This window comes from Terriglobia bacterium, from assembly GCA_035712365.1.
GTDB lineage: Bacteria > Acidobacteriota > Terriglobia > UBA7540 > UBA7540 > SCRD01.
In genome coordinates this window covers 1-57,671 of record DASTAW010000031.1, presented here as the reverse complement: position 1 = coordinate 57,671, position 57,671 = coordinate 1, and the positions used below count along the sequence as shown (strand labels likewise).

The following is a 57,671-nucleotide window of genomic DNA, read 5'->3' as shown; positions in this document are numbered from 1 at the left end:
GGCCGCGGCGCGCTCTGCCGGGTTGCCGCTTTATCGCTATCTGGGCGGGATTGCCGCGCGCGTGCTACCGGTGCCCATGATGAACGTGCTGAACGGCGGCGTGCACGCCGACAATACGGTGGACTTCCAGGAATTCATGATCATGCCCGTTGGCGCGGAGACTTTTTCCAGCGCGCTTCGCATGGGTGTCGAGACTTTCCACACGCTCAAAAGGATTCTGAAGGAACACGGATATTCAACCTCAGTCGGCGACGAGGGCGGATTCGCTCCCAGCCTGAAGTCCAACGTCGAGGCCGTTGAGCTGATTCTCGAGGCGATTGAGGCCGCAGGTTTTTCGGCTGGGTCGGACATCGCTCTGGCGCTTGACCCGGCATCGAGCGAAATGTTCCAGGACGGCAAGTATGTGTTCTTCAAGTCGGACAAGTCGAAAAAGTCGGCCGACGAGATGGTAAAGCTCTACGCCGACTGGGTGCGGCAGTATCCCATCATCTCCATCGAAGACGGTCTTGCCCAGGACGACTGGGAAGGCTGGAAGAAGCTGACCAAGGAACTGGACGACAAGATCCAACTGGTCGGCGACGATCTTTTTGTGACCAGCACCGAACGCTTGAAGCAGGGGATCGACGAAGGAGTCGCCAATTCCATCCTCATCAAGCTCAACCAGATCGGCACCGTGACCGAAACCATGGCCGCCATCGATCTGGCCAGACGCAACGGATACACCTCTGTGGTTTCACATCGCTCTGGCGAAACCGAAGACGCCTTCATCGCCGACTTCGTGGTTGGCCTTCAGACCGGGCAAATCAAGACCGGCTCTGCCAGCCGCACTGACCGGATTGCCAAATACAACCAACTGCTGCGCATCGAAGAGGAACTCGGCGAATCCGCGGAATTCCTGGGTAAAGCCGCCGTAGCCTGCTCTGAGAGCAGGGACTAGGAACCAGGGATTAGGGGCTCGCGGACTCCGGTCTCAAGCCCCTGATCCCCAATCCCTGAATCCTAACCCCTAAAATATGAAAATTCCAAAACCCGTAGTACTCATCATCCTGGATGGCTGGGGATATCGTGCCGAGCGCGAGAACAACGCCATCGCGCTGGCCAATACGCCCAACTACACCGCGCTGCTGAAGGAATATCCCTCCACCCTGGTCTACACCTCTGGCGAACGCGTTGGCCTGCCGGACGGCCTGATGGGCAATTCTGAGGTGGGCCATTTGAACATCGGCGCCGGGCGCGTTGTCTACCAGGACATCACGCGCATCGACGCCGCAATCCGCACAGGCGAATTTTTCAAAAATCCCGCGCTGCTCAAGCTGATGGAAGCCGGGCGCAAGACGCGCCTGCACTTCATGGGCCTGCTCAGCGACGGCGGCGTGCATTCCCACCAGCGGCATCTTTACGCGCTGCTGGAGATGGCGCGCGAGAATGATGTGAACGATGTCGTCGTCCACGTTTTCCTCGATGGACGCGACACGGCACCCACAAACGGCGCCGGATATGTCGAGGCTCTTCAGCAGAAGATGCGCGAATTCAGCGTGGGCCGCATCGCCTCCGTATCCGGCCGTTACTATGCCATGGACCGTGACAACCGCTGGCAGCGCACGCAGCAGGCTTACGACGCCATCGTCAACGCCGAGGGCGTGAAGGCAGAAGACCCCGTCGCGGCCATCAAGAATTCTTACAACCAGGGCGTTACCGACGAGTTTGTGGTTCCCATCGTCATCACGGATTCCCAGGGCCATCCCACAGCCACCATCCGCAGCGACGACGCCGTGATGTTCTTCAATTTCCGCGCCGACCGAGCCCGCCAGATGACCCGCGCGCTCACGCAGCCCGACCTCGAGGGCTTCGAGCGCCGAGGCTATCCCGAGAAGCTGTACTTCCTCTCGATGACGCGCTATGACAAGACGTTCATCAATCCGTACGTCTTTTCGCCCCAATCGCTCAACCAGATTCTGGCTGCGGTGATGGCCGATGCGCAGTTGAAGAACCTGCGCGTGGCGGAGACGGAAAAATATGCGCACGTCACCTACTTCTTTAACGGCGGCGTGGAGAAGGCTTACCCGGGCGAGGACCGCATCCTGGTGCCGTCGCCCAAAGTGGCCACCTACGACCTGCAGCCCGAGATGAGCGCCCGCGGCGTGATGGAAACCGTGGTGAAGGCCGTCAACGAGGGCAGCCGCGACGTCCTCATCGTCAATTTCGCCAACGCTGACATGGTGGGGCACAGCGGCAAGCTCGAGGCCGCCGTCAAGGCAGTGGAAACTGTCGATGCCTGCCTGAGCGAAATTTACAAGGCCGTCCGCGCCAAGGGTGGAGCGATGGTGATCACAGCGGACCACGGCAATGCCGAATTGATGGTGGATCCCGCAACCGGCGGTCCGCACACGGCCCACACCACCAATCCTGTTCCGCTTATCCTGATTGCTGAACAGGTCCCGCCGAAACTGCGCGACGGCGGAGCGCTGGCCGACATCTCGCCCACGTTACTCGGCCTGCTGGGTATCCCTCTACCCGCTGAAATGACCGGCCACGACCTCCGCGATACCGAATTCAAGGAATCAGCGGCCGCAAAAACCGGACGATAAATTCGTTTTCTATTCTGTGTGAGCTGCCGTGGCGTAGCGGCGGCTTTACGCCGCCACGTAGAAAACAAGTGGACCCGCCTATCCGCCTTCCCTTCTGTAGATTGACGATAAATTAAGGCTGCTTGCCTAATATATAAGGCAAACAGCTTGGTTTTACGATAAATGCCTAGTATATTGTTCATATGTTGACTCTGAACACCTTGGGAGAGCATATCTCGGCAAGACGCAAGAAACTTGGCCTAAGCCAGACTGGACTGGCGAGAAGGGCCTCGGTCAGCAGAGCTACGCTCGACGCCTTGGAGAACGGTCGAAGTGGGGAACTAGGCTTTTCCAAAATTGCTAGACTTTTGTCGGCCCTCGGGCTCCGCCTGAACCTCGAAGAGGCAGCCTCGCAACGGCCCACTTTAGACGAACTCACGAAAGAACGAGAATCGGAATGATTAAGGTCTGGAGCGACGGCTCTGCAGCCGGTCTGCTTGACAGGCTTGGTGATCGTGGCAGTTCCTTTGCTTACTCGCCGGACACACCGGCTGGGCGAGCGGTGTCCGTCACCATGCCCGTCAGATTGCCTTCCTGGGATATTCCTTTCGGTCTGCCTCCCATTTTTGAGATGAATCTGCCTGAGGGTGTCTTACGCGAGCGGCTGCGCCTGGCCTTCGCGAAGGCGACGGGCACGTTCGACGATTTTGACCTGATCTCTATCGTTGGCCGTTCGCAGGTGGGCCGCATTCGGTATACGGGCGAGAAGGAGCATCTGCAAGAGGAAGTTCCGTTTCAGTCAGTGGATGAAATCCTGGCACGGCGGCGTGACGGGGATCTATTTCGCTACTTAATCGATAAGTTTGCCACATTTTCCGGCATTAGTGGCGTACAGCCCAAAATTCTTATACGCGATGAAGAAGCCTCCGCAACCCTGAGGCACACAAGGTCGCGGCTCTCCCAAAGCTATCTGGGTGCTACTCACATCGTGAAACTCTGGGACACAGTCGAATATCCGCAACTCGCCACGAATGAGCGGTTCTGCCTGGCGGTGGCGCAGAAGTGCGGACTTGAGGTTCCGCCTTACCGGCTGGCTGAGGATGGCGCGGCACTGGTGATCGACCGTTTTGACCTTCGGCCGGACGGTACGTATCGTGGTTTTGAAGATTTCTGTGTTTTGAATGCTCGAAGGACAGACGAGAAGTACCGTGGAAGCTACGAGAGGTCGATCATGAAGCGTTTCCAGCAGTTCGCGAATTCCACGCACGTCAACGAAGACATGGAAAGGCTGTTCACTCTGATTTCGGTCAATTGTGCCCTCCGCAACGGTGATGCGCACTTGAAGGATTTCGGAATCATTTATGACGAAGTTCTCGGTGAAGCGAGGCTGTCACCTGTCTATGATCTTGTAACCACCTCCGTCTACTTGCCCAAAGACAGCATGGCGCTAACGCTTAACGGTACAACCCGGTGGCCGAGCGCTAAGGAACTTCACAGGCTCGGCGAAACTCGGCTCGGAAGCTCACCGTCCCGAATCAAGCTGATCTTTGGCCAAATCGACGAGGCCATTTCTCAGACTGCGAACGAGGCACGCTCCTACATCGCCCAGAATCCCGAGTTTTCTAAAATAGGGGAACGTATGCTTCAGGAATGGGAGAAAGGCGCGTCGCTCTCCCTTCGACCGGCGTTGTGAAAGGTACGCGATTGGAGTAGCCGTTCTTCCTAGTGTTGCGTGCTGCAAATGCGTTGACTTAATCATGCCGCGAGCGGGCTGCCCGTGTAAGTCCATTGAAAAGGTCGGGCCTCCTTGTTGTAGGCATGGATAAAGCTCATTAGCCGCTCGACCAGTTCCTGGCGTGACGTGAAGATGCCGCGCCGGACCACCTTGCGCGTCAGGATGTCGAAGCAGATCTCGATTTGGTTCAGCCAACTGGCGTGCGTCGGAGTGAAAGTGAGATGAAGGCGATTCTGCTTGGCGACCCAGGCCAGGGTTTTCTTGCTCCGATGCGAGGAGCCGTTGTCCGCGACGATGTAAAGCTCCTGAGTCGGATAGGCGTTCAGAAGTCGCCGAAGAAAACGGATGAACGTCACGCTGTTGTTGCGCCGGATGGATTCAGCGCGAACTTGGCCGCTATGAACTTCCAACGAGGCCAGCAGCGAAGCCGTGCCGTGGCGCTTGTATTCGTGACTGAGCCTTTCGATGCGATGCGGTTTCAGGGGCAAACGCGGCTGAGTTCGATCCAGGGCCTGGATGGACGTCTTCTCATCCACCGAGAGCACGACCGCATTTTCGGGCGGCTGCATGTACAAGCCGACCACCGCCAGCATCTTGGGCACAAACTCCGGGTCGGGAGAGTCCTTCCAGTATCGGAAGCGATGGGGCTGGAGGGATTCCGACGACAAGACCGACCGGACCACGGCCACCCCCACGCCCAGATGCCGGGCGAGGGTGCGAACGCTCCAGTGAGTCCCCACGGACTCGGGAGGCGTCGTGCAAGCGGTGGCGGCAATCCGATGGCGAAGGGCGGCGTCGTATTTTCGTTTGCGCCCTCGGCCCGGCTCGTCCACCAGTCCCGGCAGGCGATCCAGGGCAAAGCGTCGCCGCCACTTGATGACCACGGGTTTGGAGACGCCCAGCGCCTCCTGGATTTGATCGTTCCGCTGGCCTTCAGCGGCCAGCAACACAATACGGGATCGCAGCACATCCCGCTGGGCGGCGGAAGCAGAACGGACCATGCTCTCTAAGGTCATTCGCTCTTCGGAACTTAGCACAATCGTGGGCGCTCGACGCGACATCATCGAGCACTTTAAGTCAAGAAATGATATAAGTCAATCTATTTATATCACGCAACACTAACAGCGTCTTATCGCCTTCCGTACCGAGGAACGCCCTTGTTCTTCCCTGCGCGTCCTTGAGGACAATTCTCCCAGTCTTTATCTCACCCTGTCGTGGGGTAAACTGGCAAACAGTCAAGACACCGAAGCAAGCGGCGACAATAATGCTGACGTTTACAAGTCTAAGCAGCCGATTTTGCCTCTCGAGCTTTTCGATCCTCTCGACAATCCTATCAAAGTCTGGGCGCTCGATATCCATTGGTCGCTCCTCGTTTAGGGTTCAACTACTCCCTACTTTGCCCCTGGCCATGTCCAAGGCTTCTACATTAATATCTGCGCCGTAATTTGGGCGTCCCTTCCTCGCGTGGCCTAGCTGCACATCTTACGCAATGCCGTACCCCAAATGCTGAATCAACCGGTGGCTCTATAACCTGCTCCCTCCGCGCTTCCAAGTGCTTGATTGGTGGTTCTAGACCTGCTACCTCGGAATCATACCCCACAGGCCGAAAGCCAGGAGTATCGCACCAAAGAAGAAGGCTATCAGCTCGGATATGAGCAGTCCCCAGGTCCACCTTCCGAGGCAACTCGCTCGATTCTTGAACTCTTGGTGCTCCGAATTAAACTTCTCTGCCTCTTTCAGCTCCTCGTTAATCGTGGATTCAGCTCGCTTCTCCCGAGACCGCGCCGCTTTCGCCGTGTAGCGGAAGTCAAGGAGTCTTGTCCAGTCCGCGAGAAGGGCAAAACCAATCGCCAAAACCAGGAACACCATTGAAATGACAACGGTGGTTCTGACCGCAAAAACGTAGCCCTTGGGACAGCTCGCGGGCAGGGTGCCAGCAGTCAGAAGCTTCAGGCCAAACCCGAGGGCCGCAGTGGAAAGCACCAGGACTAGGTTCACCACATGCCCAAGCTGGACACGCCGCACCTCCTGCCAACGCACGAAGGCGTCATGGGCCTCCTTTCGTTCTCTTCTTTCTCTCAGGAGATTTTTTGATTCATCCATTTCCGTGGCTCCGGAAATTCGCGAAGGGCTCTCAAACTGGGCTGCCCCATTCTACGCGGAAACAGCGCGTGCCGTTAAGACAGCATTATGAAAATCGCGTGCGTTTCCACAGCAGCAGGGCACCGGCGACCAACAGGCCGAGGGTAGCGGCCAGCAGGATTATGATCCATACAGGATTGAGTTCGATGGGCGGGCGGGTGGTTCCGTGGGCGAGCCAGATAAAGATGCCGACGGCTGCGGCGACGATGGCGACATCCCACCACCGCCAGCCGTGCGCGCGGTCAGCCATCACATCCTCTCCCGCCTGGGCGCGAAAAACCTCATTGTGATTGAGCCCGTAGCGGTCGCACTCGCGTTCAATGGCCTCGCTCCATGAGGCGTGTTCCGTAGCAGGAGCTTCGGCCTGGCTGATGGCAAGCGCGCCCAGGATCATCACCACGGAGCCAGCCACCACCATCACCTGCGCTGCCGAGCCGCGGCCGGCGAGTTCGCCAAAAACCAGAGCGCCCCAGGCAAGCCCCCAAAGCTGGTTGGTGTTGGAGAGCGGAATGCCGCGCCCGATGCCGATATACTTTGCGGCGTACTGCTGGAACAGGTCGCCCAGCACCCAGCAGAAGCCGCCCAGGAAAAGCCAGAACAGCGCCGGGCGCGCCGCAGCGAGCTCCGCCAGCACGGGATGCAGGCCGCCACGAAACACCAGCGCCAGCGCCCCCACAGTCCCAAGCTCGCCCACCGTGAAGACCGTGACAAACGAAAGGGGATTCATGCCGCTCAGGTATGCCTTGCGGTAGGGAATGTACATGGTGCCCCACAGCAGGCCGGCGCCAAGCGCCGCCAGGATTCCCGTCGTGGAGTGAGCCGCCGTCGTGATCGGAGCGCTGGCCGAGGCATAAGCCAGCAGCACTGCTCCGCCTGCAATTCCGATCGCGCCGCCGAGGACCTGTCCCTGCGCTTTCTTGCCTGCTCCGCGCAACTCCCGAAAAAAGAACCAGCCCCAGAACAGGCCCACCAGGCAGTTGGTGTTCCAGAGCGGGAAGGCGATGGAAAGCCCCACGTCGCGGATGGCGAACACAGTTAGGGTGTTGGCCACGGCCCACATCGCTCCGGCCAGAATGGCCCACACTATCAGATGCGCTTTATCGCGCAGGTCGGCGAAGATGTAATCCGTCCCTTTCATGATGGTGGGGACGGTCCAGCGGGCCACGAAGACCCCGGCAACCATGCCTAGGGAAATGATGAAGGGCGAGATGCCAAGCGCCACCAGCTTGGTGGGCGCTTCAGCGGCGCCGAGCCAGGCGCCCGCAGCAAGACCGCACAGCACGCCCAGCGTGTGCAGCGAGCGAGAAACTTTTGAAGAATGGAGTTCCCTCGCCAGTAGGTTTGCTCCTCAACGAACGTAGACCAGCAGCAGGATTCCCGCGGCGAGCACGGCGATGGGGACCCAGAACTGGCTGTCGGTAAGAATAGCTTTCGCCATCGATTGCTTCACGCTACACCTCTATACTGTGGTCGTAATGAAAGTCCTGCCGCGTGGCGGAGGAGATTTTACCACTGGATCTGGGAAGGAAAATACTTCGAAATCAAATCTTCGTAGTAGGGACGAAGTTTTGTCACGTCCGGGCGTGTCTCGGCCTTCGAGTACAGATCGTATGGATTGAACTCTCGCACCCAGTGGAACATTGCCCGGTCATGCTCGTTCATCAGGTAATCGTACGCGCCTTCGCGGTGCGCCGGATAGAACGAGTGGTAGCGGACCATGTAGAGCGCCTCTTCGGGCAGATAGTCCTTGGCCACATGATACAGATACTCATCGTGTCCCCAGGACATGTCCACGTGGTCGAGCCCGCCGTTCTCCTGATAGACACCGAGGCGCGTCTGGTATTCCGGCACCTTCGAATCGGCATTCAAGGAGAAAAAGTCGTGAAAAACAATCTTGTCGGACCAGGCGCAGCCCACCGGAAAAGTGTCGCCCACCACGGCCCATTGCGGCTCGCCCCAGAGACAGAGGACTTTGCCCAGGTCGTGAATCAGGCCAGTCAGGATGAACCAGTCAGGGCGGCGGTCGCGACGGGCCGCTTCCGAGGTCTGCAGCAGATGCTCGATCTGGGAAAGCTCGGTATCCGGATCGCTTTCATCCACCAGCGTATTCAGATATTCCATGGCTTCCCAGATACCCATTGTCGCCCGTTTTTTGGCCAGGAATTCCTGCTTCTTCCCGAGCACGAAATCCCGCGTCTGGTGCATATGGTTCTGCCGGTAGAACTCGCGTACCCGCGGCGGCGTGGTATCGGTATAATTCCGGAATTCTTCCTGCTGTTTCTCCGTCTGCACCGGCGGGGGGGCCGGAACGCCCTCGGGATAACGCGTTTTGACAAAGTCGTCCCATTCTTCCAGGTCGTTCAACGGACCCTGTTGAATTCGCAGATCAGCTTTTTGCGCCATGGCGGCACCACCTTTCCCCTTTGACATCATGTTTAACACACGGACCACGGCGAGTCAACGAGCGGCGCGCTCCGAGGCAAAAACAGCCTTTGCGGACTCTGCCCTGCTCTTCGGGACGGCAAAACCAGAGCACAGCGAGAAAATCAGCGTCCGGGGAATAATTTCGCCCTGGCCCGGTATTACCCAGATATGGGAGCAGGAAACAATCCGGGTGGCAAGCCATCTGTGGACGAGGGCTTGGGGCGGCTTGAAATGCGGGCGAAACATTCTCTGGCCGTCCGCTGGTTCCATTGGGTCAATTTTCCCCTGCTGGCCGTGATGATCTGGAGCGGTCTGTGGATCTACTGGGCCAATGACGTTTATCGTGTCGGCCTCGGTTCCTTCACGCTCTTCAAATTTTTTCCTGAGGGCTTTTACAGCACGTTCGGCGTCAGTTACCACCTGGCCAAGGGAATGGCCTGGCACTTCTTCTTCATGTGGTTCTTCGTTCTCAATGGGGTGTTGTACGTCGGTTATACGGTGTTTTCGGGGGAATGGCGCCAGCTCGTTCCGAACAGGCGCTCGTTCCGTGAAGCCATACTTGTCGCCCTCCACGACCTGCATCTCTGGAAGGGGCATCTGCCCGCGCGCAAATTTAATGGGGCGCAGCAGATTGCATACACCGGCGTCGTCCTGATGGGTGTCGGCTCGGTCGTTACGGGGTTGGCGATTTACAAACCTGAGCAACTCGGCTGGCTGACGGCTTTACTGGGAGGTTACTCCGCCGCGCGCTTTGAACATTTTCTGCTGGCTTGCGGCTACGTGCTCTTCTTTGTGGTCCACATCGCCCAGGTGGTTCGGGCGGGCTGGAATAATTTCCGCGCGATGGTCAGCGGCTACGAACTGGTTTCCTCAAAGGAAGCGAACTATGAATAGCGGGAAGGACGAGCCCGAAGAGTTGGTGACGGAGCCTATTCTGAACGCCGCCGGCAACGTGGCCGCGGAGGAACCTGAAGCGGGCAAGGCGGAAGAGACTCCAACGACTTCTGCGCCGGGAGCGCTGACTGCGCCCGACTCCTCTGAAATTGAAGACTGGAACCGCCAGGTACGCCGGCGCATGCGGCAGCGATCCCGCCGCAGCTTTCTTCTGTGGGGGGCCGGCCTGGCCGCCGGAATCGGAGCGTTCGGCTGGCTGACGACCCGCCCTGAAACAGGCGATGTTCCCTGGCCATTTCGTAAAACCCTGGAGTTGAATGAACGGCTGGCCCGCGGATTTTTCAGCGAGCACCGGCTTTCGCGGACGTTCAACGCGAGCCAGGTGAGCTCGGATCGGGTGAACGGCGACGTTGGTCTCGATGAAGACGTTGATGTTGCGGCCTGGAAACTTCGCGTCGAGGGGCTCGCATTCGGCAACGGCCCGCTGATGCTCGGCCTCGACGCCATTCGGAAGCTTCCGAGAGTAGACATGACGACGGAATTGAAGTGCATCGAGGGCTGGAGCGTGATCGTGCAATGGGCCGGCGCTCGCTTTACCGATTTCATGAAGGCCTTCCCGCCGCGGACGCGAACCGGCGGCGCGTTCAGCCTCGGTCGTGTGGAGGACCTGTCGGGCTACGTCAGCATGGCAACTCCGGACGGCGGCTACTACGTGGGGCTGGATATGGAAAGCATGCTGCACCCTCAGACCCTGCTCTGCTACGAGCAGAACGGAGCGCCGCTTACCCAGGAGCACGGCGCGCCGCTGCGGCTGGTGGTTCCGGTGAAGTATGGCGTGAAGAACATCAAGCGCATTGGATTGATTCGGTATTCGAGCGATCGGCCCGCGGATTACTGGGCCGAGCGTGGATATGACTGGTATGTGGGACTCTAGGTTCTGAACTTCAAGAAATCGAAAAGGAGAAGCAAGTATGATCAAGCGAATCACGATTCTGGCCATGGCCCTTTGTATGAGCATGGTCGTCGCCAACAGGGTGACCGGGGTGGCACTGGCACAGCCTCAGGACGACAAAATGCAGTCCGGCGACAAAATGAGCGATCAAAAGATGGCGAGCCACGACAAGATGGATAAGAAGGAGAAGAAGCACAAGAAAGACAAGATGGCCAAAGACAAAATGAAGCACGACAAGATGCAGAACCAGGATAAGATGGACCAACCGAAGGAGTAAAAGGGAGACTCCAGGCCCGGAAAGGTGGGGCCCGACGCCCCACCATTTCCATCAGAGCTGCAGCGGCGGTGAGTCGAATTGTTCTTTCAGTCAACAGCCGGTTTAGGCGATTTTGAAGCCGCCGCCATGCCACACCTCACGGCCCTGTACAGGACCGCGAAGTTCCTGGCTCATAACCCGGCGGAGGCGGAGGACCTTGTGCAGGACGTCTACCTGGAAGCGCTGAAGTCCTTTCACCGTTTTGAACCCGGCACCAACTGCAAGGCATGGCTTTTTAGTATCCTCTTCCATCGTCTCCACCATCTTCGCAGGCGGTCCTTGAAGTCTTCGCTTGAAGAAACGTTCACAGACCAGGACAGCATGGCGGCCGAGACTCCCGTACCGCAGGAAATCAGGGACGAAGAGATCCTCGCCGCTCTCGATAACGTTCCACCAGCTTTTCGAGAGGTTGTTGTCATGGCAGACGTGGAAGAATTTTCATACAAGGAGATTGCAGAAACTTTGAAGCTCCCGCTGGGGACAGTGATGTCAAGATTGAGCCGGGGAAGAAAACTGCTCCGTGAAGAGTTGGCCGGGGTGGCGAAATCTTATGGCATCGGAAACAGCGCGAATGACGCCGACGAGGGGAAGCCCGCATGAACGTGCTGAATTTCGATTCGAGACAGTGTGAGCGTACCTGCCGGCAGTTGGATGCCTACCTCAGCAACGAATTGTTGGTGGAAACAACGGACGAAATGCTGCGGCACCTCGAGAACTGCGTAACCTGCTCTAGCGAACTGAAGTCACGCCTGCGGGTCCGGGAAGCATTGCAGCGGGCCGCCGGGCGGCTGTCAGCGCCGGAGCAACTCGGCGTGGCCATTCATCAGCGCCTGAAAAAAGCCCAATCACGGCCCTTTTGGACGGCCCGCGCACCCACATGGGCGCTGGCGCTGGCAGGTGCTGCGATGATCGTGATTGCGGGTGTTGCGGGCCAGCAGTGGTTGAGGCTGGAACACGCCAGGCAAATGGTGGCCAGCGTCCTGCAGCTTGGCGTTTCAGACCATCTTCATTGCGCCATTCGCGGCCACAATTATCCGGATGTCGCCAATCCGCCCGAAGTGCTCCGCGAAAAGCTTGGGCCGCAATACGCCGAATTGCTTCCGGTTGTGGAAAAGAAGCTTCCAGGCTTTCAGGTGCTCGAGGCCCACATCTGTGGCGTTCCAGGCAGCCCGCGCAAGTATGTGCACTTCATCGCTCGAGGCCAGGGTACGATGCTCTCGGTGATCCTTACCAGGAGGGATGGCGAAAACCTGCCTACGGGGCGATTTGTGACTGCGAAGTCGCTCGGCAACGTCCATTTTTACGAGAAGCAACTCGAAGGAATGAGTGTCGCCGGCTTCCAGGTGGGCGGGTATTTCGGTTTTGTGGTTTCAAACCTCGGCCAGCACGAAATGGGCGAGCTTGCCGAGGGGCTCGAGCCTGCCTTGCAAACCGCCCTAAATGGCGGGGAGTCCCGGGCCGCTGTGAGTGGTCCCATCACTCCGCTCTTGCAGGGGTGAATACGTTATTGCCCGAGTGCTGCCGTTTTTGATCCGTGGTGGCGAAAAGACAGCCCCACCGCTTGCGCCATCGGCCGCCTACAAGAGTCTGTGTGAGAACTCGAAGTGCCAACGAGGAATCAACAACTTGCGGGCCAAGGCGTCCTTGTAACTTATTGATTTCTAGTAGCCCACTTATGTTGCCACACAGACTCTACAAGTCCCTCAGCCGGAACCGGCGCAGGGCCAGGCCGAGCGCCACCAGCAGATAGACGATGGCATAGGCAACCATTATTCTGCTCGGGACCGAAAAGCTGCCGAACGGGGACATGTTCAGAACACTCGCTAAGGGCGACTGCATCTCGAAAGCCGCACGTCGCCACAATGCTTCACTCGGCATCAGGATACTCGCAACAATACCTACATTGACGGCGCCCTGACTGTGGGTAACGGCGCCAATCTGTTCGATCCAACCTCCAAGGAAGGCAACCCCGTGCATGCCCAAAACAACGACGCCGCTGGCGAGGGTGGATAACCCTGTGCCACAAAGAAGAGTAATGTTGAGCAACAGGATGCTTTCCAGCCACACCAGCCCGAGACCGCGCCAGAGATGCTCAACGGTCGCGCCGCCGATCGCATATCCCAGCAAAGCAACTCCTCCCAATAGGAACAGGATATAGACGGTCAGCATGCCAACGAACCCGGCCCACTTACCCAGGAGAATCTGGCGACGCGTTATGGGCTTGGTGGCAATGGCGTGAATAGTGCCGGAAGCGATTTCGCCCGAAAGTGTGTCGGCGGCGATAAGGATCGTCATCAAAACCGTCAGCAAGTCCGCCGTGTAGAGTCCCATCATGAGCGACGTATTGAGAATCTGGCGGCGGATGGCTTCATTATTCAGGTGGATACCCTTCGCCTGAAAATGCATGCCCGTCGCGAACAGCGCAAGAAAACCCGCTCCTGCAACGAAGGCCATCCAGAGCACTTTCTTACGAGCAGCTTCCCGAAACGTTACGGCGGCCATCACCCGCGTTCCCATCACAGCCCTCCGTCTGTGCCTACAATTCGAAGAAAGAGATCTTCGAGCGAAAGGCGTTGCGGCGTGATTTCATAAATGTCCACGTTTTTGCTCACCAGGAAACGCACGATGCCAGGCAGAGTGTCCATTGATGGTATATAAAAGTTCGCTTCGTCTCCGGCGGTTTTCAGGGATGAAACGCGCTGTGCGAGTTCGGCCAGAGTATCAGGGCCGAGGTTCCTGGCCCGAATTGACACCGTGATTTCACCTTCGATAAGCGCGCCGAGGCGCCTCGTCTCGACGACCTCGCCATTCTTGATAAAGCCGACGCGGTCGCAAGTGGCTTCAACCTCACCCAGGAGATGTGAATTCAGGAAAACCGTGGCTCCCCGATGGCGCTGGGCCTTGATGATGTCACGCACCAGTTTTCGGCCTGCGGGATCGAGTCCTGAGGTCGGCTCGTCAAGAAAGATCAGTTCCGGTTCGTTGAGCAGGGCCTGCGCCAGGCCCAGGCGCTGCATCATGCCCTTCGAGAAATCGCGCACTCGCTTTTCGCGATGCGGGCAAAGACCGACTTCATTCAGCAGTGTGGGGATGCGCTCCCCAAGCTTTGCTTTTGACATCCCGTAGAGATGTCCGTGTACTTTAAGAAGCTCCTCGGCCGTCAGCCATTCGTAAAAGCGGAAGTGTTCCGGCAAAAAACCGACCATGCGCCGAACAGAAACGTCGCCGGCCGGCAAACCCAGAACGAGTGCTTCGCCGCGAGAGGGCGCGATCAGCCCGAGCATCATTTTGATCGAAGTACTCTTGCCTGCTCCGTTGGGGCCAAGGAAACCGAAAACTTCGCCGCGCGACACTTCAAGCGTAAGGCCGCGCACCGCGACCTTGGAACCGAAGGTCTTGCCCAGCATCCGGGTTTCAATGGCGAGGCTGGGTGATGACGGGCCTATCGCATTCACAGGGGAACCATTCGCTGCCTGGCGCACACAATGATGCGCGCTGCTCGTCCCACAGGAAAGGGGGACACCAGGATTTTAGCTCAAAGCCCTTGCAAGGGCTTTGGCCCGTTCAGGCCCGCCGGACCCGTGAATGGAATAGATGATTCCATTCTTTACCCAGATCAGAGTGTATTCGGGCCGCTGCTCTCGAAACCCCTTGCCCATAATCAGGTTTCCCGTCACGCCGTCCACCAGCTCTTCAGAATAAGAGCTTGCGCGTCTCGGTATCGGCACGACAAGCGTCGATTTCCAGTCCACTTTCGAGGAGAAGGCCTGGGCTTCTTCGGGACTCATGCCTCCCGCCTGGAGAGCGATCTGGAAAAGTTGACCGATATTCAGTTCGGGCGGAACGCTGACAACGGGACTTGGGACCTCCGCAAACATGATGCAGCCGGAGGTGTCAGTAGGCTTGCGCTGATCGTCCGCACCGGGCTTCGATGCGTTGCGCTTCTCAGAGCAGTTCCCGTAGCGGAGAAAAACGGATTTGGGAATGTGCACGGCAATCATCTGCCCGTTGATGCTCTCCGGAACCTGCAAGTCCGCCTTGCCAATGCTGTCGACGATTGCCTGGAGGCGGCTCTGGTCCAGCTTCATAACGTAAGACTGCTCGCCAACCACTCCGATTTTCGGAGCCTCCTGCATATCGGCGAAAGTGCGCACCGGGAAGCCCGCCATTTGGGTTGCCTGCGAAACATCGCCAACGAACTGCGGCTTGCCCGCGGAGAGTGTCACTGTCACTTCGTCGGAGATAACCTTCCGGACGAGCTCCTGAGTGTCACTGTTCTTGTCGAATTTAAGATCGAGGGGAACGACGGTCACTTTCTCGACGCGCAGCATCGCCAGGATGTGCTGGGTCCAGCTTCGCGCCGGGGCAAACATCAGGAGCACGACGATAAGCGCCGTCGAGGCCAGGGCGCTCCAGGCGGGAAGGGGATGTACGGAGAAGAATCCCCTCAGAAAACCGGGCCGGGCTGGCGCCTTGCCATCGGAGGCGAGCCGTGCCTGGAACCTCTCAAACGCCTCCGCCGGTTCCGTCAGTTTTCCGGGCGCCAGTGACGCCAGGATGTTTCCTGTTTCCGCGGTCTCGCGCGACATGCGTTCCAGTCGGGCGCGGCAGTCCGCGCACTCGGCGAGGTGCCGGTTTGCACCTTCGCGCTCCAGGTCCTGCGCCTCCTGGTCAATCAGGGCTCGGAGAACCTGGTCAGTAAGGCATTTCATAACTCCTCCTTATTTCCCATATAGAGTTTCATATAGGATTTGCGAAAGGCCGCTTCCGCCCGAATCAGCCGGGTGCCAACTGACCCTGCCTTCACGTTCAATGTCTCGGCCAATTCCTGGTACGAGAACCCGCTCGCCCGCAGGACCAAAAGCTCCGCGTGGAGAGGCCGAAGAAATGCCAGGGCCTTGCGCACTTGCGTGCGCCTCTCGGCTTCAAGAACAGCATCCAACGGGTCCAGCCCAGTGCCTGCAACCAGCGACGTTCCTATCTCCTGCTCGAATCGCGCTCGCCTCGATTCGGCGCGCAAGCTGTCGATTGCAAGGCGGCTGGCGGTGCGGTAAACCCACCCGCTCGGGTTAAAATTGTTGCCGCCGCAGGGCTGCCGGTAGAGCCTCCAAAAGGCTTCGTCCGTAAGTTCTTCGGCCCGCGAATAGTCGCCAACGATGCGAAAGACCACACCCGACAGCCGGACATAATTTTCCAGGAAGAAGCGCTGAAATGCCTCTTCGGTCCAGCATGAACTCGCTCGATCCAGCCGATTTCGATCGCTCAACCCGGCCTCGCTGAAGCCCGCCGACACTGAAATATCCACCCAAAGCCTCCCGAGTCTATACTACTGAAACGCTTGCGGGCGCCGAAATGTGACAGTTGGCAGTGTCAATTCGAGTGAGGACGGCGGATTCGCGCTGGTAGACCAGCAGGCATGCCTGGCCTGCTTTTTGCCGTCTGAGTGACTGGATATGCCGCCCTGGTGGACAGTATTCTCTGGTTTCGGTCTGGATGGCGACGTGAGGTTCCGGCCCGACCACGCCTTTACAACCTATGTGGTGATCTTCAGGGCGTAGGCAATGTCGCCGGGTTTTTCGCCGGGCATTTCGACGACAAGCGCATCGGCGTCCTGCCGCCATTTGAGATCGGCATCACTCCCCAGCAAACTGACATTTGAAATTCTGCCGGGAGCGTTCCTTGAATTTTTCCCGAGCGATTTGATCCTTGCCTCACCCTCCGGCCAGGCCATGAGGATGGCGTAGATGGCGTCGCCCTTCGTGGTGAAGCGAATGTCCTGCGGCGTGAATTTCAATGTCCTCAGGTTCTTTTCACCAAAAGACCCGCTGGCCAGCGTGGTGGGCCCTTCGCCATAGATTTTCCAGGGCCGTGTGGCGTAAATGGCTTCTCCGTTCGTGTCCATCCAGTGGCCGATGCCGCGGAAGACTGCTTCGGCCTCGGGCGGGAGTGTTCCGTCCGGCCTGGGTCCCACGTTGAGCAGCAAGTTTCCGTTCTTGCTGACGATGTCGACAAATTCAAGTACCAGTTCTTCAGGCGACTTGAAGGTGTCGCCCTCGATGTAACCCCAGGATTCCCAGCTCACCGAAGTATCCGTCTGCCAGGGTAGTTCGCGAATGCCGCCCGCCAGCCCGCGCTCGATGTCCAGCACGGCGGCGTGTTCCGGATAGGCCTCGCCCTTGTAGGTCATCACCACTCCCTGTCCGCGCTCCGCAGCCACGTTGTAGTAGTAGGCGGCAAACTGCTTGCGATAGGGTTCAAGTCCCGGAGCGATGTTTGCCCAGTCGAAATAGACCAGGTCAGGCTGATAAAGGTCCACAATCTCCACGCAGCGCGCGAACCAGTCCTGCATAAACTCTGTTGACGGCTGCTGCACCAGCTGGCCGGGATGATTATCAATCAGCGGCGCCGGTGCATGGATGGGCCCATAGAGGCCGGCGAACAGTGGATTGTCCGTATCATATCCCTGCTCGAAAGTGTAATAAGAGAAGTGGAATCCCCGGTGTGAAGAGATGCCGAGTTTCAAGCCCTGGTTTCGGACTTCTTGCGCCCATCCAGCGATGGTGTCGCGGCGCGGACCCATCTTTGCGGCGCACCATTCCGTCAGGTGCGAATCGTACATGGGGAAACCGTCGTGATGCTCGCCTACCGGAACAATATATTTCGCGCCGGCCTTCTTATAAAGATCCACAAGCCCGTCGGGCTTCCAGTTCTCTCCGCGGAACATGGGAATGAAATCCTTATAGCCGAACATGGACTGCGGTCCCCAGTGCTGCCGGTGCCATTCGAAAACGGGGCTCTCTTTGCGATACATCAGCCGCGGGTACCATTCGTTTTCGTGCGCGGGAACCGAATAAACGCCCCAGTGCATGAATACTCCGAGCTTGGCGTCCCGAAACCAATCAGGCACGTTATATTGCGAGAGGGAATCCCAAGTGGGCGAGAAACGCCCGGGAAAGGGCGCGGTGATGGCCTTTGCTATTCGAGAGGCGGAGCCCAGCGCCGACAATCCGGCGCCGCCGGCAATCGCTGTCCTCAGAAAATTTCTGCGTGAGCAAGTTCGTGTCATGAAATTCCCTCTCCGTGGGTGAGATTGCGCCCCCTAAAATATCTCAGCTCTTTAACGCGCGCAAACTATTTCCAATCGGAGAGATTGAGCATGTACCACGGTGAGAATATGAAGTTGAATCTCCGGAACGCGGTATGTTATTACTAGCCCTCCAGCGAGCGGCGGCACCGTTCATGGTAATCAACACGAATGCAGGAATCCGATCCGCATCATCACCGCACGATGCGGTTGCACGGGAGGATTTATGAAAATGAGAATCACTGGGTGCAAATTGCTGGTTTTCGCAGCACTGATCGCCATGATCGCCTGCCAGGCCCCTGCCCCGCAGAAACAAGCGGCACCGGCCAACAATTCCCTGCAAGCCCTGCAAGCGCATTTTTACGACTCCGGCTTCACCTTGGCCGACGACAATTACAATGCCTGCTTTCGCGCCAGCAATGGCAAGGTGTACTACGTGCTCTGCTCCGGATCTGTGGACACGGGCGCGCAGATGTACGCGCTCGATCCGGCCACTGGAAAAATCGAACATGTCGCGGACCTGACTGAGGCCGCTGGTGAAAAAGGTCTGCACGCCGTTCCGCAGGGAAAAGGGCACAGCATTTTCGTGGAACACAACGGCAAGCTCTATTTCGCCACGCACATCGGATACTACAATCCTGCCACCGCCTCCGGCCAGGAGCTGGCGGGCACGCCGCCGCGGGGATATAAGCCCTACCCCGGAGGCCACTTCCTTTCGTATGACCTGGCCACAGGCCAATTTGAGAGTCTCGCAAAAGCCCCACGGGGCGAGGGCATTATATCCTTCATGATGGACCCTGCGCGCGGGCAACTCTACGGCATTACCTGGCCGTCGGGATTGTTCCTCCGGTACGATATCGCGACACATCAGCTTAAGAATTTCGGCCCTTACACCCTGGGAGGCGAGAAAGGAATTCCGGGAAAGACTTTCCGCGTAATCTGCCGCTCCCTGGCGCTCGATCCCGATGATGGCTCGGTCTACTTCACCACCGCCGACGGAGACATTTTGCATTACGACTACAACTCGGATTCGCTCAAGAAGATGACGGAGTGCGACCTTCGGAAGGACATCTTCGGACAAATCGACCCAAGCAAGCCGGGCACCATGGGTTATAACTGGCGGCAGATCTTGTGGTATCCGCCCCAACACGTTTTCTACGGCATGCACGGCCGCTCCGGTTTCCTGTTCAAGTTCGACCCACGGGCGCCTACGGTCGAGGTGGTGACCCGGCTGGTTTCCGATATCACTTTTAAGAGCGGCATGTTCGATCGCTTTGCGTACGGCTACCTGGGATTTGCTCTTGGCCCCGACGGACATACAATCTATTACCTGACAGGCGCTCCCCTCACTTCCACGGGCGGCGCTCGCGCCACAAGCAGTAGCGCGGACAAAACCGCTGCCGTAAACGAGGATGAGGACATCCACTTTGTGACCTATGATATTGCGTCCGGGAAGCGCGTGGACCACGGCGTTCTGCAACTGGAAGATGGCTTGCGGCCCTTCTTCGCCGAGGCAATAGCCATTGGAAGCAAGAACATCTATACGGTTGCCAAGACCAGGAACAAAGAGGGACACCTTCGAGTGGACCTCCTGGGTTTCCCGAACCCCGTCCAATAGCACCGCGTGACTGGCCTGATAAGAGCTTCAGCGAGCTGCTGCCCACACTCACCAGCAGGGAGTAAAGTCAGCTCCACGACGCAGGCGCTCCGGATGCTGTAATAGGGTTTCGCGGCAGTCCTAGGCGGCCGAGCGCTGCAATAACCTTGCTGTTCACGAAAAGCATGTGTTGCCGGTCATGAGGATTGAGTTCGAGGCTGGCGTCCCTTACCGCAGATTCTCTGATGACGCCCCGGGCCGCCAGAAGCGACTTCTCCGCGTGGTGGAGCAGCTCAAGATTTTGAAGGCTGAAGACAATCTGTGGCAGTACATCCCGGAAGGCCTCAAAGGCTCTATCTTTCTGGCCTTGTTTCACGAGGCGGAACGCGACCGCAAGAATGTCCGCCGCGCCCAGGCTGGGCATCACTCCGCAGATCCCCGCCGGAATCAGCTCGAGCATGTACATTCCGCCCCAGCCTTCCAGGACTCCAACCTCGCCGGAAGTTTCCTGAACGATGGCCTCTATCTTTGCGGCCATCATCGGTTCCTCGAGCTTGATGTAACAGAAGTGCGGATGCGTCCGGTGCAGGCGCCTGATGAAATCCAGGCTGACCGTCGGCCCACCAGGATTGAAGTCCTGAATCAGCAACGGAACGTCAATCGCGCTCAGGATTCGATCGAAATAGCGGAGAAGATCGTGCTCTGAGAGCGGCATCAGCCGTGGTACGGAAACGGCGACGGCGTTCGCCCCGGTCCGGTGGGCATCGCGCGCGGTATCGGCGGCCTGCTTTGCGGAAAAGGCGTTCACCTGCCCGATCACCGGCAGGCGTCCGGAAGCTTGCTCCACCGCTTCCGATATGGCGCGGCGCCGCTCCTCTTCCGATAACTTGTAAAACTCGCTGGCATATGCAGGGAGGCACATGGCACAAGCGCCGCTGGCGCAGGCAAAGTCAACCAGCGCTCGCAGGCTTTCCCAGTCAACCTCCTGTTTCTCATTAAACGGAGTAGGAATAATAGGAACAACGCCATCCAGCCGGAACGGCAGGTTCTTCGTCTCTTTTTTGGGCATGAACCAAACTCCTGTCGTGGTTACGTCCGCGCTCCGGCTTCAGCGCCGTCGAGAAGGTCTGGCAATTGACCTTTGCTTGCATGTTCCTGCGCAAAAGACGGTCACATCTTATGTTCGGCCTGAAGCAAGAGTTCATATCGAGCTACATCGCTCGGCGCGAAGCGCCCTCCTGCGGTCAGCAGGAGAATGCCGGCAGCACCATAAACAAATCCGGCAAGCGAAATTGCGATGCCCAGATTGTAATGCATAGTGATGACGCCAATCGCGACGGGCGCGACTCCTCCTCCCCCGAGCCAACCCACCATGTTCATGAACCCTGCCGCTGTGCCGCGCGCCTGGGCCGGAATCACATCGAAGATGGAAGCGAAAATGTTGGCATCGTACAATCCCTTGAAAAGCCCCCAGGCAGTGAGCGCCGCGACCACCATTGCAATGGATTCTGTTGCCCCGCACAGAAACACGAAGGGCGCGCCACAGAACAAGGCGATGGCCTGGACCAGCATCCTTCCACCGGGTGATCTCTTTCTTAGCAGGTCTGCAAACCAGCCGCCAAGCGGTGAACCCACCATGCTCGCCAATTGGACGAACAGCGTAGCCGAAAGGCCCGCCATCGCCAGGCCCATGTGAAACTTATCATAGAGAAACTTCGGCATCCAGGGCAGCAGCACCCGCGCACAAAATTTGCGCAGGCAAAGCCCCCCATCAGCAGCGCGGCGCTGGGCGTTCTCAGAATGATTCCGAAAAATTCCCTGATCGGAATTCGCTTGCCGACATGTTGGTCAGTTCCAGGAGTCTACTCAGCCAGATCGGCCGCGCCGCGTTCCGGCTCGCGCAACAGCCGGAGCAATACAAATCCAAGGATGATCCCCAGGCTTCCGAAGATGATGAAGGACCATCGCCAGCCATAATGTTCGCCGATGAGACCGGCAAAGAATCCCCCTCCGATGGTCCCCAGATACACACTGGTCTGATGACTGCCCATGGCGCGCGACCGCGTTTGCTTGCCGTGGTAGTCGCTGATCATCGACATCGAGGCGGGATAATAGAAAGTTTCGCCCAGGCCCTCAGCCGCCATAAAGCAGAACAATTGCTGGAAGGTGCGCGAAACCGGCGTCAGGATCGCAACCGTGCTCCAGGCATAAAGCCCGCCCAGGATGGCCGTCTTGCGGCGAACGCGGTCCACGATGCTTCCGGCGAAGGGCGCGGTAAGACCATATACCCAGGCAAAACCGGATCCCAGCAAGCCAAGCTGGACCGGCGTCAGGTGCATTTCCTTCTGAAGAAGAGGAAAGAGGGAGAAAATTGCCTCGCGGTCGGCGTAGTTGAAGAACGAGATGCACCACAGCATCCCCACGACATACCATCTGTATCTGTCCTTGCTCATTAACGGAGACAGTCCCACTTCCGGATGGAAGACGATACCATCGGCGTGAATCCGCGAGGAGCTTGCTTCACGAAGGAGTCATTGGTGGGCCCAGCAGGACTCGAACCTGCGACCAACGGATTATGAGTCCGCCGCTCTAACCGTCTGAGCTATGGGCCCGGATTTACGGGTGAACGCAGCGCGAGGCACACCGCGCGTTCCGGTAAAATCTTACCACTCCCCCGAGGCGGGCAGCCAGTATAGCGGCGATGGATGCCTCTCCAGCACGGGCCACATTCATTCGCCGGGACGTGATCGCCGCGGCCGCCGGTTGGACTCCAGGATTTTCTTGCGGACCCGGATAGCCTTTGGCGTTACCTCCACGTATTCGTCCTCGGCGATAAATTCCAGAGCCTGTTCGAGCGAAATCGGCTTGGCGGGAACCAGCCGGATGGCTTCGTCGGCGGTTGAAGAGCGCATGTTGGTCAATTTCTTCTCTTTGACCGCGTTCACGTCCATATCGTCCCAGCGCGCGTTTTCACCGATCACCATGCCCTCGTAAACGTCGATGCCCGGCCCCACAAAAAGTTCTCCGCGTTCCTGGAGGTTATAGAGCGCGTAGGCCGTCGTGCGCCCGGGGCGGTCAGCAATCAGCGAGCCCGTGACTCGGCTTGGAATGTCTCCCTGCCAGTCGCTGTAACCCTCGAACAGGGTGTTCATCACCGCCGTTCCGCGCGTGTCCCTCAGCAGTTCGCCGCGTAACCCGATCAGCCCTCGGGACGGAATCACGAACTCCAGGCGAACGCGCCCGCCGGTTGTGCCGTGGCCGGCCATCTTTATATTGACGCCCTTGCGCGTGCCGATTTTCTGCATGAGCACTCCGACGAATTCTGCGGGGCAGTCAATGATCAGCAGTTCCATCGGTTCCTGCACTTTGCCATTCAACTGGCGCGTGACGATTTCCGGCTTGCCCACCGCCAGTTCATACCCCTCGCGCCGCATCGTTTCAATCAGAATGGCAAGCTGCAGTTCGCCGCGCCCCAGCACCTTGAAGGAGTCCGTGTGTGCGCCGTCTTCGACTCGCAGGGCGACGTTGGTCAGCAACTCCTTGTCAAGCCTTTCGCGCAGGTGGCGCGATGTAACATAAGTGCCGTCGCGGCCTGAAAACGGAGACGTGTTGATGGTGAAGACCATCGAAATGGTCGGTTCGTCCACCGGCACATGGACCAGCGCCCGCGGCGTCTCCGCGCTGGTGACGGTTTCTCCGATGGTAATGCCCTCAACGCCTGCGATGGCGACGATCTCGCCCGTCCCCACGTGGTCAACGTCAATTCGAGTGAGCCCTTCAAAACTGTACAGCTTGGTGATGCGTGTCTTCTGGGTGGTTCCGTCCAGCTTGACGATGGCAACCTCATCGCCGCGGTTCAGAGCGCCGGAGAAAATGCGACCGATGGCCAGGCGGCCGTGATAGTCGCTGTAGTCGAGATTGACCACCAGCAACTGCAGCACATCGGCCGGGTCGCCGCCGGGAGGAGGAATGTGCTTCAGGATCGCTTCAAAAAGCGGCTGGAGATTTTCCGAGGGGTCGTCGAGAGAGGTCTTGGCAATGCCGTCCCGCGCAATCGCGTAGAGAATAGGGAAGTCAAGCTGCTGCTCGGTTGCATCGAGGTCGATGAAGAGATCGTAAATCTCGTTGATCACTTCCTGCGGGCGCGCATCGGAGCGGTCAATTTTATTGATCACCACGATGGGAGGCAGTTTGGCCTCGAGCGCCTTGCGGAGCACGTAGCGCGTCTGAGGCAAGGGACCTTCACTGGCGTCGACGAGCAGCAGCACGCCGTCCACCAGCTTCAGGGCGCGTTCGACTTCGCCGCCGAAGTCGCTGTGGCCCGGCGTGTCCACGATATTGATCTTGACGTCGCGGTAAACGACGGCAGTGTTTTTGGCCAGAATGGTGATGCCGCGTTCGCGCTCCAGTTCATTGGAATCCATGACGCGCTCCACGATTTCCTGGTTGGCCTTAAAGATGCCGCTTTGCCGGAGCATGCCGTCCACCAGCGTGGTCTTGCCGTGATCGACATGCGCGATGATAGCGATGTTGCGGATCGATTCGTTGATCATTTCAAAAGCTCAGATATCCAACTCAGAACCTTGCGGACAGCCGCACGCGGCAGGCCGGCCCCATAGTCAGCCAGGGGATATTGCCGCATCATTTATTGGCGAAGAAACCTGACAAGCCAACTGGGGCAGCAATCTCGAGCCAAAGGCATTCAACTCTCAGGCAGGTATGGACTGCCAAAGGACCCTCCGGGGAGGGGTGAAACGTTGTTGCAACTCATCCTTTCCATGTTAATGCACAATGACATATTCGAGAAGGCCCGGCTCGCTGGAACGGCCTGCACAAGTCACTGCAACTTGATGCTTCCCACGTCATACCAGCCGTCGGGCTGGCGGCCCTCGATGGCCAACTGGATGGCCGGTTGACCGGTCGCAGGGTCCAACATGCCCACGCGCAAGCGATAGCTTCCAGGTTTCAGACTCGTCGGAACATAAATGGATCCATCGTAAACTGAATCTCCCGGCAGCCACTTGCGGATGTCCACCGGCAGCGGAATCGTCGCGCTGCCAGAATCGTTGACAAGTTGTATGGCCAGCTCGTATTTGCGGTAAATGGGAGCAACGCCGGCGTTGAGCCACCACATGTGAACCATGGCCATGGAACCAGGCGCCGCGGTCTGCGGATATTCCAGCCGGCGTAGTACAAAGCGATAACCCATCATCTTTTGGAACTCATCGAACTTCTGTTTCCATTCCGGGGGTATCGCCGAGGACTTGATGTTGACCGAAGACACGTGCCAGCGGAGCGCCTGCGCAAGAATGTAGTCAATGCTCCAGCCTTCCTTTTTCCAGTAACCGGGCACCCAACAGCTCTCGAGTGAAACCGGGCTTCCCTCCCACACCTTCTGGATTCCGGCGCGAACAATCTGCATCGGGTAGACGTCAAGCATTTCTGCCGGGAAGTATGGATCATCGGAATGGGTCCGCATATCGCCCCAGCAATCCAGCCGCCACCCTGTTCCACGTTCTGTGCCGTAGGTCAAGGCCCGCTGCTGGTCGAAGTTCATCAGCAGGGGCGTCCGTTTGAAAGCGTTCACCCAGATATCGATCAGCGCCTTCTGGTAACGGAACTCTGGCATGTAAGGGCTCCAGCCTTCGCCCCAGTATCCGATGGATGAAATGTCCACTGTGTCGAGATCAGGATTGCCGTCGTAGCGTTTTCCAGCGGCCGCGACCAGCTCACCCCAGTATTTGAGATAGAGAGGATCACTGAAGTCCGGCTGCCAGGTGCTGCCATCCTTATCGCCAGGCTTGTTGGCCCGGCGCGCGCCCGAGATTTGATACCACTCGGGAATAGGGTGCGCCTCATCATAAGGCATGATGCGAATTGCCAGGCGCTGATGATGCTGCCTCGCTTGCTCGAGCGCAAGATCGATGATGTTCCATTGAAACTGCCCATGCTCGGGCTCGATGGCAGACCAGAACCAGCGGCAGTACGCGATTGAGCTTGCGGGAAAATCGGGAGGCGCCGCGGCGGCTTCCAATCGCGATGTTGGTCCCGCTTCCGACCATTTCAAACCCTGATTGAGCGGCTGACCGTTGAAGCGCTGAAAGGTCTGGACGCCTTTTCCCGGGTTCACAAGGACCGAGTGGATCGCCCTGGGGCGTACAACTACATTGCTGGTCTGCGCCGTGGCTGGAGTGGCTACGGTTGTGACGCAAATGACCCAGAAAATGACCACGCGGTGCATCAGACTTCCTCCTCTAAGCGCCAAGTTTTGAGAAGCTTGGCAGCCAGGCTACCCTCGGGCACATGACCCTTCCACGCTAGAAGTTTTGTTTATCATGATGGTAAAGAATCATTCTAACTCAAGCACTTGACTATCGCCCATGAGGCACGGTATTGTGACACGCTCTCATTCGAAATTACTCTTGTCTGCTGGGGTTTCGAGAAAAGCAGAATTTCTGTACATGGAGGTTCGATGAAACCGAAGGAAGTTCTTGAATTTGCCAAAGCGAATAACGTGAAGGTGGTCGATGTGCGGTTTACCGACCTGCCCGGACTGTGGCATCACGTTTCCTTTCCGATACACCAATTGGAGGAATCCTCCTTTGAAGAGGGGTTCGGCATGGACGGCTCCAGCATTCGAGGCTGGGCCGCCATTCACGAGAGTGACATGCTGCTGATCCCGGATCCGGCAACCGCTATGCTCGATCCTTTCACCGACGTTCCTACCCTGGTTTTGATTGGCGATACAACTGATCCTGTCACCAAGCAACATTACCTCAAGGACCCGCGCCACATTGCGAAAAAAGCCGAAGCGTATCTCGCCTTCACCGGCATCGCCGATACAGCCTATTTCGGCGCGGAAGCCGAATTTTTCATTTTTGACAACGTGCGCTTTGATCAGGCCCAGCAACACGGCTTCTACTACATCGACGCCGAAGAAGGCCGCTGGAACTCCGCGCGGGAGAAGGACAACCTCGGTTACCGGCCGCGTTATAAGGAAGGGTATTTCCCTGTGCCACCCACGGACCACTATCAGGACCTTCGCACCGAGATGATGCTCGCCATGGAGAAGGTTGGGCTGTCGATCGAGTGTCATCACCACGAAGTTGCCACAGGCGGCCAAAGCGAAATTGACCAGAAATTCAATTCCTTGCTGAAATCTGCCGACGGGATGATGATTTACAAGTACATCATTCGCAACGTCGCACGCCAGTATGGAAAGACCGTTACCTTTATGCCCAAACCCCTGTTCGCGGACAACGGCTCCGGAATGCACACGCACCAGAGCCTGTGGAAAGACGGCAAGCCGCTGTTTGCCGGCGACCTGTATGCCGGGCTCAGCCAGATGGCCCTTTGGTACATCGGGGGCTTGTTGCACCACGCACCGGCCCTTGCTGCGCTGATGGCCCCAACAACCAATTCCTACAAGCGCCTGGTACCGGGTTTTGAAGCTCCGGTCAACCTGGCCTATTCCCGCCGGAACCGCAGTGCGGCCTGCCGCATCCCGATGTACTCGCCCAGCCCGAAAGCGAAGCGCGTGGAGTTCCGGCCGCCTGACCCGTCGTGCAATCCGTATCTCGCCTTTGCTTCGATGATGATGGCAGGCATCGACGGCATCGAGAACAAGATCGATCCCGGAGAGCCGCTCGATAAGGACATCTATGACCTCGGCCCCGAGGAACTCAAGAAAGTTCCGTCACTCCCCGGCTCACTCGAAGAAGCCCTGATCTCCCTCGAGAGGGACCACGACTTCCTGCTGAAGGGGGACGTCTTCAGCGAACAACTTATCGAAACCTGGATCGATTACAAGTTGAAGAATGAAGTCCAGGCCGTAAACATGCGCCCCCATCCTTACGAGTTCGCGCTGTATTACGACATCTAGTCGAACTCGATTCCAACTGACTTGCGCGGGCTTTGCAACGAAGCCCGCGCTTTTTTTTGTGGCTTTATGTTTCACACAAGAACTTTCGGCTCCATAAACGGCCTGCCGGGACGACTCCGCCGCTGGCCTAAATTTCTGGCATATGTCGTGCGGAAGTTCGATCTGACCCGGAGGTTGTTGGCGCAACCGGCCAGCAGAAGCGATGGCCCGCCGGAATGGGAGCACCCCCGGGGCACAACCTGGGGGAACTTTCCCAGCGTCTGTGCGTATTAATGGTTGTAGAGACAGAGGAGATCTCCCCAATGATAAAGTTCCTGCTCTGGTGCATTCTGCTGGTCCTATGCTGGCCGCTGGCCCTGCTGGCGCTGGTGCTCTATCCAATCGTGTGGCTGCTTCTGTTGCCCTTCCGGATCCTTGGTATCGCCGTCGGAGGCGTTTTTGCGCTGCTGGCCGCCATAATCACCTTTCCTGCGCGGCTGCTGGGCGGCGGACCGCGCGCGGTGGGCGCTCGCTAGTGAGCCATATGTGCGCCGGGCAGGTTTATTGCCGTCAGTGCTCGAGCCGTCGCCGATAGCTGACGTTGCGCAGGCATTCGGCCCTGAGGCTGAGTTTCGGCTGACTTTTTGGAGGCTGGCGCCGATCCGGATTGCTAATGCGCTCCGATCAGAGAGAAGGATGGGGTGAAATGCCCTCGCGGCTGAAGCGCTTCGCTGCTACTGACTACAGTGGCCTGATTGGGGGAGGTTAGGAATGGCTGCCAGCAGGAGGTCCCGCGCTTCGCGAGATTGCCGCGGTCCCGCGGAGTGCAAGCCCGGTTTCTTTCGCCCCTGCCGGGGCTGGGTGGTTGAGGTGCGCGTCGTGTCCCATAGCTCGCGCTATGGGCTAGAGTCTTTCGCCCCGCTTCGCGGGCTGAAGCTCAGGCGACAGACATCTCCACGACAGCGATGGATGCGCAAGCCGAGACTTGGGTATAGACGTTACGCGAGTGCCATGTTCACGTTTTGGATGGCTTCGTCGACTTCTTGCCTGCTCTTATAGCCGACGGTGACGGAATCGACGTGGGCGTGGCGAAAGACGAATTTCATGGCCTTCTGTCGGTCCTCACGACCGGTGAACTGGCCTTCGCCCGCAAGCTTCATGCTGATGACGCCCATGCCTTTCTGGCGGGACTTTCCTACGTAGTCGACCACCTCCGGCACATTGCCCAATCCGTTGGTGGCATAGTTTTCGGCGTCCATGCGCACACCTTTATGGTTCATGCGGATCATGGCGATCTGGAGCCAGTTTTCGCCCGGCACCTGGCGCAGGGCCGGCAAGCCGTGAACGGAAGCGCCGCGCCCCAAGACGATCTTCTTCTGCTGCGCTTCTGAGATGCCGTCCTGCCAGCGGGCGCTGGCCGTGGGCCAATTGGCATAGTGCTGGTAGTGGAGCAGGCAAATATCGAAGTACTCGGTATTGGCCTGCTTGCGCAGTTCGTCGATCTTCTTCATGGGGTCGGCGCCCTGGCGCGTGGTGACCTTGGTCATCAACTGATAGCTGTCGCGCGGAATGCCCTTGAGCGCGATGCCGAGCATGGTGTGCATGTCGTCGTAAGATTCTGCGGTCTCAAAAAAGCGAATGCCCCGGTCGTAGGCGTAGCGGACCAGCCGCGTAAAATCCGCCTGCCCCAGGTCGCGCTGCACTTGTCCGCTGAAGGTACCGGTGCCAAAAGCAAGGCGCGTCACTTTCACGCCGGAATCGCCGAGCGTTACCATGTCTGTGGCCGACTGGCGTGCCGCTTTCAGCCCCAGACACCCGGCGCCCGCGAGCGCCGTTGCCGCCAGTCCGGATTTCAGGAAATCACGCCGGGAAAAGTCAGCCATTGGCTCACCTCCGCTTTCTCGCATCTTATCACGGGCCGGCTGGGCGAGAACGAAAAAGCGTGAGGGATGTGGCACGGGCATCTTGCCCGTGTCTTTTCATCGAAGAACGGGCGAGAGGCCCTGCGACAAGTCAGGCTGAGTCGCCAGCGCCGTGCGGCTTCGGCTGACTTTTTGTCTGGCCGCATGCTAACCTGAAAAGGCCATCTGAGAAGGGGGATTCGAGCATGGAAACCAGAAATCCAGTTCTGCAATCGCGCACGTTCAGCGGGTACGCGCGGCCGGCCGAACTCGGCGAAGGCATGACCATCCAGGGAACCGTAAACAAGACGGGATTCCTGCTGTTGCTGGCCTTTGCCACCTCCGCCTGGGTGTGGTGGATGCTTTATGCCTCCGGCGACGCCTCCACCGTTGGCCCATACGTGCTGCTGGGAGCCATCGGTGGCCTGATTGTGGCGCTGGTCACCGTCTTTAAGCAGGCCTGGGCGCCCATCACGGCTCCGATATATGCGCTGCTGGAAGGTTTGGTGCTGGGCGGCGTCTCCGCGCTTTTCGAGTCGCTCTATCACGGCATCGTGCTGGAGGCCGTTGGGCTCACCTTTGGCGTGCTGGCCTGCATGCTGCTGGCTTACAAGTCCGGCCTGATCCGCGCCACGGAGAGATTCAAGGTGGGCGTGATCGCGGCCACGGGCGGAATTGTGCTGCTCTATGTCGCCTCCCTTGTGCTGGGCTTTTTCGGCGTGCAGATCCCTGGAATTTTCGGCAATGGACCTATCGGCATCCTGTTTTCGCTGGTGGTAGTGGGCATTGCCGCGCTGAACCTGGTGCTCGATTTTGACGCCATCGAGCGCGGCGCGGCAGGCGGCGCTCCGAAATTCATGGAATGGTTCGGCGCTTTCGCCCTGATGGTCACGCTGATCTGGCTGTATCTCGAAATCCTGCGCCTGCTGGCCAAATTTCAGAGGCGGTGAGTGATCCAGGTTGATCATACATGGGGGACGAATGGCCGCCGAGGTAGTGGGGAAATCCTGCTCGTACAACCTTGATCGCTAAGTGCCACAAGTTAGAGAATTCCCATGAGCAAGTTCCTGGCAGCCGTAGCGCTCTTCTGCCTGCTGGCCAGCACGGCTAACGCCCAGGCGCCCCAGGCACCCGGCTGGAAACTCGTCTGGTCAGATGAATTCAATTACACTGGCCATCCCGACCCTGCCAAGTGGAATTATGAAGAAGGCTACGTGCGCCACAATGAGCTGGAATACTACACGGTCAATCGGCTCGAGAACGCCCGGGTGGACGGCCAGAACCTGCTGATCGAGCTGCGTAAAGAGACGCCGCAGAGTTTTCTGCCAACCTCCATCAACGATGACTGGCACCGGTACACCTCGGCCAGCGTCAACACCCGCGACACGGCGTCGTGGACCTACGGCCGATTCGAAATCCGGGCCAAGCTGCCGAAGGGCAAGGGCACCTGGCCGGCTATCTGGTTCCTCAGCCCTTTGCGGACTCCGAACGTGCCCGGACCGCCCATTCCTCGCCTGTCAAGTGGCGGAGAAGTCCGAGGCCCCTACCGCGGTCCGAATAATGGCGAGTCTTCCCAGGGTGAAATTGACCTGATGGAAACCTGGGGAAGCCGCCCGGACCGGGTTGCTATACACATCCACGGCACCAAAGGGCCCACGCCGTCCAGGTCGGTGAGGGTGAACGACCTCTACACCGAGTTCCACATTTACCGCCTTGACTGGTACCCTGACCATATGGACTTTTTCCTGGATGGCGACAAGATCCTCACCTATACGAAAGACCCGGCCACGGGCTGGTCCTTCGACCATCCCATGTATCTGATCATGAATGTGGCCTGCGGCGGGCCCGATGAGCTGGCGCCGGACGATTCCGCGCTTCCGCAGTTCATGACCGTGGACTACGTGCGCGTCTATCAACAGGCCCGTGGCGGCCAGGATTCAAACTGAGTCATCACCAGGCACCCCAAATCATTTTTCTGGACATCTCGCGCTCTGCTATAATCGCCCGCAGGCGGGCATACCATGACAATATCGATTGAGCCGGTCTGGACGACAGAGGACCTCCTTTCGTCGCTGGAGCGCCGCGAGAAGTTCTTCGTGCTCGACGTGCGCAACCGCGACGAGTTTGAGAGGTTTCGCCTGGAAGGGCGCGAGCCGCTGCCTGCCTTGAACGTTCCGTACTTTGAAATGCTCGAATTGGGCGGCCAGGACGAAATGGTGGATTCCGTGGTGGCGTGCGTCGAGCAGCACTTCGGCGGCCAGATTCCACGCGACTTGCCGGTGCTGAGCGTGTGCGCCAAAGGCGACACCTCCGAATTCGTCCGGCAGGGGCTGGAGCGGCTGGGCTATTCGGGCGCTCACCTAAAGGGCGGAATGAAGGCCTGGGGCCAGCATTATTCCACGGGCGTTGTGATTGAGACGCCGGAGCTTGCCGTCTACCAGGTCTGGCGGCCCGCGCGCGGCTGCCTCAGCTATATGGTGGCCAGCGGCGGGAAGGCGCTGGTGATCGATCCGCTGCGGCACCTTAATCCATATCTGGAATTGGCCGGGGAAAAGGGCTTCAAAATTGAATGCGTGATCGATACGCACGGCCACGCAGACCACATCAGCGGAGGCACGGCGCTGGCCGCCGAAAGCGACGCTCCCTATCACCTGCACCCTTATGACGCCATTCATCCCATGGATGTTCTTCCGGCAACCATTCCTTACAACGCAATCCGCGACGGCCAAATTTTCAAAGTGGGGCGGGTGGAACTGGCGGCGATACACATCCCTGGGCACACGCTGGGCCTGGTAGCGCTGCGGCTGGGTGACCGCTATCTTTTCACCGGCGACAGCATCTGCATCGGCTCCATTTCGCGGCCTGATCTGGGCGGCAAGGCGGACGCATGGGCGCCGCTGCATGGCCGGTCGCTGCGGAAACTCGTAGCACTGCCGGGAAAGATCATCGTGCTGCCGGGCCACTTCAGCAGCCTGGCGGAGCAGAATGATTCCGGGCTGTTCGCGGCGCCGCTCGGTGAGTTAAAGCAGAGCAATCCCGGGCTGCAGTTGCTGGAGCGGGAAAGCGAGGAGGGATTCGTTCGCTATCTGCTGGAGCACCTTCCTCCGTTCCTTCCTGAGTATGTTGACATCAAGAGAGTGAATGCCGGATTGCTTTCGCCCTCGGAGGACGAGGCCTCCCAGCTCGAGCTGGGTAAGAATGTCTGCGGCCTTGCTAATGCCGGAATTTGCAAGGGAGAAACAGAATGAGCCAGCCATTCGACAAGGTTTTGGACGCTCGCGGCATGAACTGCCCCATGCCCCTGGTTAACGCGCGAAAAGAAGCAGGCAAAATGGAGCCCGGGCAGGTCCTGAAAGTGCTGGCCACGGACCGCGGTTCCGTTGCCGACTTCCAGGGCTGGGCCAAAATCGCCAAGAACGTGGAGCTGCTGGGGCAGGAAGAGGAGTCCGTGGACGGCGCGAACGTGTACGTCCATTACGTCAAGCGAATCAGTTGAGGAGGTGCGCCGATGGGGACCAGCATTGATACCAGAGCGGGCGAAGATCAGTCGCGGGTACAGGCACTCGAAGCGAAGGTGCAGGAACTGACGCGGCGGCTTGATAGCCTGGAGGAGCGCGCGCCGGAAGACCGGGTGGCGATTGTCGTCTTCTCGGGCGACCTTGACCGTGTGCTGGCAGCTTTTGTGATCGCCACGGGCGCCGCAGCCATGGGCCAGGAAGTGAGTATGTTTTTCACCTTCTGGGGCCTCAGCGCTCTGAAAAAAGGTTCGGAGCTTTCCGGCAAGACGTTCTTTCAGAAGGCTATGGCCATGATGTCTCCGGCGTCGAGCCTGGATCTTCCAGTCTCCAAAATGAATTACTTCGGCGTGGGAGCCAAAATGCTCCGGGCAATGATGAAGGAAAAAAACGTCAGCTCGCTGGAAGACATGATTGCGCTGGCCCGCGAGCTGGGCGTGCGCGCGATCGCCTGCGAAATGTCGCGCGACGTGATGGGCATCAAGGATTCCGAGCTTGTCGGGGACCTTGAGCACGGTGGCGTGGCAAGCTTCCTTGCCGATTCGCTGAAGTCGCGCACCAGCCTGTTTATCTGAGCCTTCAGTTATAAGGGTTTCCTGAGCTGTCATCCTAAGCCCTCCGGTTGTCATTCCGATCCCGCAGAGCGGGAGAGGAATCTGCTGGTGGCTGGGGGTAACTCCCTGAAGGATCTGCTGTTCACAGAATCAGCGGAGAGCCCGGATGGTGGTTATTCGTGCTGCGAAGCTGCGCCCAGCTCTCGAAGGCGGCGGCGAAGATATCGGCGCTCGACGGCGTTCGCGGTGAGAGCAAGAGTGCGGTGGTAGGCCTCAGCAGCCTCCTGCCGGCGTCCCATGCGGCGCAGCAGGTCAGCCCGTGCGGCGTGGAATAGGTAGTAGTCCTTGAGTTCGCCGCTGGCGCCCAGTTCATCAATCTGCTGCAAGCCGATTTCCAGCCCTTCGCCCATTGCCACCGCAACGGCGCGGTTGAGCGCCACAACAGGCGAAGGGCTGATGCGTTCTAGTTCGCCGTAAAGGGCGGCGATTTGCCGCCAGTCGGTTAGCTGAGGCGTCCGCGCCTGAGCATGGACGGCCGCGATGGCAGCCTGCAATTGGTATGGCCCGGAGTTTCCCAGCCGCAGGGCCGCTTCGATTTTCTCCAAACCCTCCCGAATCCGCTCGCCATCCCAAAGCGTTCTGTCCTGCTCCTCGAGCGGGACCAATTCACCCTCCGGGCTGATTCTCGCCTCACGTCTGGAATCATGGAGCAGCAGCAGGGCCAGAAGCCCCAGGTTTTCCGCATCCTGCGGCATCAATTCGCAAAGCGTCCCCGCCAGCCGGATGGCTTCCGCGCACAGTTCCCGGCGGATGAGGCTGTCGCCGGAAGTGGCTGCGTAACCCTCGTTGAAAATCAGGTAAATGACTGCCCGGACGGAAGCAAGGCGTTCGGGCAGCACATCTTCCGGCGGCACTTCGTAGGGAATCCGCGCGTCCTGAATTTTGCGTTGGGCACGGACCAGGCGTTGCGCCAGCGTCGGTTCGGGCAAAAGAAAAGCGCGCGCGATTTCCGACGTCGTGAGTCCGCCAAGCGTGCGCAGTGTCAAAGCCACCTGTGCCGCCGAATTGAGCGCAGGATGGCAGCAGGTAAAAATCAGTCGCAAGCGATCATCGGGAAAGCTCATCTCACAGGGGTCCGGATCAACAGCGGCATCGCGTTCTGTCTCACGCAGAACCTCTTCTTCCTTTTCGCGCCGCGTTCGCGCGCGTCGGGCATAATCAATCAGCCTGCGATGTGCTGCGGTCATGATCCATGCAGCGGGGTTGTCAGGAATGCCCTGGATGGGCCAGCGTGCGAGGGCCGCAGTAAAAGCGTCCTGCATCGCCTCTTCGGCCAGGTCAAACGAACCTGAGATCCGGATAAGACTGGCGATAATGCGCCCGGACTGCTGGCGGAAGACCTTTTCGACGACGCCTCGGAAATCATCCATGGCTGTGCTCGCCCTGCCGGCCTTAACCGGCCTGCGGCACCAATGCGCGGGTGGGCCTCACTTCCACGCAACCGGTGCCGCCGGCGCAGGCCGTCGGGATCTTCGCCGCCCACTCGAGAGCTTCATCGAGGTCCTCGCAGTCCAGGATATAGTAGCCTGCAAGCTGCTCCTTCGTCTCAGCGAAGGGGCCGTCAGTGACGAGGACCTCGTCATTCTCCTTGCGGACGGTTGTCGCCTTGCCTGTCGGCTCCAGAGGTTCAGCAGCCTTCAGGATTCCGCACCGCCCCGTTTCTGCCATCACCGCCCGGTGCCCGGCCGCAATCCTGTCCTGCTCCTCCGGTGATCTGGCTTCCATGGATTTCTCGCTTGAGTAGATCAGCAACATGTAGCGCATCGTTCCTTCTCCATGAATCAAAGAGTTGCTGCTCCGCTTCCACGCGGAATGTTCACAGTTTCCGACGGAATTCAAACCGCCTTGTGCTCTTCTGGCCGTTCGCCAGGAAAGTCCAGTCTTCGATGTGGTGATTAGCATCCACCAATGTAAACTTGACCCCAACCATGTGCGGGACCGCGGGGCTTGCGAGGTTAGTCGCATCCTTGAATTTAAAATCGATGACCTTCGTATCGGAAGACGGCGCCAGGAGGAAACGCGGTTGGTTATGAGCTGCGCAGTAGTGGGTGGCCATCAGTTCGCTTCCATCCAGGTGAAACATTGTGATCATCTCGTGCGGCGTTCCGCTCATAAGGTCGTTCATCAAAGCTGAGCCGTCGGAGACGAGGCGGAACGATGTATTCACAGAAACCTCTTTTCCGCCCTCGTTCGTCCTTCCTTCCCACACGCCCGCGAGTGACTTCAACCTTTCAAAACCCGCGGTCGCAGCGGTGGATTGCCCCGTCAGATTCAACGCATTACCCAGTCCCAGAACCAAGAATGCTGCCACGACCACTGCCAGTTTCAGACTTTTCATTGGTCTTCCTCCTTTTTTATTTGACTTGCATGTCCCTTCACTCGTACGACGTTCCACCGCCTGGTCAATCGACAGTCGCCTTCAATTGCTTGTGACTGGTCGTGCGATTAATCGGCTTGCCGTGCCAATTCACGGAGGGGCCGCACTTCAACGCAACCTGAGCCGCCACCGCAGGTCATCGGGATCTTTGCCGCCCACTCGAGGGCTTCGTCAAGGTTCTTGCAGTCCAGGATAAAGTACCCGGCAAGCTGCTCCTTGGTTTCGGCAAATGGGCCGTCTGTAATCATCACTTTCCCTTCATGCGTTCGCACCGTAGTTGCGGTGCTGGTCGGCTCAAGAGGATCGGCAGCCCGGAAGACCCCGCGCTGCGTTGCCTCCTCGATGTAACTCAATGCTTGGGAAACCGATTTGGCACTTTCCTCAGTCGAACGGTTTTCCCTGGCGTGCTCATTGTTGTAAATCAGAAGCATGTATCGCATTTACCCTCCTTGGGATTTGAATTCCTTCAGTTCTTTCGTACCGGAGCATCAATGAGATTGCAGAGCATTCGGAATCAGGATTATGAAAACTTCATGATCGGGCGTACCTCGACTGAGCCGAACCGTGCACCGGGAATCTTTGCGGCCATGGCGGCAGCTTCCTCACGGTCACGCGCTTCCACCAGGTAAAAGCCGCCAAGCTGCTCCTTGGTCTCCGCGAAGGGCCCGTCAGTGGTCTGCGTATTGCCGTTGCGCACTCGGACGGTGGCGGCGGTGTGGGTCGGCTGGAGCGCATTTCCGCCCTTGATGGCGGGGGCAAACTCCTTTCCAAAAGCCCGGTATTCAGCGAGTTCAGCCTCAGGGTAGCCCTTGGCGAAACGCTTCTCGTTCTCGTAGATCAATAGCAGATATTGCATCGTCATCTCCTTCTCATTTGTAATTTTCGGACAGGCTCGCGGCGCTCTCGGGCACGTTCTTTTGCCCTCTCAAGTCCGCTCGATCCATCCCGTTCTCTATCAGTACGACGCTTGGCCCCTGGAAAAATCGACAGGCTCCGAAAAGTAATTTGATTCGCGCGGGAATCGATGGCTTCGCGAAATATTGATGGTATGGATCCGAGTAGCTGTCGCTAGTTGCGACTGGAAGCAGGCTTGCTATCGCATGAGGACGATGGTGGCGCCCCAGCCTCCCGCCTGCCCAGGAGCATCCGCATAAGACTCAACGAATGGAGTTCGGGCCAGCACGGCGCGCACCATGCGGCGCTGCACTCCAATGCCGCGCCCGTGAATGATGCGGACGTTTTTCAGCCCCAGGCTGCGGGCCTCTTCCAGATAGGCCTCGACAACAGCTTCCACTTCCTTCGGCTGCACCGAGTGAAGGTCAAAAACGTCTGTGATGGGAATGCGAACGGGTTCGTCGTCGGGCGGCATGGCGCGTCAGCCCTAATCCTAACACGAGGCAAAGCATGGCAGGGCCATGATGAGACCAGCAGCAGCTTTACAAGGCCACGGCGGCCATAAAATATCCCAAACCGTGAAGGGTATTGGCCGCCGCACGACTTATCTTTCAGCGACGGCGTTTTCGGAAAGCAGCTTTTGGATCTCGCGCTCAAGGTAAGCGGGTTGGACGGCGCCGACCAGCTTGGCATAAATGCGGCCGTCCCTCCCGATCAGGACGGTGGTGGGTAAGCCGTAGACCCCGTAAAGGCCCTCCAGTTGCTCGCTGCCCATGGCTACGGGATAGTTCATGCGAAACTGCCTGTAGAAGCCTGGAACGTTTCGCGGGCTGTCATGGGTGACGATGCCCAAGGCGCTGAGACCCTGGCCCCTGTAACGGTCCGCGAATTGGACGAAGCTGGGAATTTCCATCCTGCAGGGTCCGCACCACGTTGCCCAAAAGTCGAGCAGAACGACCTTGCCTCGCAGGCCAGAGAGGTGGACTTGGTTTCCTGAAAAATCGGTCACGGTAAAATCGGGAGCTGACGGATGATTTGAGGCCGACGACAGATGATTCCGGGTGGCGGCGGGTGCAATCCAGTAGCGATTCAAGAGGTAAACGCCGGCGACGGCCGCCAGCATTACCACCGCCAACGGAGCAATCTGATTTTTCCTCACCGCGCGTGCTCCAATCTCACAGTCCGTGGAATTTGCTTCGCTGAGGTGGCGGCGAATTTACGTGGCCTCGCCGCTTTCTAACTTGCGATAACGCCCGGCTGCACAATCTTTTTTCCGGACTGGGCCACCCACATCGCAGCGATCAGAGGAATAAGCTGGCGCATGACCGTGACCTCATACAGCTTCCAGAGCTGCACCCAATAATACGCCAATCCGTGCACGGAAAGAAAATCGAGAACGGGCTGGAAGGGTGCCATCGCTAACACCGCCGCAAGCAGTACCGCTGCGCACAGACCGCGCGTGAACGCCCGGACGTTCATCCTTCGCGCGCCGACAAGGTAGATGCCGAGTGGCGCAACGACACGAAGCAGAAACGGCATGGCGTACAGGAACACGTCACTGACGAGATACCAGACGAATGTACCGTAGTATCCGTGCGCCGTGAGGTAATGATCCAGCCGGGACAGGACTCCCGTTGGAACAGGCCAGGCGAGAATGGGAATTGCATAAAGGCTGTAAGCCCATACGGTGGTGAAAAGGATTGTCCAGACCATCACCCAGTCGGCACGCACTTCGTTTGCGAAGCTCGCCAGGATAGCGCCGATAACCTGCCGCCAGTACCATGCGACGGAGCGCCGCCGCTGGAATTCCTCGTGCAGGTCGCCGGCGAGAGCTTCATTGCTGCCGCCACACAGCAGGTGGTCCAGCATCCAGCTTGCCAGCGCAGGTGGTTTGGATTCCGTCATACCTTCTCTCCTTATTCAATTCCGCCTTTGTTTTGCAGACTTGTGGATTGGCGGTTCTTCGCCCATAACTGAGCCGCCCAAATGGCAAACAAAAGAGGAGCGGACTGGCGCACAAGAGCGTAAGGCAACCGCCACCACGGAAGCGATACGGCAATGGGCAGTATCCCGGCAGCTTGTACAGGAAGGAGGCTATACAGAATAACCGGCCAACGGAACACCATGTTACTTCCGCCTGGTAATATCAACGCCAAACTCAGCAAGCCTAGTGCCCAGGCCACAACGATGCCGGCGCAAAACCCGCAAAGCGCGGGCAGAAAATGAGTAAATCTTTTGACGGCCAGATAAACAATGAGAGGTAAAACTAACGATAAAATTCCGCTGCAGCGCACTAGAACCCAATAAAGATACCGGCCATGGGGCTCAAACGCCAGCGCCCAGAACCGCTCCTGGGCGAACCGCAGGAATAGAAGCGAGTAATAAGTCCAGACCAAAACGAATACGGCTTCCAGGCTCAACAACTTCCAGTGTTTGCGCAATTCTCCGGTTACGCTTGCCACGATTGCCCCCAAAACCTGCCGCCAGTACCATGCGACGGAGCGTCGCCGCTGGAATTCCTCGATCAGATCGCCAGCAAGGGCTTCGTTCCGGCCACCCCACAATAGATGTTCCAGCATCCAGCTTGCCAGCGCGGGTGGTTTGGATTTTGTCATGCCTTGCCTCCCTCCAGTTGTGGAAGCCCTCGCCACAAGGCAACAAGGGCTTTGCGAGTTTTCCTGACCTGTTGCAATCCCGCTTTGGTTACGCGGAAATATCTTTTCGCCCGGCCGCCGCGTTCCGGAGTCGGATCGCCGAGGCTGGACGAAACCATGCCCTTCTGTTGCAGCCGCTCGAGCGCGGCATAGACGCTTCCAATCCCAGCCTCGCGCCCGGTGATTTCTTCGATCACTGCCGCAATGGGGACTCCATAGGCATTCTCGCCCGCGCGGAGCAAAGCCAGCAGGACAATCAGTTCAAACTCCCCGAGCTGGGACCGCGCCGCCATTTCCTCAAGTATAGTGAAGAAACTGCTTTTTTGCAACCGCTATGCCAACGGTGGGGGATCGGCATCCGCCATGTCATCTGTAAACCTGCGAGGCGGGGAGGGGCTGGTATAATCACAAGTCATGCGTCCGGAGTTCACGGGGATTGCTTTTCAGGACCCATCGAAAGCCGAGAGCAACGTGGAACGCCTGGCAGGGCGGCTGGCGCCCGAGCTGGCGGCGCCTGCCGCATCGCTGCTGGCGCATTCGCCTGATCCTGACGGCGCGCTGAACCTGCTGGAGCGTTACGTTCTGGGCGCCCCCGAAGACGTGCTTTCTGACCTGCGCCTGTATCCCACTGCCCTGACCTACCTTGTGGCCATCTTCGGCTACAGCACTTTTCTGGCGGAAAGCTTTTTTGCCGATCCCTCCCTGCCTGCGCAGTTTGCGCGCGACCGCAAATTCACCAAACTGAAATCGCGGGAAGATCTGATGCAGGACTACGCGCGATTTTCCACCACGCATCCGGATGTATGGCTCTCCGCGCAACTGGCGCGCTTCAAGCGACGGAACTATCTGCGCATCGTGTTGAAGGATGTCCTGGGTCTTTCCACGCTGGGCGAAACCACGCTGGAGCTCTCCATGCTGGCGGATGTGATGCTGTGGAACGCGCTGATCTTCTGCGACCAGGAACTCGAGAAGCGTTACGGCCAGCCGCAGTATCGCGACGCGCAGGGCCGCATTGTGCGGAGCGGCTTCAGCATCGTCTCGCTGGGCAAACTGGGCGGCAATGAGCTCAACTACAGTTCCGACATCGACCTGCTCTTCCTTTATGAAAAGGACGGCGAAACGGCGGGCGGCAGCGAGCCGGACTCCATCATCAGCAACAAGGAATATTTTGTGCGCCTGGCGCATGCCATCACGCGCACCATCACGCAGTCCACGCCGCAGGGCCAGGTGTTTCGCGTAGACCTGCGCCTGCGTCCCGAAGGTGACATGGGAGACCTGGCCATCAGCCTGAAATCGGCGCTCGAGTATTACGCCAGGCGCGCGCGCGAGTGGGAATTGCAGATGCTGATCAAAGCCCGCCATTCGGTGGGGCAGGTGCGTGTCACCCGCGAATTCCTGCGGGGAGTGGAGCCCTACATTTACGGTTCGTCCGCCGATTTTGCAGCCGTGGAAGCAGTGCTGCGGTCGCGCGAAAGGATTTCGAAGAAGCTGGACCAAAGCCGAAGCAACGCCATAGACGTCAAGCTGCACGAGGGCGGGATTCGAGACATCGAATTCCTCACCCAGTGCCTTCAGCGGCTGCGCGGCGGGGAGGACCGCTGGGTGAGATCGGGCGGCACGCTTCTGGCTTTGCGCAAGCTGAATGACAAGGGATGGATCGCCGATCGCGATTACGCCGCCCTCGTCAGCGCCTATGAATTCCTGAGAAACGTGGAGCACCGCGTCCAGTTTGAACGGGGCTTGCAGACGCATCGACTGCCCGCAGAGGCCGACGCGCTGGACCGCCTGGCCCGCCGCACTGGAATGGACAGCAGCAAATCGCCGGGGAAAAGGCTGCTGCGAAAAGTTCGCGAGGCCTTCGCCACGGTGACGGAAATTCACCAGCGCATTGTGCGGCCCGATGCAACTCCCGTGCCGGGAACGGCCTATGCTCTGATGCCGTTGATTGCGCCCGTGGGTGATCACGCTCCACATTCTTATGCAGCATTGCTGGAATATCTTGCCGCGCAGGCGCCGGAGTTGTCGGAACTGATCCGGAACGCGAACCTTCAGGAGCGCAATCGCAAAAACGTTGCCCGATTGTTCGGCGCTCTGCTGGCTCACCCGGAGGCCTTCGGTTACGCGCGGCAGCAACCGGCATGCGTGGAACAGGCCATCAGAGTCGGCGCCTCAAGCGAATATCTGACCGGCCTGCTGGTGCATCACCCGGAAGATATCTCTGCCCTCGACTGCCGTCAACCTGCGAATCCGGCGCCCCAAGACCAGCCGGAAATGGAAATGGGAATCGAAAAGGCCGTCAACATGGAGCCTTTTGCCTGGGTGACAGAAGGGGCATTCGACGTTCGCGAAAAGATGGCTGCGCTGCGGCGGAACTTTCGCGCCACCGTGCTGGAACTGGGCTCTGCCGACCTCGCAGAACTGGGCGACATCTATCCCCGCCTGGAACGCTGGACAGAGCTTGCAGGCAGATCAGTGGCCAGCGCGCTCTCAATAGGCCATCAGGCAATGGAAGGCGCGGAGCATGGTGGATCCCTCAGTCTAAGCCAGACGCCGTTTGTGATTCTCGGTCTTGGCCGCCTGGGGCTGAGCGAGTTTGACCTGGCTTCGGACGCCGACCTGATGTTTGTTGCACCGTCCGATACCTCTCGTGAGCAGGTCGCTCACTGCATGCGCCTGGCCGAGAAGGTCATCGAGGTGATTTCAAGCTACACGCGTGACGGCACTCTGTTCGTGGTGGACACGCGCCTGCGCCCGCGCGGACAGGAAGGCGAGCTCGTGCCGACGCACTCCTCTCTGCTGGGCTATATCAGGGAATCCGCGCAGGTGTGGGAAGCGCTGACGTATCTGAAGGTCCGTCCGCTGGCAGGGAACGAAGAGCTCGCCGACAAACTGGCTGACGATATTGTGGCGGCGGTGATGGACCGCTTCCACAACCGCCCCGATCTCGAGGGCGAGTTGCAGATGATGCGGCACAGGCTGGAGAAGGAGAAGCACGTGCCGCCCGACAACACCAAAACCGCTCCCGGCGGCTACTACGACGTGGATTTTGCGGTCTCCTGCCTGCGCCTGCGGCATCGGGTTCCGGCGCCACACGGCGCCAACATGGCCATCCAGATTGAGGCGCTGCGTTCCGCAGGCGCGCTGAGCAGCGCGGACGCTGCGTCGCTTCGTCATGGAGCTGCTTTTCTGCGTACGGTCGATCATGCTGTCCGGCTGGTGACCGGGAAGGCAGCGGAAGGATTGCCGGCCCATGTCGGCCACCGCGACGCCATCGAGAACCTGGTTCGACACTGGGGACTCGTGCCAGGATCAGCGACTCTCGCCGAGAAGCTGAAAGAAGCGCAGCAACAAGTCCGTAATGTTTACCGCCGAATGATCGGCTCCGACTGAAGCCAGTTTTCCGAACCAGGGTAAGCTACTGGTAATGCAGGCTTTTTTGGATGGCCTTGAGTCGCCCTGAAGTGAGTTGTTACGGGCTCTTGACAGTAGGCGAATAAAAAGCGAAAATGGCCTCAGCTTTGCTTAAGGAGCTGGGGCTATGGAAGACCTGCTTCGCACGCCTGATGTCACTCTAACGCCGCCGAGGATGGCTGTTTCAGGCGATCAATCACGCCTGAGCAAAAGTACGCAAGCATCTTTACATCTCGCGATCCGGGAGGCAGGCAGCGTTCTGAGCACGCCATGCTGCAATGCTGTTCCCACAACGCCCAAGCTGGTCGGCATTGCTCGCCTGGCTCAGTCGAGTCCCCGCGTGCGCGAGCGAACGGGCGTGGAATACTTTTCCTTGCCTGCGCGCTCGGCGCTGAACCGGGAATCGAGCCGCCGGATGCCCTTCGCCTGGACGCTCAATCCCTATCGCGGCTGCGAATTCGGTTGCAAGTACTGTTACGCGCGCTACACTCACGAGTTCATGGAACTGCACGACGGCCTGGAGTTCGAGCGGAAGATTTTCGCCAAGCTGGGTTCGCCTGACCTGCTGCGCGCCGAACTGCGCCGTGCCCGCGATGGCGGACTGCCCATCGCGCTGGGCACCGCCACGGACCCTTACCAGCCGGCGGAAAAGCAGTTTGAAGTCACGCGCGGAATACTCAAGGTGTTCGGCGAATTCGAAGGTCTCGATTTTTCCATCACCACCAAGAGCACTCTGATTCTGCGTGATCTTGACCTGCTGGTCCCGCTGGCGCGCCGGCACCGCTTGAGCGTCCACATCACCGTCACCACGGTTGATTCGCGTCTCGCCCGCCTGCTGGAGCCGAAAGCGCCGCCTCCGCTCAAGCGCCTGGAGGCCGTGCGCCAGCTCGTCTCCGTCGGCATCCGCACGGGCGTGAACGCCGCGCCCATCATCCCTGGCCTCACGGATTCACCCGCGCAGCTCGAGAGCCTGGCGCGCTCGGCCTCGGAGCACGGCGCTCAGTCTCTTTTCGGCAACGTCCTCTTCCTGATGCCCAGCGCCATGGCGCAGTTCATGCCTTTTCTGGAAAAGCAACGCCCGGATCTCGTCCGGCGTTATCGCAAGCTCTTCCGTCACTCCGCTTATCTCCCTGCCGAATACAAGGACGGCATCTCCAAACTCGTCGCCGAATTGCGCGCCCGCTATGGCCTCAACGGAAAACTCGAAGAAAGTGCGGCTGCCCCGCTGCATCGCCAGCACGCGTTCGTATTTGCGTAGCCCTTTCTTCGTTGGGTCTAGTGGTTGAGTGTTGAACACGTGCCTCACCGAGGCGAGTGAGGTCCAGTCCAAACAGCTATCTCGGTCAGTGAAGCTCATGCTGCTGCAGCAAGTGGCGGACGCCGTCAGGCAATTTCGGCCGTTTAGATGCGCCGCGGGCAGCAGGTCCGCCCCCAGGGATCGGGTTCGCCAGAAAGGCATGGACCTCATTCGAAACGGGGTCAAAACCAATCCCCACAATCTGGCCGGCATTATTGATGTCGAAAGCGGTCAGCAAATATAAAGTCGTATCCGCAGGCACGACGGTGTTGAGGTCGGTGATCTGGCCGTTCTGCCACATAACCGCTTTCGGATTCCCGGTCGGCGGCGGGGCGTCTAACGAGGCCCCCACCACATCGCCTAGGCCGTTCATATTGAGGCCGCAGCTAACAACATCTCCGGGAAGCGTGCCGAGGTCATGCATTCCGGTCTTTTGGGTCCAAAAGAAGCCGTGGAAAGCTGTGCTCACGGAAGATCCGGACGTTGGGGCAACTGACGAGCAGCCCGTCACCTGGCCCCGGTCGTTGATGGCGAAAGCGATGTTTCCGAGGCCCGCCACATCCGGGTTTAACGTCCCGCCGAGGTTGCCAAGGTCATGAACGGAACCGTCGGCATCCCAGAGGACTGCGTGCGCTCCCGCGGCGAACGGAGCCGGATAGGTATCTGCGCACGAGCCCGAGGTGCCTACTGCCTGTCCCTTATTGTTGATCCCAAAGCCCTCGGCCATCGTATCGCCCGAGAGTGGATTTAACTGGCGCATCTGGCCGACGTTGGGACCCCATATGACCGCTTCAAAATCGAGAACCTGGGGTCCGACACCGTTCGGGTACGGCGTAGAAAGACATTGAGGATCCTTCGTGCCATTCTCGGCAGCGCCCACCATTTCGCCCTGGGTGTTGCTAAGGTTGACTTCGCCGTTATTTCCCCCGAGCAGCGGGAGCGCGGTCATAGCACCTTTTTGCCAAACGAAAGGCAGGCATTTGAGTCCGGTGGGAAAGCCGCAGAAATTCTCGCTATTCGGGTCCGAATCAGAGGATTCGGCGAAGCCTCCGGCCTGGCCGTTTGCGCCGATTGCAACTGCTCCGCTGTTTGGGCCCCCGAGCCCGGGCGTAGAGATGTCCACGATCTGGCCCCCTACCCACATGACAGCGTGAGAATTTCCGTCAACGTCATTGGAACTCCCAACTATCAGACCGTTGTTGTTGATATACCCGGCTGAGCTGAAAGTGCCGCCCGGCAGCGTGCCGAGGTCTGTAACGGAGTAACTGGAAGGGGGCGAGGCATGTGCCTGCCGCGGGAGCGGCGGATCTCCGCCGGCGCCCCCGCAGTTTAGAATCAACGCTGCCAGGGCAAACAGCAGCCCCCCTAGCAAGACTGGAAGAACTAATCCGGATTTCATATTACGCTGTTCTTGCAATCCACTTAAATTCGTTTTCGAAATGCTCAGTTTCATTGCTCCCTCCTTTTCGTGTCTAGTTGTGTCTCAATGCAACGGCGGATTCTTTTGATTTCCGCCGACTCGAAGCATGTCAGGAGCGATGGAAGGCAAATGCGGGCAGGTCCATTGGCTGGTTTCCAAACATGTCCCTTGCTTGAAACGAGCCACTCCCGGATGTGGGCTGTGGCGCCAGGTTCCGCAAGAGTAGTGATGTCGTCGAGGGCGATTCCGTCGACATCAGCACAACAGACCGGACACCAACCGCGAGTCACTTTTGCATGACCAACGACCATCAACGTCTCGGTCTCAATCGTGATTTTGGTTGTCTTCCTCACCGAGGGTCGATCCATTTTGGTCGCCGCTCCCGCTCAGGCTTCGGTTGAGCGCATCGTCTCCCCAGGGCGGATCAAAAGTCCTTAGGAACAGCCTCAAAATTTCTCAAAAGATTTAAAGGCGAGTTAATCCACACAAGGCAAACCACTTGCGCCGGATGCAGGTTCCAGGAAATCTGCGCGCAGGCGGTCTCAGGCCAGACATGCGCTCTCATTGACGAACGAAGACCCGCATGATAAATTTCGATCCAGCGTTACTAACGGGGCATTCCCGCTAGGAGCGAAGCCTCCGCTTCGTACAGTTATGGCTACGGGACCCAAAGTCCTCTACGAATTTGGCTCGTTTCGGGTCGATCCCGATAAACAGTTGCTTTTGCGACAAGGCTGCCCGGTGGACATGACGCCCAAGGCCTTCGAGACACTGTTGGCGCTGATCCGCCACAGCCGGGAAGTCGTGACCAAGGACGAGCTCATGAAAGCCGTCTGGCCGGATACCATCGTTGAGGAAGCAAACCTGAGCCAAAACATTTTCGTGCTCCGCAAAACCCTCGGCGACACCCCTGAAGCCCACCGCTACATTGTCACCATTCCTGGACGAGGCTACCGCTTCGCAGCGGACGTGCGCGCGGTGACGGATGACAGCGAGTCCTTGTTGATAGCGAGCCGCTCTCGTTCGCAAGTGGTAATTGAACAGACAGAAAGCACCGCTTCCGGAACTTTGCCCGCGCTCTCGCCGGGCCCCCTTCACAAAAAGGCTTGGAGTCGTCTGTTGCCGATCGGAGCGGCTTTGGGTTTGCTGATTATGGGCGCAGTTTTCTTCCTTTTCAGGCATCAGCCGACTCCCCTGGGGGAAAAGGACTTTATCTTGGTCGCTGACTTTACCAATACGACAGGTGATCCTCTCTTCGATGACACGCTTAGGCAGGGTTTGGAAGTACAGCTTGAGCAGTCGCCCTTTCTTCGCCTGGTCTCGGGGCAACGAATCCAGCATACGCTCAGCCTGATGGGCCAGCCGCCCGATACCCGCCTGACCCCGGCGGTCGCACAGGAAGTCTGCGAGCGGACCGCCAGCACCGCTGTTCTCGGAGGCTCGATTTCAAGGCTCGGGAGCCAGTACGTGCTGGGCCTAGACGCAAGGGGCTGCAGCACGGGCGATGTCCTCGCTGAGGAGCAGACCCAGGTGGCAAGACAAGAAGAGGTGCTGACCGCGCTCAGCCAAATGGCGACTGAGTTGCGGAGCCGGTTGGGCGAATCGCTCTCCACGATTAAAGAGCACGACACTTCACTCTCTGAGGCAACCACTCCTTCCCTCGAAGCGCTGAAAGCCTATAGCCAAGGCTGGAGAATTCTCTCCTCAAAGGGCGAATCGGCAGCCATACCGTTTTTCAGACGCGCCGTTGCGATTGATACCCATTTCGCGATGGCTTATGCGGTCCTGGGGCTCATGTATGGCCACTTGGGTGAGTCGGCTATTTCCGCTGAGAGCACCGGCAAGGCATATAAATTGCGGGATCGGGCGAGCGACGAAGAAAAATTCTTTATAGAAGCTTCCTACGAAGGACGCGTCACGGGAAACATGGAAAAGGCCCGACAGACTTGTGAGGCCTGGGCCCAAGCTTATCCACGCGATCCACTCCCGCACGGGTACCTGGGAGCGTTCATCCTGGTTGGTTTGGGAAATTATAGTAGGGCGCTCGAAGAAGCCAATAAAGCTGTGGTGCTGGCTCCAGACCTTGCACCCGTTTATGACATTCTTTCCTACGACTACGAATCTCTAAACCGACTGAACGATGCTGAACGAGTGCTGGAGCATGCCTCCGATCGCAACCTCATCGATCCAGATTATATTTTCCATCGCTATGCCCTTGCGTTTCTTAAAGAGGACAAGACGGGCATGGCGCGCGAAGCGGCTTTGGCCAAGGGAAACGCTGGAGCAGAAGATTGGACCACTGACTACGAGGCTTTTGCCTTTGCATATTCCGGTCAACTGAAGCGAGCGAAAGAGATGTTACGGCTGGCAGTGAGCCTGGCTCAACAGGCGGGCTTTCCTGAGCGAGCAGCTCTATTCGAAGCTGGCGCAGCCGCTTGGGAATCCTTTTTCGGAAATGCATCCGCGTCAGGGCGAATCGCACAGGAAGCGATTGAAGTTTCCAAAGACCGGGAAGTAGAGTATGGCGCAGCGTTTGCCCTGGCTCTCTCGGGAGATTCTCACCGATCAGAAGCACTGGCCAATGATCTGGAAAAACGCTATCCCGAGGACACATCGGTCAGGTTCAGCTATCTGCCCACGCTTCGGGCGCTACTTGCTTTGAACCACGGCGAGCCTTCAAAGGCTGTTGAACTGCTGCAAATTACGATTCCTTATGAGCTAGGCGAGCGAATGAGCAGTATGCACGGGAATTTTGGGAATCTTTATCCGGTCTACGTGCGAGGAGAAGCACTCCTAGCGTTGCATCAAGGCGCTCAGGCCGCTGCGGAATTCCAGAAAATTCTCGATCATCGAGGGATTGTCGTCAGCGATCCTGTGGGTGCGATAGCGCGCTTGCAGCTCAGTAGGGCGCTCGCACTAGACGGAGATAACACCAGAGCCAAGGTCGCCTACGGCGATTTCCTTAAACTCTGGAAAGACGCTGACCCCGGCATTCCCGTCCTCAAACAAGCCGAGAGCGAATTTGCGCGATTGCAATGAGCTGCGGGACTTTTGAGCGGAAGAAGACTTCGTTGGCGGGGCCGTGATGGATTGAGGCGCTTACTCAGGGCACGACAGATTTGGCCACCCAAATTCCAAGTCTCGTCTTGCGCAGAAGGGGCGGTCGCCCATCGTGGGGTGGGAATCCAGCGGCAAGTGCGATTGTTGATCCAACAAAAAACCTCGAGGTGGTGCGCTGCGCGCACAATCCCTTGCCCCATGCTTAAGGCAGCGGTTCCCAAAACGGAAAGCCTGGCTACCTGCTCGCAATCGTAAATCGCTCAATCATTCAATCGTGGGCGTCGGCTTGGCGTCTGGAAAAACTTTTCTGGAACTTCGGCCGGGGCGGTGGTGTCTATATGTGCAGAAAGAGGAAAGCGCAAAAGCGATAAGGCGCCTTTTCGCGAACCGAAGATCGACCGGAAGTTTAAGAAGCGCTGCCCCACTGCCGGTGAGCCCGGCGGTGCGAGGCGTTTGATGGAGATCGCAGGCGGTGCGCATGAGGAGCACTGCGCCTTGAGGGCGAGCCCGAGCGCTTTTGCACCGCAGCCTTTGATCGTCCGCGCCAGGCCCGTTGATCGCAAACACTGCTGAGACCGCGATGCAAGCTCGACTCGCGGTGAGGAAGGTGAGAGATGCTGAGTGACACACTGCTCGATTCATCGCCGACCCGGGAAGCGGTGCTGCATGGCCGGCACTGGCTGACGACGGTGACCGCGGCTGTGGCAGGCTTCTGCCTGGCCTGGTTCGGGCTGCCGCTCGCGGAAGCGCCACAAGCAAAAGCGCTGGCTACTCAGTCATGGGTTGTGGCGGCGATTTCTTTCTTTTCCGCGCTGATGCTGGCGTATGTGTATGCCGACTCGCGGCATTTGGGTCTGCGCAGGTGGCCGTGGATGGCGCTGACCTTCCTGTTGAATCTCGGCGGTTTCGTCGCCTACCTGGTTTACAGCGCGGCCAAAACCAGCGACTGGAAACGTGCGAGCCTCCCGGTCGCTTATATGATCGAGGTGATGGCGATCGGCGTCATGGTGATCATCCCGCTGGTTCACTCCGAGGCGCTGCCGAAAGCTGCATTGGGCCGGGTAACCATTCTTCCTCCGCCCCCGCCCGCGCCTCCTCCTGCTGCTCCCCGTGTACCAGTTCAACGAATTACCGTGGAGGATTTGGAGAAGGAGCCGGCTGTGGTTCCGAAGGCCCTTCCCAAATTCCGAAGCCAACCCGTCGCCCCTTCCAGCGGCGTTGGGGTTGTTGGAAGCGTTCCGGGTTTGCCCGGCGGACAGGACGGAGTGATCGGCAGCTTGATGCTCCCGACGGCGCCCGCACCGCCGGCTCCGGCAAAGCCTGCCACCCCGGAACGCATGAAGATCGGAGGCGTGGTCGAAGCAGCCAACCTGATCTATGGTCCGAAGCCCGCCTACCCCCAGCTTGCTAAACTGGCCCGCATCCAGGGCACTGTGCGGCTGGAAGCTCTGATTGCAACGGACGGCACGATCAAGGGCCTGAAGGTCGTGAGCGGGCATCCGCTTCTGGTGCACGCGGCGCTTGAGGCTGTCGAACGTTGGCGATATCGACCGACACTGCTGAACGGTCAAACCGTGGAAGTGGAAACCGAGATTGACGTAAACTTCTCTCTGGAACAGTAGGAGGGCTTCAACCATTGCCCGGCGCCAGCCTCCGCAGGGCGGAGTCAGCGGTGAGGATGGCCGGCAGCCGGGGCGGGTGGTCGGCTCCTTAATCATCCGTAACGGGGCGTGGCGCGTCGCCATTAACGTAGCGAAGCACCGTGTGGTTCTGGACGGAATCGAACCATCTTTGTCTGAACTCCTTGCCCTCGTCGGACATCAACCACTTCCGGAAGTTATCGGCGTGCTGCTGTGATGGCCAGAAAGCCTCATTCAAATATTTCGGACGGCGCTCGGGTCTGCCCTGGACGTAGTTGCCCTGAATGCCGTCAATGAACACCCACGTCTTGCGATCCAGGCATCCATAGCGTTGGGTGATCTCATCCAGACGGGCGTCCAGCCACTCAATGAACGACGCCTCCTGCACTCCAGGCTTGACATCAAAAACATGGACCACTCGGAGCATGGCGCACCACCTTGAATTGTTTTTTGAGAGCCCACAGGATGTTACCGCCGCAGCATTGAAATTTCAACTCTACAAAGTTTATGGCAGTGACTCAGTTTGATTCCTGGCACGGACGTCCTCGCCGGTGCTTCCCTGAAAAGACACGGCCACGATGGCCGCGCCACAAAGCAGCGATCGAAATGAGTCAGCATCAATTTCCAGCCCCGAAGCCGTGGAGGTTGCGGCAACGAACGAAAGTCCGCTTTTCTTTGCAGAGGCACTTGCGCTAATCTTCTGAAGGCATCCCGAAGAGCGGATGCACGCAAACGTCAATTTTATCGGGGGTCTTAAGATGGCGGATATCAACATGCCCATTGCCGGGGCAGGGTTTGGCCAGACGTCACGAAGGGACCTGTGGTGGGTGCAGCCGTTGATGGTGTTCCTGGGCCTTTCGGCTTTTGTGGTTTACGCAACGTGGGCGGCCCTCCAGGGAACGCATTACCGCTTCGGTCCCTATCTTTCGCCTTTCTACTCGCCTGAATTGTTCGGCGATCCCGCGCACGCATGGTTCGGCGCCAAGCCATCATGGTACCCAGGCTGGTTCCCCTTTTCTGCAGCCATCCTGATCCTGTGGGCGCCGGGAGGGTTTCGCGTCACCTGCTACTACTACCGGGGAGCCTATTACAAGGCCTTCTGGGCTGACCCGCCCTCATGCGCAGTGGGGGAGCCGCGCAAGTGCTACCGTGGCGAGCGATCGTTGCCCTTAATCCTGCAGAACTTTCATCGTTACTTTCTCTACCTCGCGTTGCTTTTCCTCGTGCTCCTCGCAACCGACGCCTGGCGGGGCTTCTGGTTCAACGGCCACTTCGGTGTCCACGTTGGGAGCCTTGTGCTGCTCATCAATGTGATTCTGCTGGGGGGCTACACGCTGGGATGCCACTCGCTTCGCCATCTGACCGGCGGACTGATGGCCGCGTTGTCACCGGCCCGCAGAAAAGCCTATAGCTGTGTCAGCGCGCTGAACATGTACCACATGAGATACGCATGGCTCAGTCTGTTCTGGGTAGCCTTTGCGGATTTCTACGTGCGAATGTGCTCGATGGGAATATGGACGGACTGGAGGATCTTCTGATGCCGGAATACCAGGTTCACGAGCACGACGTGCTGGTGATTGGCGCGGGAGGAGCCGGGCTTCGCGCGGCCATCGCAGCCTCGGCAGCGGGCGTGTCCGTGGGGATCGTCACCAAAAGTTTGCTCGGCAAGGCCCATACCGTGATGGCAGAAGGAGGAATTGCGGCGGCGCTTGCCAACGTGGACGAGCGCGACAACTGGAAAGTCCATTTCGCGGACACAATGCGCGGCGGCCAGTACTTGAATGAGCCGCGCATGGCCCAGATCCATGCCCAGGAAGCGCCGGACTGCGTTCGTGAGCTTGAGGCGTGGGGGGCGGTGTTCGACCGGACTGCCCAGGGCAAGATCCTGCAACGCAACTTCGGGGGCCACAAATATCCGCGGTTGGCGCATGTGGGGGACCGCACCGGTCTCGAGATGATCCGCACCCTGCAGGACTACGGAATCCACCAAGGGATCGACGTTCACATGGAGTGCGTCGTCATCACGCTGCTGAAAGACGGTGACCGTGTCGTCGGGGCCTTCGGCTATGACCGCGAGCGGGGGCGCTTCCAGCTCTACCATGCCAGGGCCGTGGTCCTGGCGACGGGCGGAATCGGACGCGCCTATAAGATCACCAGCAACAGTTGGGAGTATACGGCGGACGGCCTGGCCCTTGCCTATCGTGCCGGAGCGGAACTCAAAGACATGGAATTCGTGCAGTTCCATCCCACCGGAATGGTCTGGCCCCCGAGCGTGCGCGGCATTCTGGTGACCGAAGGCGTCCGCGGTGAAGGAGGGACTCTCAAGAACAAGGACGGCCGGCGGTTCATGTTTGACGACATCCCTCCTCTCTACAAAAATCAAACAGCAGATAACGCCGAGGAGGGCTGGAGATACACCCAGGGTGACAGGTCGGCGCGCCGTCCGCCGGAACTGCTCACCCGCGATCACGTCGCGCGGGCGATTGTGCGGGAGGTCCGGGAAGGCCGCGGCAGTCCGCACGGCGGTGTATTCCTGGATATCGCATGGATCAGGGAAAAAATGCCGCATTCGGCCGAACACATCAAGAGAAAACTGCCCAGCATGTATCACCAGTTTAAGCAGCTTGCAGATATCGATATCACAAAGGAACCCATGGAAGTTGGCCCCACCACCCATTACGTGATGGGCGGCGTGCGGGTCCACCCGGAAACTCAGATGTCGACGGTGCCGGGCCTGTTCGCCGCTGGCGAGTGCGCCGCCGGCTTGCATGGCGCGAACCGCCTGGGCGGCAACTCGCTTTCGGACCTGCTGGTTTTCGGCAAGCGCGCGGGCGCCCACGCCGCTGCTTTCGCCCAGGAGCATCAGGCAGGCCAAGTGAGCGCCGAAGAGGTGGGGGCGGCAGCGCGGCAGGCCCTTGAACCCTTCGACCGGCCATCAGGCGAGAGTCCTTTCCTCATCCAGCGAGACCTGCAGGAAACCATGCAGGACCTTGTGGGAATCGTGCGACGGGAGGAAGACATGCATCGGGCGCTGGAAGTGATCGAACAGTTAGGCGAAAGAAGACGCCGGGCGGGCGTCGTGGGAAATCGGGAATACAATCCAGGCTGGCACACGGCACTGGACCTCTCGAACCTTCTTCTGATTTCCGAAGCCATCACCAGGGCGGCAATCGAACGCAAAGAAAGCCGGGGCGCGCATTTCCGAGACGATTATCCCGGCCGAGACGATGCAAGCGGGAAATCCAATCTTATAATTCGCCAGGGGCCTGACGGGAAAATGCAGATTGCCCGCAAGCCGCTCCCGGAATTGCCGGCAGAGCTCAAGCAGATCGTCGAGGAGATGAAATAATGGCGACGGCAACCTTCAGGATTTGGCGTGGCGACTCCGGTGGCGGGGAGTTCCGGGACTACAGCCTCGAAATATCACCGGGAATGGTGGTCCTGGACGCGGTTCATGAAATTCAGGCAAAACAGGCGCAGGACCTGGCGGTGCGCTGGAATTGCAAAGTTGGCAAATGCGGGTCGTGCTCGGCGGAAATCAACGGAATGCCGAAGCTGATGTGCATGACGCGCCTGAATCAACTGCCGCTGGATGCGCCCATCACCGTCCAGCCCATGCGGACTTTCCCCTTGGTCAAGGACCTGGTCACGGACGTTTCATGGAATTATGAGGTGAAGAAGAAGATCAAGCCTTTCAAGCCGCGCAAACCGGATTTTCCCGATGGCACCTGGCGGATGGTCCAGGAGGACGTTGACCGCATCCAGGAGTTTCATAAGTGCATCGAATGCTTCCTGTGCCAGAACGTGTGCCACGTGCTGCGCGATCATCGCCTGCATCAACAGTTCGTTGGCCCGCGGTTCTTTGTCTACGTCGCCTCACTCGATATGCATCCCATGGATATCGAAGATCGTGTGGAGGAGTTGAAGAACGCAGAGGGAATTGGATTCTGTAACATCACGAAATGCTGCACGAAGGTGTGCCCCGAAGAAATTCGCATCACCGACAACGCCATCATTCCGCTTAAGGAACGCGTGGTCGACCGCTATTTTGATTTCCTCAGAATAGGGTTCAGCCGGCTTCTCGGCAGAAAAGACCGTCGTGCCTTACGCAATCGGTAATCCGCTTCCCCGGGTCAATTCTGCTCCGCGGATTCATCGAGGGACATCTCAATCTCTCCCCACTCGCGCATCATCTCGCCAATGGCCTGGCGCAATTCTTCAATTCTCCTCGAGAGGCGGATGGATCCCTCCGCGCTCCTGAAGTTCGCCAGCTCGAGCTCGCAGGAGGCAATTTCCGCTTCCGCGCGTGCGATAGCTTCTTCGAGTTCCTCGCCGCGGTCCGCCATTCGGCGAACCAGGATTGGATTGAGTCTTTTTGCCGCGATGTCCTGTTCTTCCTTGCTCTTATTTCCGTTAGCATTGGCAGGCATGGCAGGCTGTGTTTCAGCCCTTGTATCGTCCGGGCGTGGAGGCCGCCCATTTTTCTGCCACAAATAGTCCTCATAGTTGCCTGGATAGTCGTGGACCTCTCCGCCGCCGATTTCGAAGACGCGCGTGGCCAGATGATCGATGAAGTAGCGGTCGTGCGAAACGAATACCACCGTGCCCGTGTATTTTCCCAGCGCCTCCAGCAGAACGTCTTTGGCGCGCAGATCCAGGTGGTTGGTAGGCTCGTCGAGCAGCAGAAAATTCGCCGGACGCAGCAGCATGCGCGCGAGGGCGTAGCGATTGCGCTCTCCGCCGGAAAGCACCCCGACTCGCTTAAAGACTTCGTCCTCAGAAAACAAGAAGCTTCCCAACAGCGTGCGAAGTTGGGTCTGGCCGCTAAGCGCTGCCGGCGCCACGCCCCCAATGTCATCAATCAGGCGCGCTTCCGGGTCGAGCGCCTTATACTGGTCCTGGGCAAAGTAATCCACTTCCACATGGTGACCCGGGAGCGTCTCGCCGGCTGTCGCCGGTTCCACACCTGCCAGCAGCTTGATCAACGTCGATTTGCCGGCTCCGTTCACGCCCACCAGGGCCACGCGGTCGCCGCGCTTGATGGCGAAGTTCACGCCCGCGAACACCTGCTTATCGCCGTAGCTCTTGGAGACCTCACGAAATTCCGCTACCAGGCGCCCGCTTGCCGGCGGCTGTGGGAAAGAAAAGCGAATGGTTTTCTCCTCGGACGGCAGCTCGATCCGTTCGATCTTTTCAAGTTCTTTGATCCGGCTTTGTACCTGCCGTGCCTTGGTCGCCTGGTAACGGAAACGATTGATGAACACTTCCAGATGATGGATACGGTCCTGCTGGTTCCTGTAAGCAGCCTCAAGCTGCGCTTTGCGTTCTTCTTTCTGGGTGAGATAGCGGTCGTAGTTGCCCGCGTAAAACCAGGCGCGCCGGTTCCAGATTTCGACGACCTTGTTGACCGTGACGTCGAGAAAATAGCGGTCATGCGACACCAGAACAACGGCGTGTGGATAGTCTTCGAGATACTGTTCAAGCCAGTTGCGCGATTCCAGATCGAGGTGGTTGGTGGGCTCATCCAGCAGCAGAAGGTTCGGCCTGGTCAGCAGGAGCTTGGCCAGCGCGATGCGCATCTGCCACCCGCCGGAAAACTCCTCGGTCAGCCGCGCTTGGTCGTCCCGCGAGAATCCCAGGCCGTTGAGCACTGCGCCCGCTCTAGCTTCCAGTGAATACCCATCGCGATGCTGGAACTCCGTCTCCAGGGCGTGGTAACGCTCGGCCACTTGCGCGTATTCCTCACTCGCCGGGTCAAGGTCCGCCATGCGGTGCGTGAGCTCCTCAATCTCCGTTTCCATTTCGAGCAGGTTTCCAAACGCCGAAAGGCACTCTTCGAGCACACTGCGGCCGGCGAGTTCAAGACCGTCCTGGGGAAGGTATCCGCGGGTGATGCCCCTGGCTGTGGAGAGTGTGCCAACATCCAGAGTTTCAAGCCCGGCCAGCACTTTCAGCAAGGTCGACTTTCCGGTGCCGTTCGCGCCCACCAGGCCGACGCGGTCGCCCGGCGTCAGAAGCCAGTCGAGGCCTTCGAACAGTACCTTGGGTCCGAACTGCTTACCGCCTGAAGAAAGCTGAATCATGATGGGATCGCAGCCCCACGCGTCGCGCGGGGCCGGTTGCACTCTCTCTAACTATATCAGGCGGCGGCGTAGAACAGATGTCTCGAAACTCGGCGGCAGAGCGCCACTTGCTATTCTTCTTCAGGTCGAAACACGCACCTCTAATGGAATCATCGGACAGGTTTGATTTTGGCGGTTTTTATTGCCTTACACAACGCAAAGCTTCATACTTGCTACGCCTTTGCAATGTCACCCATCGACCTTAACCAAAAACGAGGATTAATGCGCGACGTAGACAATTCGGCGCTTCCTGCTCCTTCCATTCGCATCCGGCGGATTCAAAGGACAGCGCTGGCGCTTCTCGTTTTCAGCGGGGTTATCAACTACGTTGATCGGGCCAGCCTGGCCGTTGGCCTGCCGCTGATCCGGCAGGACCTGGGAATTTCCATTGCGCACAGTGGCGTCCTGCTCTCGGCGTTTCTTCTGGTTTATGCCTTCAGCCAACTGCCTGCCGGGGCGGTGGTGGACCGGTTTGGCGCGCGGCTGGTGCTTTCGGCTGGGCTCGCCCTGTGGTCATTTGCCCAGGTGCTCGGAGGAATGGTCACGAGCTTCCGGCAGTTTCTGGCGGTGCGCGGCTTGCTGGGGCTCGGCGAGTCCCCGCAGTTTCCAAGCTGCGCCCGCATCGTGGCGGACTGGTTTGCGTCGCGGGACCGCGGCCTGGCCACCGGCATCTGGAACTGCTCCAGCAGCCTGGGAACAGCGATTGCAGCTCCACTGCTTACCATTCTGATGCTGCATTTCGGCTGGCGCTGGATGTTTATCACCATGGGAATCGCCGGCCTGGCGGTGGGGATTGTTTTCTACACCCTGCATCGTGATCCCAAACACCTGCGCCTGACCGACGCCGAGAACGACTACCTTTCCAATGCAGACCGTGAGACGCAGCCCATGGCGTGGCGGGACTGGGGGCGGCTGTTTGGGTTCAGCACGACGTGGGGAATGGTGTGCGGGTTTTTTGGCATTGTGTACATGTCCTGGCTCTACTTTGCCTGGCTGCCCCAGTATCTCGAAATCCAATGGCATCTCAGCATCGCCAATAGCGGCTGGATCGCGGCCATTCCCTTCACTTGCGGGGTTGTGGGCAGCTTGATCGGAGGCCGAGTTTGTGATGCCCTTTCGCGGCGCGGTTATTCCACGATCCAAAGCTGCAAGATTCCCCTGGTCTGCGCCTTGTCCGGAGTGGTCCTCTGCACG

General features: G+C 58.7%; 53 protein-coding genes and 1 tRNA gene (1 of these 54 running past the window's edge). 24 read left to right on the top strand and 30 right to left on the bottom strand.

The window, feature by feature from the left end:
* The 3 genes from eno to VFQ24_09070 all read left to right on the top strand — a co-directional run.
* Positions 1-937, top strand: the 3' portion of a protein-coding gene (gene eno, locus VFQ24_09080; protein ID HET9178494.1) for a phosphopyruvate hydratase. It extends 359 nt beyond the left edge of the window; 937 of the gene's 1,296 nt are visible here — the last part of the coding sequence; its start codon lies off the left edge, out of view; its stop codon occupies positions 935-937.
* 76 nt (positions 938-1,013) lie between these two features.
* Positions 1,014-2,588 (top strand): 2,3-bisphosphoglycerate-independent phosphoglycerate mutase, encoded by a 1,575-nt coding sequence (gpmI, locus tag VFQ24_09075; GenBank protein HET9178493.1) that lies wholly within the window; start codon positions 1,014-1,016, stop codon positions 2,586-2,588.
* 436 nt (positions 2,589-3,024) lie between these two features.
* Positions 3,025-4,260 carry a type II toxin-antitoxin system HipA family toxin gene (locus tag VFQ24_09070; protein ID HET9178492.1) on the top strand — a complete coding sequence of 412 codons (1,236 nt, stop codon included), beginning with the start codon at positions 3,025-3,027 and terminating at the stop codon, positions 4,258-4,260.
* A gap of 62 nt (positions 4,261-4,322) precedes the next feature.
* On the opposite strand, the gene VFQ24_09065 is transcribed toward VFQ24_09070, so the two are convergent.
* From VFQ24_09065 to VFQ24_09045, 5 genes are all read right to left on the bottom strand, one after another.
* Positions 4,323-5,318 (bottom strand): IS630 family transposase, encoded by a 996-nt coding sequence (locus VFQ24_09065; protein ID HET9178491.1) that lies wholly within the window; start codon positions 5,316-5,318, stop codon positions 4,323-4,325.
* A gap of 562 nt (positions 5,319-5,880) precedes the next feature.
* Positions 5,881-6,405, bottom strand: a complete 525-nt coding sequence (locus VFQ24_09060; GenBank protein HET9178490.1) for a hypothetical protein — start codon at positions 6,403-6,405, stop codon at positions 5,881-5,883.
* An 85-nt stretch (positions 6,406-6,490) separates the two neighbouring features.
* Entirely contained in the window at positions 6,491-7,726 is a 1,236-nt protein-coding gene (locus VFQ24_09055) for an EamA family transporter (protein ID HET9178489.1), read from the bottom strand.
* A 66-nt stretch (positions 7,727-7,792) separates the two neighbouring features.
* Positions 7,793-7,882 (bottom strand): translocated intimin receptor Tir, encoded by a 90-nt coding sequence (locus VFQ24_09050; GenBank protein ID HET9178488.1) that lies wholly within the window; start codon positions 7,880-7,882, stop codon positions 7,793-7,795.
* A gap of 68 nt (positions 7,883-7,950) precedes the next feature.
* Positions 7,951-8,847, bottom strand: a complete 897-nt coding sequence (locus VFQ24_09045; GenBank protein ID HET9178487.1) for an inositol oxygenase family protein — start codon at positions 8,845-8,847, stop codon at positions 7,951-7,953.
* A 252-nt stretch (positions 8,848-9,099) separates the two neighbouring features.
* On the opposite strand from VFQ24_09045, the gene VFQ24_09040 reads away from it, so the two are divergent.
* The 5 genes from VFQ24_09040 (at position 9,100) to VFQ24_09020 (ending at position 12,529) form a co-directional block, all read left to right on the top strand.
* Positions 9,100-9,762, top strand: a complete 663-nt coding sequence (locus tag VFQ24_09040; protein ID HET9178486.1) for a cytochrome b/b6 domain-containing protein — start codon at positions 9,100-9,102, stop codon at positions 9,760-9,762.
* Complete coding sequence (locus VFQ24_09035) at positions 9,755-10,696, top strand: molybdopterin-dependent oxidoreductase (GenBank protein HET9178485.1); 942 nt, start codon at positions 9,755-9,757, stop codon at positions 10,694-10,696. The genes VFQ24_09040 and VFQ24_09035 overlap by 8 nt, the downstream gene beginning before the upstream one ends.
* A 37-nt stretch (positions 10,697-10,733) precedes the next feature.
* Positions 10,734-10,991, top strand: a complete 258-nt coding sequence (locus VFQ24_09030; protein ID HET9178484.1) for a hypothetical protein — start codon at positions 10,734-10,736, stop codon at positions 10,989-10,991.
* A gap of 126 nt (positions 10,992-11,117) precedes the next feature.
* Positions 11,118-11,630: a sigma-70 family RNA polymerase sigma factor gene (locus VFQ24_09025; protein ID HET9178483.1), complete on the top strand. Its 513-nt coding sequence runs from the start codon at positions 11,118-11,120 to the stop codon at positions 11,628-11,630.
* The gene (locus tag VFQ24_09020; GenBank protein ID HET9178482.1) at positions 11,627-12,529 is read left to right on the top strand and encodes a hypothetical protein; all 903 of its coding nucleotides are present in this window, start codon (positions 11,627-11,629) and stop codon (positions 12,527-12,529) included. The genes VFQ24_09025 and VFQ24_09020 overlap by 4 nt, the downstream gene beginning before the upstream one ends.
* Before the next feature lie 193 nt (positions 12,530-12,722).
* Here the strand turns inward: VFQ24_09020 and VFQ24_09015 are convergent, their stop codons facing one another.
* The 5 genes from VFQ24_09015 to VFQ24_08995 form a co-directional block, all read right to left on the bottom strand.
* On the bottom strand, positions 12,723-13,547 hold the full coding sequence (locus tag VFQ24_09015) for an ABC transporter permease (protein HET9178481.1): 825 nt from the start codon (positions 13,545-13,547) through the stop codon (positions 12,723-12,725).
* Positions 13,547-14,485 carry an ABC transporter ATP-binding protein gene (locus VFQ24_09010; GenBank protein HET9178480.1) on the bottom strand — a complete coding sequence of 313 codons (939 nt, stop codon included), beginning with the start codon at positions 14,483-14,485 and terminating at the stop codon, positions 13,547-13,549. The genes VFQ24_09015 and VFQ24_09010 overlap by 1 nt, the downstream gene beginning before the upstream one ends.
* Before the next feature lie 75 nt (positions 14,486-14,560).
* Positions 14,561-15,742, bottom strand: a complete 1,182-nt coding sequence (locus tag VFQ24_09005; GenBank protein HET9178479.1) for a hypothetical protein — start codon at positions 15,740-15,742, stop codon at positions 14,561-14,563.
* A complete protein-coding gene (locus tag VFQ24_09000; protein ID HET9178478.1) occupies positions 15,739-16,335 on the bottom strand; it encodes a sigma-70 family RNA polymerase sigma factor in 597 nt (198 codons plus the stop codon). The genes VFQ24_09005 and VFQ24_09000 overlap by 4 nt, the downstream gene beginning before the upstream one ends.
* Positions 16,336-16,563: 228 nt before the next feature.
* Complete coding sequence (locus tag VFQ24_08995) at positions 16,564-18,096, bottom strand: alpha-L-fucosidase (protein ID HET9178477.1); 1,533 nt, start codon at positions 18,094-18,096, stop codon at positions 16,564-16,566.
* A gap of 244 nt (positions 18,097-18,340) precedes the next feature.
* Here VFQ24_08995 and VFQ24_08990 point away from each other — a divergent pair, with 244 nt between their 5' ends.
* Positions 18,341-19,732 carry a hypothetical protein gene (locus tag VFQ24_08990; GenBank protein HET9178476.1) on the top strand — a complete coding sequence of 464 codons (1,392 nt, stop codon included), beginning with the start codon at positions 18,341-18,343 and terminating at the stop codon, positions 19,730-19,732.
* A 67-nt stretch (positions 19,733-19,799) separates the two neighbouring features.
* Here the strand turns inward: VFQ24_08990 and VFQ24_08985 are convergent, their stop codons facing one another.
* From VFQ24_08985 to VFQ24_08960, 6 genes are all read right to left on the bottom strand, one after another.
* Positions 19,800-20,780 carry a dihydrodipicolinate synthase family protein gene (locus tag VFQ24_08985; GenBank protein ID HET9178475.1) on the bottom strand — a complete coding sequence of 327 codons (981 nt, stop codon included), beginning with the start codon at positions 20,778-20,780 and terminating at the stop codon, positions 19,800-19,802.
* Between the two features lie 101 nt (positions 20,781-20,881).
* A complete protein-coding gene (locus VFQ24_08980; GenBank protein ID HET9178474.1) occupies positions 20,882-21,433 on the bottom strand; it encodes an MFS transporter in 552 nt (183 codons plus the stop codon).
* A 140-nt stretch (positions 21,434-21,573) separates the two neighbouring features.
* The gene (locus tag VFQ24_08975; GenBank protein HET9178473.1) at positions 21,574-22,164 is read right to left on the bottom strand and encodes an MFS transporter; all 591 of its coding nucleotides are present in this window, start codon (positions 22,162-22,164) and stop codon (positions 21,574-21,576) included.
* 82 nt (positions 22,165-22,246) lie between these two features.
* Positions 22,247-22,323 (bottom strand) — tRNA-Ile (locus VFQ24_08970).
* A gap of 117 nt (positions 22,324-22,440) precedes the next feature.
* Positions 22,441-24,264, bottom strand: a complete 1,824-nt coding sequence (gene typA, locus VFQ24_08965; protein HET9178472.1) for a translational GTPase TypA — start codon at positions 24,262-24,264, stop codon at positions 22,441-22,443.
* Between the two features lie 284 nt (positions 24,265-24,548).
* Positions 24,549-25,952 carry a DUF4832 domain-containing protein gene (locus VFQ24_08960; GenBank protein ID HET9178471.1) on the bottom strand — a complete coding sequence of 468 codons (1,404 nt, stop codon included), beginning with the start codon at positions 25,950-25,952 and terminating at the stop codon, positions 24,549-24,551.
* A gap of 231 nt (positions 25,953-26,183) precedes the next feature.
* Here VFQ24_08960 and glnA point away from each other — a divergent pair, with 231 nt between their 5' ends.
* Complete coding sequence (gene glnA, locus VFQ24_08955) at positions 26,184-27,593, top strand: type I glutamate--ammonia ligase (GenBank protein ID HET9178470.1); 1,410 nt, start codon at positions 26,184-26,186, stop codon at positions 27,591-27,593.
* 302 nt (positions 27,594-27,895) lie between these two features.
* Positions 27,896-28,108, top strand: a complete 213-nt coding sequence (locus tag VFQ24_08950) for a hypothetical protein (GenBank protein ID HET9178469.1) — start codon at positions 27,896-27,898, stop codon at positions 28,106-28,108.
* A 462-nt stretch (positions 28,109-28,570) separates the two neighbouring features.
* Here the strand turns inward: VFQ24_08950 and VFQ24_08945 are convergent, their stop codons facing one another.
* Complete coding sequence (locus VFQ24_08945) at positions 28,571-29,455, bottom strand: aldo/keto reductase (protein HET9178468.1); 885 nt, start codon at positions 29,453-29,455, stop codon at positions 28,571-28,573.
* Positions 29,456-29,679: 224 nt separating this feature from the next.
* Between VFQ24_08945 and VFQ24_08940 the strand changes: the two genes are divergently transcribed.
* From VFQ24_08940 to VFQ24_08920, 5 genes are all read left to right on the top strand, one after another.
* Entirely contained in the window at positions 29,680-30,423 is a 744-nt protein-coding gene (locus VFQ24_08940; protein ID HET9178467.1) for a Bax inhibitor-1/YccA family protein, read from the top strand.
* Positions 30,424-30,528: 105 nt separating this feature from the next.
* Positions 30,529-31,419 (top strand): glycoside hydrolase family 16 protein, encoded by an 891-nt coding sequence (locus VFQ24_08935; protein HET9178466.1) that lies wholly within the window; start codon positions 30,529-30,531, stop codon positions 31,417-31,419.
* A 75-nt stretch (positions 31,420-31,494) separates the two neighbouring features.
* Entirely contained in the window at positions 31,495-32,721 is a 1,227-nt protein-coding gene (locus VFQ24_08930; protein HET9178465.1) for an MBL fold metallo-hydrolase, read from the top strand.
* The gene (locus tag VFQ24_08925) at positions 32,718-32,969 is read left to right on the top strand and encodes a sulfurtransferase TusA family protein (GenBank protein ID HET9178464.1); all 252 of its coding nucleotides are present in this window, start codon (positions 32,718-32,720) and stop codon (positions 32,967-32,969) included. Before VFQ24_08930 ends, VFQ24_08925 begins: the two co-directional genes overlap by 4 nt.
* A 12-nt stretch (positions 32,970-32,981) precedes the next feature.
* A complete protein-coding gene (locus tag VFQ24_08920; GenBank protein ID HET9178463.1) occupies positions 32,982-33,563 on the top strand; it encodes a DsrE/DsrF/DrsH-like family protein in 582 nt (193 codons plus the stop codon).
* A gap of 152 nt (positions 33,564-33,715) precedes the next feature.
* On the opposite strand, the gene VFQ24_08915 is transcribed toward VFQ24_08920, so the two are convergent.
* The 10 genes from VFQ24_08915 to VFQ24_08870 form a co-directional block, all read right to left on the bottom strand.
* Positions 33,716-34,972: an RNA polymerase sigma factor gene (locus VFQ24_08915; GenBank protein HET9178462.1), complete on the bottom strand. Its 1,257-nt coding sequence runs from the start codon at positions 34,970-34,972 to the stop codon at positions 33,716-33,718.
* Between the two features lie 22 nt (positions 34,973-34,994).
* Positions 34,995-35,366: a YciI family protein gene (locus tag VFQ24_08910; protein HET9178461.1), complete on the bottom strand. Its 372-nt coding sequence runs from the start codon at positions 35,364-35,366 to the stop codon at positions 34,995-34,997.
* A 52-nt stretch (positions 35,367-35,418) separates the two neighbouring features.
* Positions 35,419-35,940: a hypothetical protein gene (locus VFQ24_08905; protein ID HET9178460.1), complete on the bottom strand. Its 522-nt coding sequence runs from the start codon at positions 35,938-35,940 to the stop codon at positions 35,419-35,421.
* 107 nt (positions 35,941-36,047) lie between these two features.
* Complete coding sequence (locus tag VFQ24_08900; GenBank protein HET9178459.1) at positions 36,048-36,419, bottom strand: YciI family protein; 372 nt, start codon at positions 36,417-36,419, stop codon at positions 36,048-36,050.
* An 80-nt stretch (positions 36,420-36,499) separates the two neighbouring features.
* Positions 36,500-36,835, bottom strand: coding sequence for a YciI family protein (locus tag VFQ24_08895; GenBank protein ID HET9178458.1), 336 nt, complete (start codon positions 36,833-36,835; stop codon positions 36,500-36,502).
* Positions 36,836-37,072: 237 nt separating this feature from the next.
* Complete coding sequence (locus VFQ24_08890) at positions 37,073-37,348, bottom strand: Smr/MutS family protein (protein ID HET9178457.1); 276 nt, start codon at positions 37,346-37,348, stop codon at positions 37,073-37,075.
* Positions 37,349-37,477: 129 nt separating this feature from the next.
* Positions 37,478-38,032, bottom strand: a complete 555-nt coding sequence (locus VFQ24_08885; protein ID HET9178456.1) for a TlpA disulfide reductase family protein — start codon at positions 38,030-38,032, stop codon at positions 37,478-37,480.
* 77 nt (positions 38,033-38,109) lie between these two features.
* Positions 38,110-38,778, bottom strand: a complete 669-nt coding sequence (locus VFQ24_08880) for a hypothetical protein (GenBank protein HET9178455.1) — start codon at positions 38,776-38,778, stop codon at positions 38,110-38,112.
* 11 nt (positions 38,779-38,789) lie between these two features.
* On the bottom strand, positions 38,790-39,335 hold the full coding sequence (locus VFQ24_08875; protein HET9178454.1) for a hypothetical protein: 546 nt from the start codon (positions 39,333-39,335) through the stop codon (positions 38,790-38,792).
* Between the two features lie 149 nt (positions 39,336-39,484).
* A complete protein-coding gene (locus VFQ24_08870) occupies positions 39,485-39,856 on the bottom strand; it encodes a helix-turn-helix transcriptional regulator (GenBank protein HET9178453.1) in 372 nt (123 codons plus the stop codon).
* An 85-nt stretch (positions 39,857-39,941) separates the two neighbouring features.
* Here VFQ24_08870 and VFQ24_08865 point away from each other — a divergent pair, with 85 nt between their 5' ends.
* Positions 39,942-42,917, top strand: coding sequence for a hypothetical protein (locus VFQ24_08865; GenBank protein HET9178452.1), 2,976 nt, complete (start codon positions 39,942-39,944; stop codon positions 42,915-42,917).
* A 148-nt stretch (positions 42,918-43,065) separates the two neighbouring features.
* Positions 43,066-44,196, top strand: a complete 1,131-nt coding sequence (locus tag VFQ24_08860) for a radical SAM protein (protein ID HET9178451.1) — start codon at positions 43,066-43,068, stop codon at positions 44,194-44,196.
* Between the two features lie 85 nt (positions 44,197-44,281).
* Here VFQ24_08860 and VFQ24_08855 read toward each other — a convergent pair whose 3' ends face one another.
* Complete coding sequence (locus VFQ24_08855) at positions 44,282-45,688, bottom strand: hypothetical protein (protein ID HET9178450.1); 1,407 nt, start codon at positions 45,686-45,688, stop codon at positions 44,282-44,284.
* A gap of 621 nt (positions 45,689-46,309) precedes the next feature.
* Here VFQ24_08855 and VFQ24_08850 point away from each other — a divergent pair.
* Together VFQ24_08850 and VFQ24_08845 are read left to right on the top strand one after the other, a co-directional pair.
* Positions 46,310-48,694 (top strand): winged helix-turn-helix domain-containing protein, encoded by a 2,385-nt coding sequence (locus tag VFQ24_08850; GenBank protein ID HET9178449.1) that lies wholly within the window; start codon positions 46,310-46,312, stop codon positions 48,692-48,694.
* 635 nt (positions 48,695-49,329) lie between these two features.
* Positions 49,330-50,337, top strand: coding sequence for an energy transducer TonB (locus VFQ24_08845; protein ID HET9178448.1), 1,008 nt, complete (start codon positions 49,330-49,332; stop codon positions 50,335-50,337).
* A gap of 88 nt (positions 50,338-50,425) precedes the next feature.
* Here VFQ24_08845 and VFQ24_08840 read toward each other — a convergent pair whose 3' ends face one another.
* On the bottom strand, positions 50,426-50,782 hold the full coding sequence (locus VFQ24_08840) for a hypothetical protein (protein HET9178447.1): 357 nt from the start codon (positions 50,780-50,782) through the stop codon (positions 50,426-50,428).
* Positions 50,783-51,113: 331 nt separating this feature from the next.
* On the opposite strand from VFQ24_08840, the gene VFQ24_08835 reads away from it, so the two are divergent.
* From VFQ24_08835 to VFQ24_08825, 3 genes are read left to right on the top strand one after another with little or no spacing between them, the layout of a single operon-like run.
* Positions 51,114-51,893: a succinate dehydrogenase gene (locus tag VFQ24_08835; GenBank protein ID HET9178446.1), complete on the top strand. Its 780-nt coding sequence runs from the start codon at positions 51,114-51,116 to the stop codon at positions 51,891-51,893.
* Positions 51,893-53,704, top strand: coding sequence for a fumarate reductase/succinate dehydrogenase flavoprotein subunit (locus VFQ24_08830; GenBank protein ID HET9178445.1), 1,812 nt, complete (start codon positions 51,893-51,895; stop codon positions 53,702-53,704). Before VFQ24_08835 ends, VFQ24_08830 begins: the two co-directional genes overlap by 1 nt.
* On the top strand, positions 53,704-54,474 hold the full coding sequence (locus VFQ24_08825) for a succinate dehydrogenase/fumarate reductase iron-sulfur subunit (protein ID HET9178444.1): 771 nt from the start codon (positions 53,704-53,706) through the stop codon (positions 54,472-54,474). Before VFQ24_08830 ends, VFQ24_08825 begins: the two co-directional genes overlap by 1 nt.
* A gap of 14 nt (positions 54,475-54,488) precedes the next feature.
* Here the strand turns inward: VFQ24_08825 and VFQ24_08820 are convergent, their stop codons facing one another.
* Positions 54,489-56,438, bottom strand: coding sequence for an ABC-F family ATP-binding cassette domain-containing protein (locus VFQ24_08820; protein HET9178443.1), 1,950 nt, complete (start codon positions 56,436-56,438; stop codon positions 54,489-54,491).
* A 261-nt stretch (positions 56,439-56,699) separates the two neighbouring features.
* Between VFQ24_08820 and VFQ24_08815 the strand changes: the two genes are divergently transcribed.
* Positions 56,700-57,671: MFS transporter (locus VFQ24_08815; GenBank protein ID HET9178442.1), on the top strand; the 972-nt coding region annotated here is incomplete at its 3' end.

Coding starts and splice junctions, on each gene's coding strand:
- VFQ24_09025 (HET9178483.1), top strand. CDS start 11,118: ATGCCACACCTCACGGCCCTGTACAGGACCGCGAAGTTCCTGGCTCAT.
- VFQ24_08995 (HET9178477.1), bottom strand. CDS start 18,096: ATGACACGAACTTGCTCACGCAGAAATTTTCTGAGGACAGCGATTGCC.
- VFQ24_08880 (HET9178455.1), bottom strand. CDS start 38,778: ATGACGGAATCCAAACCACCTGCGCTGGCAAGCTGGATGCTGGACCAC.
- VFQ24_08895 (HET9178458.1), bottom strand. CDS start 36,835: ATGCAATATCTGCTATTGATCTACGAGAACGAGAAGCGTTTCGCCAAG.
- VFQ24_08960 (HET9178471.1), bottom strand. CDS start 25,952: ATGCACCGCGTGGTCATTTTCTGGGTCATTTGCGTCACAACCGTAGCC.
- VFQ24_08935 (HET9178466.1), top strand. CDS start 30,529: ATGAGCAAGTTCCTGGCAGCCGTAGCGCTCTTCTGCCTGCTGGCCAGC.
- VFQ24_08950 (HET9178469.1), top strand. CDS start 27,896: ATGATAAAGTTCCTGCTCTGGTGCATTCTGCTGGTCCTATGCTGGCCG.
- VFQ24_09045 (HET9178487.1), bottom strand. CDS start 8,847: ATGGCGCAAAAAGCTGATCTGCGAATTCAACAGGGTCCGTTGAACGAC.
- VFQ24_09005 (HET9178479.1), bottom strand. CDS start 15,742: ATGAAATGCCTTACTGACCAGGTTCTCCGAGCCCTGATTGACCAGGAG.
- VFQ24_08975 (HET9178473.1), bottom strand. CDS start 22,164: ATGAGCAAGGACAGATACAGATGGTATGTCGTGGGGATGCTGTGGTGC.
- VFQ24_09035 (HET9178485.1), top strand. CDS start 9,755: ATGAATAGCGGGAAGGACGAGCCCGAAGAGTTGGTGACGGAGCCTATT.
- VFQ24_09060 (HET9178490.1), bottom strand. CDS start 6,405: ATGGATGAATCAAAAAATCTCCTGAGAGAAAGAAGAGAACGAAAGGAG.
- glnA (HET9178470.1), top strand. CDS start 26,184: ATGAAACCGAAGGAAGTTCTTGAATTTGCCAAAGCGAATAACGTGAAG.
- VFQ24_08930 (HET9178465.1), top strand. CDS start 31,495: ATGACAATATCGATTGAGCCGGTCTGGACGACAGAGGACCTCCTTTCG.
- typA (HET9178472.1), bottom strand. CDS start 24,264: ATGATCAACGAATCGATCCGCAACATCGCTATCATCGCGCATGTCGAT.
- VFQ24_09040 (HET9178486.1), top strand. CDS start 9,100: ATGCGGGCGAAACATTCTCTGGCCGTCCGCTGGTTCCATTGGGTCAAT.
- VFQ24_09070 (HET9178492.1), top strand. CDS start 3,025: ATGATTAAGGTCTGGAGCGACGGCTCTGCAGCCGGTCTGCTTGACAGG.
- VFQ24_08840 (HET9178447.1), bottom strand. CDS start 50,782: ATGCTCCGAGTGGTCCATGTTTTTGATGTCAAGCCTGGAGTGCAGGAG.
- VFQ24_08940 (HET9178467.1), top strand. CDS start 29,680: ATGGAAACCAGAAATCCAGTTCTGCAATCGCGCACGTTCAGCGGGTAC.
- VFQ24_09065 (HET9178491.1), bottom strand. CDS start 5,318: ATGACCTTAGAGAGCATGGTCCGTTCTGCTTCCGCCGCCCAGCGGGAT.
- VFQ24_08915 (HET9178462.1), bottom strand. CDS start 34,972: ATGGATGATTTCCGAGGCGTCGTCGAAAAGGTCTTCCGCCAGCAGTCC.
- VFQ24_08835 (HET9178446.1), top strand. CDS start 51,114: ATGGCGGATATCAACATGCCCATTGCCGGGGCAGGGTTTGGCCAGACG.
- VFQ24_08865 (HET9178452.1), top strand. CDS start 39,942: ATGCGTCCGGAGTTCACGGGGATTGCTTTTCAGGACCCATCGAAAGCC.
- VFQ24_09015 (HET9178481.1), bottom strand. CDS start 13,547: ATGGGAACGCGGGTGATGGCCGCCGTAACGTTTCGGGAAGCTGCTCGT.
- VFQ24_08920 (HET9178463.1), top strand. CDS start 32,982: ATGGGGACCAGCATTGATACCAGAGCGGGCGAAGATCAGTCGCGGGTA.
- VFQ24_08820 (HET9178443.1), bottom strand. CDS start 56,438: ATGATTCAGCTTTCTTCAGGCGGTAAGCAGTTCGGACCCAAGGTACTG.
- VFQ24_08945 (HET9178468.1), bottom strand. CDS start 29,455: ATGGCTGACTTTTCCCGGCGTGATTTCCTGAAATCCGGACTGGCGGCA.
- gpmI (HET9178493.1), top strand. CDS start 1,014: ATGAAAATTCCAAAACCCGTAGTACTCATCATCCTGGATGGCTGGGGA.
- VFQ24_08890 (HET9178457.1), bottom strand. CDS start 37,348: ATGCCGCCCGACGACGAACCCGTTCGCATTCCCATCACAGACGTTTTT.
- VFQ24_08845 (HET9178448.1), top strand. CDS start 49,330: ATGCTGAGTGACACACTGCTCGATTCATCGCCGACCCGGGAAGCGGTG.
- VFQ24_08980 (HET9178474.1), bottom strand. CDS start 21,433: ATGCCGAAGTTTCTCTATGATAAGTTTCACATGGGCCTGGCGATGGCG.
- VFQ24_08860 (HET9178451.1), top strand. CDS start 43,066: ATGGAAGACCTGCTTCGCACGCCTGATGTCACTCTAACGCCGCCGAGG.
- VFQ24_08825 (HET9178444.1), top strand. CDS start 53,704: ATGGCGACGGCAACCTTCAGGATTTGGCGTGGCGACTCCGGTGGCGGG.
- VFQ24_08925 (HET9178464.1), top strand. CDS start 32,718: ATGAGCCAGCCATTCGACAAGGTTTTGGACGCTCGCGGCATGAACTGC.
- VFQ24_09020 (HET9178482.1), top strand. CDS start 11,627: ATGAACGTGCTGAATTTCGATTCGAGACAGTGTGAGCGTACCTGCCGG.
- VFQ24_09030 (HET9178484.1), top strand. CDS start 10,734: ATGATCAAGCGAATCACGATTCTGGCCATGGCCCTTTGTATGAGCATG.
- VFQ24_08910 (HET9178461.1), bottom strand. CDS start 35,366: ATGCGCTACATGTTGCTGATCTACTCAAGCGAGAAATCCATGGAAGCC.
- VFQ24_08830 (HET9178445.1), top strand. CDS start 51,893: ATGCCGGAATACCAGGTTCACGAGCACGACGTGCTGGTGATTGGCGCG.
- VFQ24_08850 (HET9178449.1), top strand. CDS start 46,310: ATGGCTACGGGACCCAAAGTCCTCTACGAATTTGGCTCGTTTCGGGTC.
- VFQ24_08990 (HET9178476.1), top strand. CDS start 18,341: ATGAAAATGAGAATCACTGGGTGCAAATTGCTGGTTTTCGCAGCACTG.
- VFQ24_08985 (HET9178475.1), bottom strand. CDS start 20,780: ATGCCCAAAAAAGAGACGAAGAACCTGCCGTTCCGGCTGGATGGCGTT.
- VFQ24_08855 (HET9178450.1), bottom strand. CDS start 45,688: ATGAAACTGAGCATTTCGAAAACGAATTTAAGTGGATTGCAAGAACAG.
- VFQ24_08905 (HET9178460.1), bottom strand. CDS start 35,940: ATGAAAAGTCTGAAACTGGCAGTGGTCGTGGCAGCATTCTTGGTTCTG.
- VFQ24_09050 (HET9178488.1), bottom strand. CDS start 7,882: ATGGCGAAAGCTATTCTTACCGACAGCCAGTTCTGGGTCCCCATCGCC.
- VFQ24_08900 (HET9178459.1), bottom strand. CDS start 36,419: ATGCGATACATGCTTCTGATTTACAACAATGAGCACGCCAGGGAAAAC.